Annotated in this window: 47 protein-coding genes, 2 tRNA genes and 3 rRNA genes (2 of these 52 only partly in view); 9 read left to right on the top strand and 43 right to left on the bottom strand. The window is 36.9% G+C overall.

What is annotated here, in order from left to right; translation table 11 throughout:
* The 4 genes in view from srlD to srlA are tightly spaced (at most 27 nt apart) and all read right to left on the bottom strand, a layout consistent with a single transcriptional unit that may run on beyond the window.
* A protein-coding gene (gene srlD / locus GYM75_RS10735) for a sorbitol-6-phosphate dehydrogenase (protein ID WP_220215941.1) crosses the window boundary here: on the bottom strand, positions 1-436 show its 5' portion. The gene continues 344 nt to the left of window position 1, outside the view; 436 of the gene's 780 nt are visible here — the first part of the coding sequence; it begins with the start codon at positions 434-436; its stop codon lies beyond the left edge, outside the window.
* A gap of 10 nt (positions 437-446) precedes the next feature.
* The gene (locus GYM75_RS10740; protein WP_220215942.1) at positions 447-815 is read right to left on the bottom strand and encodes a PTS glucitol/sorbitol transporter subunit IIA; all 369 of its coding nucleotides are present in this window, start codon (positions 813-815) and stop codon (positions 447-449) included.
* A gap of 24 nt (positions 816-839) precedes the next feature.
* Positions 840-1,847, bottom strand: coding sequence for a PTS glucitol/sorbitol transporter subunit IIB (locus GYM75_RS10745; RefSeq protein ID WP_305054114.1), 1,008 nt, complete (start codon positions 1,845-1,847; stop codon positions 840-842).
* Between the two features lie 27 nt (positions 1,848-1,874).
* The gene (gene srlA / locus GYM75_RS10750; protein ID WP_220215943.1) at positions 1,875-2,423 is read right to left on the bottom strand and encodes a glucitol/sorbitol-specific PTS transporter subunit IIC; all 549 of its coding nucleotides are present in this window, start codon (positions 2,421-2,423) and stop codon (positions 1,875-1,877) included.
* 273 nt (positions 2,424-2,696) lie between these two features.
* Here srlA and GYM75_RS10755 point away from each other — a divergent pair, with 273 nt between their 5' ends.
* The 3 genes from GYM75_RS10755 to mutH all read left to right on the top strand — a co-directional run bounded on the left by GYM75_RS10755 (position 2,697) and on the right by mutH (position 4,626).
* Positions 2,697-3,281 (top strand): Dps family protein, encoded by a 585-nt coding sequence (locus GYM75_RS10755; RefSeq protein ID WP_220215944.1) that lies wholly within the window; start codon positions 2,697-2,699, stop codon positions 3,279-3,281.
* A 78-nt stretch (positions 3,282-3,359) separates the two neighbouring features.
* Positions 3,360-3,908 carry an NADPH-dependent FMN reductase gene (locus GYM75_RS10760; protein ID WP_220215945.1) on the top strand — a complete coding sequence of 183 codons (549 nt, stop codon included), beginning with the start codon at positions 3,360-3,362 and terminating at the stop codon, positions 3,906-3,908.
* A gap of 49 nt (positions 3,909-3,957) precedes the next feature.
* Positions 3,958-4,626, top strand: coding sequence for a DNA mismatch repair endonuclease MutH (gene mutH, locus GYM75_RS10765; protein WP_220215946.1), 669 nt, complete (start codon positions 3,958-3,960; stop codon positions 4,624-4,626).
* A gap of 29 nt (positions 4,627-4,655) precedes the next feature.
* On the opposite strand, the gene argA is transcribed toward mutH, so the two are convergent.
* The 7 genes from argA to GYM75_RS10800 all read right to left on the bottom strand — a co-directional run bounded on the left by argA (position 4,656) and on the right by GYM75_RS10800 (position 12,439).
* Positions 4,656-5,984, bottom strand: coding sequence for an amino-acid N-acetyltransferase (gene argA / locus GYM75_RS10770; protein WP_220215947.1), 1,329 nt, complete (start codon positions 5,982-5,984; stop codon positions 4,656-4,658).
* Positions 5,985-6,318: 334 nt separating this feature from the next.
* On the bottom strand, positions 6,319-7,599 hold the full coding sequence (locus GYM75_RS10775) for an MFS transporter (protein ID WP_220215948.1): 1,281 nt from the start codon (positions 7,597-7,599) through the stop codon (positions 6,319-6,321).
* Positions 7,600-7,673: 74 nt separating this feature from the next.
* A complete protein-coding gene (locus tag GYM75_RS10780) occupies positions 7,674-8,873 on the bottom strand; it encodes an MFS transporter (RefSeq protein WP_220215949.1) in 1,200 nt (399 codons plus the stop codon).
* A 290-nt stretch (positions 8,874-9,163) separates the two neighbouring features.
* Entirely contained in the window at positions 9,164-9,676 is a 513-nt protein-coding gene (aroL, locus tag GYM75_RS10785; protein ID WP_220215950.1) for a shikimate kinase AroL, read from the bottom strand.
* Between the two features lie 214 nt (positions 9,677-9,890).
* Positions 9,891-10,244: a DUF1870 family protein gene (locus tag GYM75_RS10790; RefSeq protein WP_220215951.1), complete on the bottom strand. Its 354-nt coding sequence runs from the start codon at positions 10,242-10,244 to the stop codon at positions 9,891-9,893.
* A 141-nt stretch (positions 10,245-10,385) separates the two neighbouring features.
* Positions 10,386-11,216 carry a shikimate dehydrogenase gene (gene aroE, locus GYM75_RS10795; protein ID WP_220215952.1) on the bottom strand — a complete coding sequence of 277 codons (831 nt, stop codon included), beginning with the start codon at positions 11,214-11,216 and terminating at the stop codon, positions 10,386-10,388.
* A 323-nt stretch (positions 11,217-11,539) separates the two neighbouring features.
* Positions 11,540-12,439, bottom strand: a complete 900-nt coding sequence (locus tag GYM75_RS10800) for a LysR family transcriptional regulator (RefSeq protein WP_220215953.1) — start codon at positions 12,437-12,439, stop codon at positions 11,540-11,542.
* Between the two features lie 300 nt (positions 12,440-12,739).
* Here GYM75_RS10800 and rpmB point away from each other — a divergent pair, with 300 nt between their 5' ends.
* The gene (rpmB, locus tag GYM75_RS10805; protein ID WP_220215954.1) at positions 12,740-12,976 is read left to right on the top strand and encodes a 50S ribosomal protein L28; all 237 of its coding nucleotides are present in this window, start codon (positions 12,740-12,742) and stop codon (positions 12,974-12,976) included.
* 15 nt (positions 12,977-12,991) lie between these two features.
* The gene (rpmG, locus tag GYM75_RS10810) at positions 12,992-13,159 is read left to right on the top strand and encodes a 50S ribosomal protein L33 (protein WP_110442828.1); all 168 of its coding nucleotides are present in this window, start codon (positions 12,992-12,994) and stop codon (positions 13,157-13,159) included.
* Positions 13,160-13,285: 126 nt separating this feature from the next.
* Here the strand turns inward: rpmG and gltP are convergent, their stop codons facing one another.
* The 16 genes from gltP to murI all read right to left on the bottom strand — a co-directional run bounded on the left by gltP (position 13,286) and on the right by murI (position 32,107).
* Entirely contained in the window at positions 13,286-14,596 is a 1,311-nt protein-coding gene (gene gltP / locus GYM75_RS10815) for a glutamate/aspartate:proton symporter GltP (protein ID WP_220217312.1), read from the bottom strand.
* Between the two features lie 90 nt (positions 14,597-14,686).
* Entirely contained in the window at positions 14,687-17,383 is a 2,697-nt protein-coding gene (gyrA, locus tag GYM75_RS10820) for a DNA topoisomerase (ATP-hydrolyzing) subunit A (RefSeq protein ID WP_220215955.1), read from the bottom strand.
* A gap of 100 nt (positions 17,384-17,483) precedes the next feature.
* Positions 17,484-18,059 carry an SIS domain-containing protein gene (locus GYM75_RS10825; protein ID WP_220215956.1) on the bottom strand — a complete coding sequence of 192 codons (576 nt, stop codon included), beginning with the start codon at positions 18,057-18,059 and terminating at the stop codon, positions 17,484-17,486.
* A gap of 15 nt (positions 18,060-18,074) precedes the next feature.
* Entirely contained in the window at positions 18,075-18,446 is a 372-nt protein-coding gene (locus GYM75_RS10830; protein ID WP_220215957.1) for a YraN family protein, read from the bottom strand.
* Complete coding sequence (locus GYM75_RS10835) at positions 18,412-20,277, bottom strand: penicillin-binding protein activator (RefSeq protein ID WP_220215958.1); 1,866 nt, start codon at positions 20,275-20,277, stop codon at positions 18,412-18,414. The genes GYM75_RS10830 and GYM75_RS10835 overlap by 35 nt, the downstream gene beginning before the upstream one ends.
* Before the next feature lie 518 nt (positions 20,278-20,795).
* Positions 20,796-21,878: a 23S rRNA (cytidine(2498)-2'-O)-methyltransferase RlmM gene (gene rlmM / locus GYM75_RS10840; RefSeq protein ID WP_220215959.1), complete on the bottom strand. Its 1,083-nt coding sequence runs from the start codon at positions 21,876-21,878 to the stop codon at positions 20,796-20,798.
* A 46-nt stretch (positions 21,879-21,924) separates the two neighbouring features.
* A complete protein-coding gene (locus tag GYM75_RS10845) occupies positions 21,925-22,875 on the bottom strand; it encodes a Kdo(2)-lipid IV(A) acyltransferase (protein WP_220215960.1) in 951 nt (316 codons plus the stop codon).
* A gap of 229 nt (positions 22,876-23,104) precedes the next feature.
* Positions 23,105-23,899, bottom strand: a complete 795-nt coding sequence (thyA, locus tag GYM75_RS10850) for a thymidylate synthase (RefSeq protein ID WP_220215961.1) — start codon at positions 23,897-23,899, stop codon at positions 23,105-23,107.
* Positions 23,896-24,765: a prolipoprotein diacylglyceryl transferase gene (gene lgt, locus GYM75_RS10855; protein ID WP_220215962.1), complete on the bottom strand. Its 870-nt coding sequence runs from the start codon at positions 24,763-24,765 to the stop codon at positions 23,896-23,898. The genes thyA and lgt overlap by 4 nt, the downstream gene beginning before the upstream one ends.
* A complete protein-coding gene (rppH, locus tag GYM75_RS10860; RefSeq protein WP_220215963.1) occupies positions 24,762-25,331 on the bottom strand; it encodes an RNA pyrophosphohydrolase in 570 nt (189 codons plus the stop codon). The genes lgt and rppH overlap by 4 nt, the downstream gene beginning before the upstream one ends.
* 423 nt (positions 25,332-25,754) lie before the next feature.
* A 5S ribosomal RNA gene (gene rrf / locus GYM75_RS10865) occupies positions 25,755-25,870 on the bottom strand.
* Between the two features lie 148 nt (positions 25,871-26,018).
* Positions 26,019-28,918 (bottom strand): 23S ribosomal RNA (locus GYM75_RS10870).
* 202 nt (positions 28,919-29,120) lie between these two features.
* Positions 29,121-29,196 (bottom strand) — tRNA-Ala (locus GYM75_RS10875).
* Positions 29,197-29,246: 50 nt separating this feature from the next.
* Positions 29,247-29,323: transfer RNA gene (locus GYM75_RS10880), tRNA-Ile, on the bottom strand.
* Between the two features lie 55 nt (positions 29,324-29,378).
* Positions 29,379-30,916, bottom strand: a 16S ribosomal RNA gene (locus GYM75_RS10885).
* Together the 16S, 23S and 5S rRNA genes with 2 tRNA genes alongside form the textbook arrangement of a ribosomal RNA operon.
* A gap of 366 nt (positions 30,917-31,282) precedes the next feature.
* Complete coding sequence (gene murI, locus GYM75_RS10890) at positions 31,283-32,107, bottom strand: glutamate racemase (RefSeq protein ID WP_220215964.1); 825 nt, start codon at positions 32,105-32,107, stop codon at positions 31,283-31,285.
* A gap of 209 nt (positions 32,108-32,316) precedes the next feature.
* On the opposite strand from murI, the gene metK reads away from it, so the two are divergent.
* The 4 genes from metK to GYM75_RS10910 are packed head-to-tail and all read left to right on the top strand — an operon-like array spanning position 32,317 to position 35,423.
* Positions 32,317-33,468: a methionine adenosyltransferase gene (gene metK / locus GYM75_RS10895; protein ID WP_220215965.1), complete on the top strand. Its 1,152-nt coding sequence runs from the start codon at positions 32,317-32,319 to the stop codon at positions 33,466-33,468.
* The gene (locus GYM75_RS10900) at positions 33,452-33,961 is read left to right on the top strand and encodes a SprT family zinc-dependent metalloprotease (RefSeq protein ID WP_220215966.1); all 510 of its coding nucleotides are present in this window, start codon (positions 33,452-33,454) and stop codon (positions 33,959-33,961) included. The genes metK and GYM75_RS10900 overlap by 17 nt, the downstream gene beginning before the upstream one ends.
* Before the next feature lie 8 nt (positions 33,962-33,969).
* Positions 33,970-34,587: a hypothetical protein gene (locus GYM75_RS10905; protein WP_220215967.1), complete on the top strand. Its 618-nt coding sequence runs from the start codon at positions 33,970-33,972 to the stop codon at positions 34,585-34,587.
* Positions 34,581-35,423: a 23S rRNA (adenine(2030)-N(6))-methyltransferase RlmJ gene (locus GYM75_RS10910; RefSeq protein ID WP_220215968.1), complete on the top strand. Its 843-nt coding sequence runs from the start codon at positions 34,581-34,583 to the stop codon at positions 35,421-35,423. The genes GYM75_RS10905 and GYM75_RS10910 overlap by 7 nt, the downstream gene beginning before the upstream one ends.
* 70 nt (positions 35,424-35,493) lie before the next feature.
* Here GYM75_RS10910 and GYM75_RS10915 read toward each other — a convergent pair whose 3' ends face one another.
* The 16 genes from GYM75_RS10915 to rpoB form a co-directional block, all read right to left on the bottom strand.
* Positions 35,494-35,862: a diacylglycerol kinase gene (locus GYM75_RS10915; RefSeq protein ID WP_220215969.1), complete on the bottom strand. Its 369-nt coding sequence runs from the start codon at positions 35,860-35,862 to the stop codon at positions 35,494-35,496.
* 21 nt (positions 35,863-35,883) lie between these two features.
* Positions 35,884-36,843 carry an acetyl-CoA carboxylase carboxyl transferase subunit alpha gene (gene accA / locus GYM75_RS10920; RefSeq protein ID WP_220215970.1) on the bottom strand — a complete coding sequence of 320 codons (960 nt, stop codon included), beginning with the start codon at positions 36,841-36,843 and terminating at the stop codon, positions 35,884-35,886.
* Positions 36,844-37,083: 240 nt separating this feature from the next.
* Positions 37,084-40,560: a DNA polymerase III subunit alpha gene (dnaE, locus tag GYM75_RS10925; RefSeq protein WP_220215971.1), complete on the bottom strand. Its 3,477-nt coding sequence runs from the start codon at positions 40,558-40,560 to the stop codon at positions 37,084-37,086.
* 165 nt (positions 40,561-40,725) lie between these two features.
* Positions 40,726-41,970, bottom strand: a complete 1,245-nt coding sequence (gene fabF, locus GYM75_RS10930) for a beta-ketoacyl-ACP synthase II (protein ID WP_255556769.1) — start codon at positions 41,968-41,970, stop codon at positions 40,726-40,728.
* Positions 41,971-42,131: 161 nt separating this feature from the next.
* Positions 42,132-42,365 carry an acyl carrier protein gene (gene acpP / locus GYM75_RS10935; RefSeq protein WP_220215972.1) on the bottom strand — a complete coding sequence of 78 codons (234 nt, stop codon included), beginning with the start codon at positions 42,363-42,365 and terminating at the stop codon, positions 42,132-42,134.
* A 150-nt stretch (positions 42,366-42,515) separates the two neighbouring features.
* Positions 42,516-43,250 carry a 3-oxoacyl-ACP reductase FabG gene (fabG, locus tag GYM75_RS10940; protein ID WP_220215973.1) on the bottom strand — a complete coding sequence of 245 codons (735 nt, stop codon included), beginning with the start codon at positions 43,248-43,250 and terminating at the stop codon, positions 42,516-42,518.
* Between the two features lie 19 nt (positions 43,251-43,269).
* Complete coding sequence (gene fabD / locus GYM75_RS10945) at positions 43,270-44,205, bottom strand: ACP S-malonyltransferase (RefSeq protein ID WP_220215974.1); 936 nt, start codon at positions 44,203-44,205, stop codon at positions 43,270-43,272.
* 35 nt (positions 44,206-44,240) lie between these two features.
* Complete coding sequence (locus GYM75_RS10950) at positions 44,241-45,194, bottom strand: beta-ketoacyl-ACP synthase III (protein ID WP_220215975.1); 954 nt, start codon at positions 45,192-45,194, stop codon at positions 44,241-44,243.
* Between the two features lie 4 nt (positions 45,195-45,198).
* Positions 45,199-46,245 carry a phosphate acyltransferase PlsX gene (plsX, locus tag GYM75_RS10955; RefSeq protein ID WP_255556770.1) on the bottom strand — a complete coding sequence of 349 codons (1,047 nt, stop codon included), beginning with the start codon at positions 46,243-46,245 and terminating at the stop codon, positions 45,199-45,201.
* Positions 46,246-46,278: 33 nt separating this feature from the next.
* Positions 46,279-46,446 carry a 50S ribosomal protein L32 gene (gene rpmF / locus GYM75_RS10960; protein WP_025316508.1) on the bottom strand — a complete coding sequence of 56 codons (168 nt, stop codon included), beginning with the start codon at positions 46,444-46,446 and terminating at the stop codon, positions 46,279-46,281.
* A 4-nt stretch (positions 46,447-46,450) separates the two neighbouring features.
* The gene (gene yceD, locus GYM75_RS10965) at positions 46,451-46,960 is read right to left on the bottom strand and encodes a 23S rRNA accumulation protein YceD (protein WP_220215977.1); all 510 of its coding nucleotides are present in this window, start codon (positions 46,958-46,960) and stop codon (positions 46,451-46,453) included.
* Positions 46,961-47,217: 257 nt separating this feature from the next.
* A complete protein-coding gene (locus tag GYM75_RS10970) occupies positions 47,218-48,135 on the bottom strand; it encodes a YgcG family protein (protein ID WP_220215978.1) in 918 nt (305 codons plus the stop codon).
* 8 nt (positions 48,136-48,143) lie between these two features.
* Entirely contained in the window at positions 48,144-48,740 is a 597-nt protein-coding gene (locus GYM75_RS10975) for a LemA family protein (protein WP_220215979.1), read from the bottom strand.
* Between the two features lie 449 nt (positions 48,741-49,189).
* Entirely contained in the window at positions 49,190-49,504 is a 315-nt protein-coding gene (locus GYM75_RS10980; RefSeq protein ID WP_220215980.1) for an antibiotic biosynthesis monooxygenase, read from the bottom strand.
* 79 nt (positions 49,505-49,583) lie between these two features.
* Positions 49,584-53,801 carry a DNA-directed RNA polymerase subunit beta' gene (gene rpoC, locus GYM75_RS10985; protein WP_220215981.1) on the bottom strand — a complete coding sequence of 1,406 codons (4,218 nt, stop codon included), beginning with the start codon at positions 53,799-53,801 and terminating at the stop codon, positions 49,584-49,586.
* A gap of 91 nt (positions 53,802-53,892) precedes the next feature.
* Positions 53,893-57,671: the 3' portion of a DNA-directed RNA polymerase subunit beta gene (gene rpoB, locus GYM75_RS10990; RefSeq protein ID WP_065559746.1), read on the bottom strand. Its footprint extends 250 nt past the window's final position; only the last 3,779 of its 4,029 coding nucleotides appear in the window; its start codon lies off the right edge, out of view — the gene reads right to left on this strand; the stop codon is at positions 53,893-53,895.

A 57,671-nucleotide genomic window follows, 5' to 3' on the forward strand; every position in this document is an offset into this window, starting at 1 on the left:
CTTTGCCGGATTTAGAGTTAATTTGTATAATTCGACCGGCAGTTTTATATTTAATCATCAAATTAGCGAATTCACGTGCACATAAAAAATAACCGGTAAGATTAACATTGACGGATAATTGAAAGTCTTTCAATACAAAATGAGTAATTGGAGCAGCTTTAGCGACGCCAGCACTATAGACCATTAAATCCATTCGTTTAAATGTATTATCAATTTCGTCAGCCAACTGCCGCACACTTTCTTCATCGGTTGCATCCACCCTAAAACCTTTTGCAGTTCCCACTCCATGCTTGTTGTTTATTGTTTCAGCTACTTTATTTGCATTATCAATATTTAAATCTGCAACGGCAACTTTATATCCAGCATCGGCAATACCTTCAGATAAAAAAGCCCCTAAGGTTTGTCCTCCACCTATAATGACTGCTACTTGTTTCATCTTCAGCTCCTTAAATAGTTAAAATTATAATTTCGTCATCGATATTAAGTTGATTGGGTATTTCACCTACAACATGGACAGTCCCGGGTAATTCTGCATCACAACTCCCATCAAATTTTAATGTGATATGACCTAATTCTTTAAAATTAGTCGTTGCGACATCACCGACTGAAGTAATTTGAAAAGCGTGCTTGCCCAATTGAATGCATTGTCCTATTTTAAGATTTTGCCTTAACTCACCATGGCTATGTATAAAGCAATAATCCGCTAAATCAGATGGCGCCCCTTCGTTAAACAGGATTAACATACCATCTGCCAATGCTTCTTTGGCAAAATCACCAATTTGTCTAATTTTTGAATAATAGATAATTTTTGACATCATTAACCTTCTCTATTCGTTTGCTTATTGATAAATAAATAACGATACTGCCCACGCAATTAAAACAGTTGGCGCGCCAGTTAAGAAACGACTAACTAAAACAGCAGGAACACCGACACGCACGGTATCTTGTTTTGCCTCGGCAAGTGACAAACCGACAGGAATGAAATCACAGGCAGCCTGTGCATTAATGGCAAACAAAGCAGGCAAAGCTAAGTGCGGTGGAATATTACCAAGTCCAATTTGAACTCCAACTAATGTACCGATGACTTGTGCAATAACCGCACCAGGCCCTAAAAATGGTGAAAGTAATGGGAAAGAACAAATAAGCGCTAAAATAACCAGACCAAGTGGATTATCGGCTAATGGAACTAAGCCATGAGCAATTAAATCACCTAATCCTGACGCAATGATAATACCAATTAAGGCCGATACAAATGCCATAAACGGTAAAATAGTTTTAAGCACAGTATCAATCGTGTCACGACCTGCCTGAAAGAACACGGCAACACCTGAGCCCATACCGATACCGATTTTTGCTAATAAACCATCACTTTGTTCGGTAATTTTTTTGCTGCTGTCATACTCTTTAAAATTATTTGCTGGCGCTTTTTGGTATGAATTGTTTGTAATAGATGCTTCCTGAATGTCAGTATCCATCTCTTTTTCAATCACTCTAATATTATTGGGTTTTACCGCTGACACATAAATGTCTTCTAAAATATATTGAGCAAGTGGCCCAGATTTACCTGTCGCATGAATATTAATCGTAGGCACTCTATTTTTAGGATAGATACCACATCGTAAAGTGCCACCACAATCAATGACAGCAACACCAATTTCATCTTTAGGCGGTTCCCCTTCTTTAAAACCATCAATAGCTTTCCAACCCGTTAATTTTTCTAAAGTATCAACAATTGCTGGTCGAGTGCCTGCTGCAATGTAGACGATTTTTTTACCTGCTATAATTGGCAGTTCTAAAGGCCCACCCCAACCGGCTTCACCTTTTTCAATTCGAATAAATTTCATCATATTCATTTCCTTGTTTATTTATTTTTGTTATAGATGTACCTTTCGATCTAATTTAATGCCCATTTTTCTTTCAAAAATGGCAGTACAAAAATCAGTAATCCAACCTCTAAAAAAGTTGGTGAATAAGCCAACTAAAAAATAACTTACGGCCAATGGCCCTAAAGGAAGATTTAAGGTTGTTAATCCAGCTGCGATACCTAAATAAACAAAAAGTTCACCGGGATTAACATGAGGAAATAGCCCATTCATTGAATGGCAACTGTAAGAAGATGCCGCATAATAACTAGGTTTATAAAACTCGGGCATAAAACGCCCTAAACTTAGTGTCATCGGATTACAAAAAACAAATGTACCAATTAAAGGCAACAATAAATAACGTGAGATAGGATTGCCAGCGCAGGCTTGTGCTAAGCGCTCAATACGGTCTTGCCCAATAAATTTGATTACGGCATTCATGACCACTAACAGTGAAATTAACAGGGGCAGTATTCCCGTGACCATACCGATAAACACTTTCCCACCCTCTTGAAATAAACCGATAAACCATTCGGCACCATATGAAATTGTATCAATCATAATTTCTCCTCATTAATTAAACTTCAAACAAAGATTATCAATTTCAAAAGCGCAAAACTTTTAACTGTGTCACAATTTGAAATAATTTCTTTTATTGTGAAAGAAATTATTTCAAAAGAAACGATATTTATAATAAAAAAATGAACCATAGACTGCTGAAATAGCAGTAATAGCCAAAAACAGCTCATTTTGATTGGACTTTAGTTAAGACTTGGCGTAATTTGGTATAGGAAAGTTAAGCAATTTTACAATTCACCTATAGGAGAATATTAGATGGCTAAAAGTACTACTTCCAAAAAAACGACTACAAAAAAACCGTTATCTGCTAAAAATACGGCTGCAGCAAAAAAACTACAACAATCTGCTATTTTATTTCCAACTGATTTAGGTCAAAAAGCATCTAAAGATATCTCTGGAGCAATGAATTCTGTATTAGCCGATGTCTTTGCTTTGTATTTAAAAACTAAAAACTTCCATTGGCATGTCAGTGGTCCACATTTTCGTGATTACCATTTAATGTTAGACGATCATGGTGATCAACTATTTGCAATGACTGATCCTATTGCTGAACGTGTACGTAAATTGGGCGGAACAACTTTGCGTTCAATTAGTCACATCTCTAAATTACAAAGTATTTCTGACAATAATGCAGATTTTGTTGAGCCGTCTGATATGCTTGCTGAACTTTGTCAAGATAATATTAGATTAACAGAACGAATGCGTGTTGCTCATGATATTTGTGATAAATACAATGATTCAGCAACAGCAAGCTTAATTGAAGAATGGATTGACCAATCAGAAAGACGAGCTTGGTTCCTATTTGAGACAGGACGTAAATTGGATTCATCAGGACATTAAAGAACTGTAATAATTTTTTGGTATTATAATTAAGAGACACTTAATGTGTCTCTTAATTTCAATTTAAGGGGACCCAAAATGAGTAAAAAAATTGCAGTGCTCGTTGGTAGTTTACGTAAAGGTTCATATAATTTAAAAGTAGCTAAAATCCTTAAAGAAATTGCCCCTTCTTCACTTTCCTTATATTTAATCGAAATTGGCGATCTTCCCTTTTATAATGAAGATATTGATACCGATACCCCACCAGCATCTTACACTTTATTTCGCAACGAAATAGCGGATTGCCAAGGCGTAATTTTTGTCACACCTGAATATAACCGAGGTTTACCGGCTGTGATTAAAAATGCAATTGATGTCGGCTCACGTCCTTATGGTAAAAATGTCTGGGCAAAAAAACCAGCGGCAGTAATTTCGGTATCACAAGGTGCAATTGGCGGTTTTGGCGCTAATCATCAACTACGTCAGTCACTAGTTTTTCTTGATATGCCAACTTTACAACAGCCTGAAGCTTATATTGGTGGTATCAGTGCCACTTTCGATGCGAATGGTAATATTGCAGAAAAAACCCGAGAATTTCTTTCATCAATTATTCAAGCTTACGCAGTATGGGTTGAAAAATTAAGCTAATCCTTTATCATTTTAGGTAGGCATAATTATTAGATGATAGCGTTTATAAATGGCAATATTTTTTCCAAGCAACGAACAAGAGTTATTAGATCGAGCAAAACTTGTTGCTGGATATACATTTGGTGAAATTGCTCAATATTTAGGCATGCCAATTCCTGACAATTTGACTAAACAAAAAGGATGGGTTGGCAATCTTATTGAAACGTTTTTGGGAGCCAATGCCGGTAGTAAAGCTGAACGAGATTTTAGTAATTTGGGCATCGAACTAAAAACAATTCCAATTGATATGCATGGTAAACCATTAGAAACGACCTTTGTCAGTGTAGCACCATTAATGGCAAATCATGGGGTAATTTGGGAAACAAGTCATGTGAGATATAAATTATCTAAAGTACTTTGGATCCCAATCGAAGGGGAAAGATCTATCCCACTTGCCAATCGTAAAGTTGGCAGTCCTATTTTATGGATACCCACAAAAGAACAAGAACAGCAACTCAAACAAGATTGGCAAGAACTGATGGATATGATTGCATTAGGTCATGTTGAAAAAATTACAGCACATTATGGCACATATTTACAAATAAGACCTAAAGCAGCAAACGGTAAAGCTTTAACCGAAGCGGTAGGAGAAAATGGTCAAACTATTTTAACACGTCCACGTGGCTTCTATCTTAAAAAGTCTTTCACCAAGCAAATTTTACACAACGCTACTTACTAATACTATCATCCTGATTCTAAGAAAAGAATTTAAATAATATCAAGCATTAAAATTTTGGAGTTACGTTGATAATTATAAAGTTGCTTTTTTTTAATCGGTAAATCATCAACTTCTGCTGGGTTAAAGCCCTTTTCTCTAAACCAATGAATACTACGCGTTGTTAGCACAAAGATTTTATTAAGTCCTAAATTTTGTGCTCTACTTGCAACCGTGCTAATCAACAAATCACCTCTGGATGAATTGCGATAATCAGGATGAATAGCAACACATGCCATTTCACCCATTTTTTCTTCTTGATAGGGATAAAGCGCTGCACAACCGATAGTCATATTGTCACGCTCAATAATCGTGAATTTATCAATTTCCATTTCCAACTGCTCTCGTGAACGCTTAACTAAAATACCTTGTTCTTCTAACGGACGAATCAATTCTAAAATACCACCAATATCGTTAATGGTCGCTAAGCGAATTTGTTCAGAATGCTCTTTAGCAACTTGGGTACCAATACCATCACGTGAAAATAGTTCTTGTAAAATAGCACCATCAATTAGATAGCTAACTAAATGACTACGCCTAACGCCATTTCGACAGGCTTTTGAAGCAGCTTTCAAAAAGCGAGCTTCACTAGATAGATATTTACCTAATTGCTGTTTACAATTGACATAGTTGTCAGCATCGATTGGAAAAAGATCCGTAATGACTTTACCTTGCTCATCAAGCACACCTTGCTCAGCACAAAAGCTGATTAACTTATCAGCTTTGATTCGAATCGCCACTTCGGCAGCAACATCTTCTGAAGCTAAATTGAAGCTTTCTCCTGTCACCGATACACCAACCGGCCCTAATAGCACAATCGAACCACGATTGAGTTGCTCATCAATTGCCTCACTATTAATACGACGAATTTTACCCGTATGGCAATAATCAATTCCCTCGTCTATTCCTAAGGGTTGAGCAATAACAAAATTACCGCTGACAACATTAATATGAGCACCTTGTAATGGGGTATTATTCAAACTCATTGATAAACTGGCAGTAATATTCAGTTGTAACATGCCTGTTACTTGCTTAATAATATCCAAAGTAACGGCATCTGTAATTCGGGTGTTTTTGTGGTATTTCGGCTCAATATTGTGATTTTTAAGTGATTCATCAATTTGATTGCGTGCTCCATTGACAATAACCAATTTGATTCCAAGACTGTACAGCAATCCAATATCACTAATAATACTTGAATAATTATTACTTTTTAGCACAGCTCCTGTTAATAGGATAACAAAAGTTTTTCCATGATGAGCATTGATATAAGGTACAGAATGCCTTAATCCTTCAACTAACTCGGTTGTTCGCTCTTTCATTTTCGCAATCACCTAAATTGAATATTTATTCATATTTTTTGTATTTTTATTTATTTACGAACAATAAGCAAGCAATATTTGATAAAATTTTGACAAGATAAAATCACAAGTTAAGTACCAAAAGAAAAACCTGTATTCAACAGTGTGTTGTTTATCAAAATTTTATTAAAAGTGGTAACAACAAACAAAATCAACGTATAAAAAAAGCATACCATTATTGTATGCTTTTTAAACTGAGAATAAATTTAAGTAATGCACTAAAAAACGAGTATTATTTATTCATCGTTTTTTGTCATAATTAATATCAACATCCCTTAAATTTTTATTAAATCGTTTATTTATTAATATTAAAGATCATACGATAGCGCATTAATACGACAACCGCTAGTAATGTACCTAAACCTGCAATGATTGCATCACTTAACATGATATATCTTAAACCAAAATTTGTAGATATCCAGCCAATTAAAAAGGGAATGACTGTCGTTGCAACGCTCGATGAAGTGAAGAAAATGCCCAATACTTTACCCTTTCCTGATGGAAAAAATTCAGCCATGGTCGTTAATGCAAGTTGTAATACACCGCCTGCAGCTGTGAAACCAAGCACAAATCCTCCGACAATACACATTGTTGGTGTTGGATTGAGATACAATCCGATAAGCATTAACATAGATAACAGCGGATAGACAACCACAATATATACAGGTTTAATTAAACTTTTGACCAATATTGAAGTTAAAAAGACACTAGCAAGGGTACCTAGACCATACGAAGAGAATGCCTTAACCGCTCCTGCTGCATCCATACCAGCGACAGTTTGAGAGAAATCCTTTAAACATGAAGAAACCAAATAAAATGTTGCGGTAGAGGTAAAACCAATCACAATAAAACAGATACCTTCAATCCAAAAATTTGATTTATGTTTTAAAGTTGGCGCTTCTTCAGTAATCGTTTGTAAATCTTTTTCTTCTTGTTCTGGTGTGATTTTATGATTTGGGAATGGCATTTTCAGTACAACTAATGCATTTAATGCGAGAATAATACAACATAAGATAAATGACCAACCGTAATATCCTTCACTCGCCATAATAATACCCATAATGATAGGTAGTACCGATTGACCTGCGGCAATCGCTGCTTTAGTTAATATCGATGCAGAGCCAGGCGATTTTGGAAAAGCTTCCATTAATGCAGGATAAGTACCAGCATCAAGTGTTGAATTAGCAATACCGCCTAACACCGCAAACATAAAGGCAATTTCAAAACTTGGGCTAACCAAAATACCAACTAAAAAACCAATATAAAATAATCCGCCTAACGCAATGAAAGGTTTTCGCCCATACTTATCGGATAACGTTCCCATAACAAATAGGACTAACAAGCGCCCCACGCCTAACCCCATCATGACATCATAAACACTCTTTTTTGCCTTGCCTATTAAGTCAGTTTGTTCAGGAGTAAGTGCATCTTGCGCAATATTAAATAAGTAAGCAATGTCAGGATTAAACTGAGCAGCTAAATAATCAATATTCAAACCAAGTATTATTGCCCCCATTCCATGCACAAAGTAGTTTATATATAAACAGATCGAAGTGCCTAAATATCTATTTTTCATTTATTATTTCCTGTATAAATTAATTTTCAAAACACTAAAATAAATTTTACTCATCATGTAAATAACATTGAGTTTTAAATTTTTTTCATATCTATCACTTTGTTAAAACGGAAATAGACAATCAGCGCTAATACCACACTAGTCAGCGCAATAACAAAATCGGTTAAAATGGCATAACGTACATCAATTTTCGCTAATTTAGGCACTATCAATGGAATAACAGTAAAAGAGAATCCGCTAAAAGTATACATACAACCAACGGCAATACCTTTACGTGTTGGAAATAATTGTTGCATGACAACTAACGTTAATTGAAGTACACCACCTGCAGCAGTAAACCCCATTCCAATAGCAACAAAAAAACACATCTCCGAAGATATATTGAAATAGAAAAGAATAAGCACAAGAGCGGATAGAGCAGGAAGAATAATGATGCAATCTATTGGCTTTAAAAAATATTTGACTATAAATGCAGTAACAAACACAGAAATAATTGATGCTCCGCTATAATAGCTAATCAACTGGTTAGCTTCAAATTCATCCATATTCACACCTTGAACCGCTATGGTTGGCAACCATTGTGAAATGACCAAAAATGTTGCTGTGGTGGTAAACCCCATGATGATTAATAGCACACCTTCAATAGCAAATTTTGGGGTATCTTTAAAATAATTATCAGTTCCTTCACACCCCGTAATAGCAATCTTTTTAGAAGGAAATTGGGTTGGTGCAAGCAATATTCCATTGATTATTAAAAATGCAGCAAAAGAAAGAAATGCCCAACCATACCAGATATGATATTCACCAAAAAAGGTAACGATGAAAGGTAATATTAATGTTCCAATTGAAATGAACGCTTTAATCAATACACTAGCAGAACCTGCTGATCGAGGAAAACACTCAGTTAATGTAGGCATAGAGCCAGTATCTAAACATGAGTTTCCAGCACCAATAGCAATAGCGAGACAAAAGGCGATATGAATGTCAGTGCAAAAAGTCATGCCTACAAAAAAGATTACATAACATGCCATACCTAAATAGATAAAAAGTTTACGACCAAATATATCTGACAAGATTCCACCAGCTAGCATCAAAGATATTTTTCCTATCCCAATACCAGAAGCAACATAGCCAAGTTTAACAATATCGGTATTGAGTTGTTTTGAAAGATCATTTGAAAATTGCATAATTACGATTAATGCAATACTTTGTATAATGTAATTTGCGTAAATAGAGCCGACAATCCCATAAGAATTGACCTTTCGATTATCCATTGGTAGTACTCCATAGCTAAAAATTAAAAATATAAACTGTAACTGCTTTCAATATACAATCATCAATCTGAATCTAAAAGAGATAAGTATAATTTTATTGCTAAACTTTAACGCTGGTCACATTTATTTATAGATTCTAATAAATTCATAAATATAAAAATATAGTATTGATTAATATGCGAACCAAAAAATAAATTTATTCTATAGTATTTTAAGAATTTATTCTTTTTTTTTATAAAAAAATACCACATTAAATGTGGCACTTTGGAAGAAAGGAAGAGAATATTATATTAGTTATGCAGAATTTGAAGAATTTCACTAAGAATTTGACTTTCGTCTTGATCAACATTGACTACATGGTGTGCAGCATCATGATATAAAGGTAATCTATCAGCTAATACTTTTTCCATTTCATCAACGATGGATAAACCTGTTAAAGATGGTCTTTGAGCGACATTAGGATCTTTCATTAAGCGTGCGGCTAACGTTACCGCAGGAGCAGATAAAAAGATTACTATCCCATTTTGCTTCATAAAATCGCGATTATGCTCAGCCAGTACCATCCCACCTCCAGTTGCGATGACATGTGACGGTTTGGCGGTATCAATCAGGACTTGACTTTCTCTTGCTCTAAATCCATCCCACCCCTCTTTTTCGACGATTTCTGCAACAGTTTTTTGGGTGGTTTCAAGTAAATGGCAATCTGTATCAACGAAAGAAAATGACAGCTTATTTGCAAGCATTTTTCCTATAGTTGTTTTACCTGCTGCTCTTGCACCAACTAAAAAAATTGTCTTATTCATATTAGATCCTTTCATATTTACAGATTGAAGAATATATTGACTATGCTAGTGATTCACTACAGTTTTTGCAACATTTTTTTTACATATTGTTTATCAAAAAAAACATCATTGATTTTTATCAATTTAACTTAATGCTTTGTCATTTTTTCGTAAATAAAAATTTACACCATTTATTTGATTCCTTTAATGAAGTAATAGATTGATCGATAATCCACTAACACAGTTTTTCTAAACCACGAAAATAAAGTTCCGTTGCAATTGATTGATGTAAGCGCCATTGTATGACATCCAGATCTGGATTTACCTTATTAAATTCTTCAAATGTCATGAAATAACGAATAGTATTACTTCCAACCCTATCATTGATACTATTGATGATAATATTTACTTTATCAGTACGTAGCTTTTTTAGCGCTTTCATTGCATTAGCCACAAATTCCGGTACAGGTTCTATGCCTTTTTCCCAATCGTGCCAAGTTTTTGCATCTGTTTTACCAATATATTCGCTTGCTTCTGGCACTTTTAGCATAAGAAAACGGCGATAAGCTTGCAATTCTAGGTTAGTCATAATTACTCCTTCTAATAACATACTAAATTTATACAATAGATTAGAATTCATAGGAATTTTTATCGTGCATTGCATAAATAGTTTTCACTAACACATTTAATAATGTTTTGTTATTAAATGTGTATCATGTCAGACAAATACTTATTTCTCGGCTAAAGCATCTATAACAGCTTGTTTTGCCCGGTCAGATAAATCTTTTCCTGTCCAAATTTTGAATTGGGCATTAGCTTGACCAATAAACATTTCCCTTCCTGATATTGATTCCCATCCTGCTTTTTCGGCCTCTTGTCTGAAACGGGTATGATACGGTGTATAAACAATGTCGTATGCAACACCTTTTCCTTTGAACCAAGAATATTCATAAGGTGTCTGGTCTTCAAATTTACCTTTCATACCTAATGGCGTAGAGTTGATAATAATTTGCGCTTCAACTTTATCTCGATCTTCCCAAGCAACCGTTTTTAAATTAAATTCTTTAGCAAGTTCTGACGGCAAATCCGTTACAATATCCGTAACAGTAATATCGGTATAACCTAGATCATGTAAGCCAACTACCGCAGCTCGAGCTGCACCACCTGCGCCAAGTAATAGCACTTTTTTGTATTGTGGAGGTAACTGCTTTTCCTGAAGAGGTTGCATAAAACCAACAATATCTGTGTTATCACCACAAAGCTTATCACCATCCCAATAAACTAGATTTGCGGCGCCTGCTTTTTTGACATGTTCAGTCACTTCATCTAAATAAGGAATAATAGCTTGCTTATGTGGAATTGTGACACATAACCCGCGAATATTTAATAATTTTACAGATTTAAAAAGCGTAGTAATATCTTCGGGAGGTGTTGAGAATGGAACCAAAACCGCAGGAATGCCATAATCTTGAAATGATGTAGTATGAATTAGAGGACTCAGACTATGTCCTAAAGGGTAACCGATAATGCCGTAAATGCTATAGGGCGTAAACTGGCTCATATAATCTCCTTGAAAGTTAGAAAATTAAACCGAATAAATTAATTCTGTCATTCACTGTATTAAAGCATATTTATTATAAAATTAAATCATTTTTTCTAAAATTATAGACACCCTTAATGATTTGTTTTATAACAATTTGTTTAATATATAGAATTTAAATTTGATGAGTAAAAGCAATGTTAAATTGATTAGAAAATTCATCGATAATAAACTTTTTATATTTTTTGATGAAAATAATTGATAAGGCTAATCACACGACAAACCTTATCATTATTCTGATGATATCAAATCCCTTACAATAAATTTATGCTAATAGATTAAATTTATCGACCAAAAATCGCATCGTCACTGTGTTCAATTAAGAAATGATAAAACTTCTGGGCTGCCGGTAATAATGGTCTATTTTCCATTGTCGCAATAAATATATCTCTTTTTTGATAATTTTTGCTCATTGGTACTAATGTTACATTGAATTCTTCAGGTATATGTACTCTCGGCATAATACCGATACCATAATTAATCGAGACTAATCCCATCATGGCGCTTTCTGTTTCTACATGACAAGCTATGTTCGGCTTAATGCCCGTTTTATTTAACATGTCATCGATCACACTTTTCATCCCACTTCGTTCTGTAAATAAAATAAGGGGTTCATGAATTAAGTCTTTTAAATCAAGTTTTTTACGCTTAGATAAAGGATGATCATTAGAGATAATAAAAACTAACTCTTGTTTAGTTAATTTTTGAAAATGAACATCAGGTTCATCTTGTAAGCGTGAACAGATGGCTATCTCGTATTTTTTGTCTCTTAAACCTTCAATGATATTTTGTGACATCCCTTCATAAAAAGAGAAAGTAATATCTTTATTTTCAGGTTGAGCTAAAAATGCCTTAATAATTTTTGGAATATAATTGGAGCTAATCGAATAGATAAAAGCAAGTCCAATATGACCATGTGAAACACTGGTTAACTCTTTAACAAACTGTTCACCTTCTGATAATGCCGTTAGAGCTTGTTCTACATAAGTAAGATATTGTTTACCTTCTTTTGTTAGCTCAACATTTCGGCCTCTTTTTTGAAATAATTTAATCCCAACCTCTTTTTCCAGTTCTGATATAGAATGACTAAGGCTTGGCTGACTGATTGAAAAATATTCTGATGTTAATGTGTAATGTTGAGTTTTTGCAAGTACTTGGAAATATTTTAGTTGTTTAAGATTCATGTCATCAAACTCTCTTTACTTATTTATACAAAAGACAGTATAGGAGAATTTTCTATTAACACAATATTTGTATTTTATTTAACTCAGTTAAATTTAAACTTATTTTTTTCTTAAACAAGATAATACTTGAGAATTTGCCGATAAAAGCGTATACTTCGCTACCTCATTATTGTGGGTGTAGTGTGAGAGGTGAGACTGCTTCTCAAATAGAGCTGCAGCAAACTAAAAGCCTGACGAGGTTAATTCCATTAACATATTACGCCCAAGGCTTAAGCATAGAAATTTCGGAGAATTATTGACATGTCACGAGTATGCCAAGTAACAGGAAAAAAACCTTTAGTAGGGAATAATCGTTCTCATGCGATGAATGCTACTAAACGTCGTTTTCTACCAAATCTTCAAACTCACCGTTTTTGGGTTGAGAGTGAAAAACGTTTTGTAAAATTACGTGTATCAGCTAAAGGTATGCGTACTATCGATAAAAAGGGTATTGATGCAGTTTTAGCTGAACTTCGTGCCCGTGGTGAAAAGTACTAATAAGGAAACCCTATCATGGCAAAAGGTGTACGCGAAAAAATTAGATTAGTTTCTTCTGCTGGTACAGGTCATTTTTATACCACTAGCAAAAATAAAAGAACCATGCCTGAAAAAATGGAGATCAAAAAATACGATCCTGTTATTCGTCAGCATGTTGTCTATAAAGAAGCTAAAATCAAATAGTTTTAGATAAATACCAAAAACCCAGCTTAGCTGGGTTTTTTTATATCTATAATTGTGAAAATTAAATTAGATAAATTAATAAAAAAGCTCCAGTTTCAACTAAAGCTTTATAAATTAAATGATGTCTTATTTTAAATATTCTTGCTCATATGCTCTTGCTTTTTTATCATCAAATACATGTTCCCAGCGTGCAATAACAATAGCCGCTAAGGCATTACCAACCACATTAACCACGGTGCGTCCCATGTCTAATATACGCTCAACGCCCATGATATAGCCAATATAATCAAGCGGTATATCAATACTGCCCAAAGTCGCCGAAAGTACCAAAATTGAGGCACCTGGTACACCAGCAATCCCTTTTGACGCTATCATCAATGTTATAACGATGATAATTTGATCTAGAATGCTTAAATCCATACCAGATAATTGCGCGAGAAAAATAACAGTTATACTTTGATATAATGTTGAACCATCAAGATTAAATGAATATCCAGTAGGAATAACAAAACTCGTAATTGCTTTCGGTGCACCATAAGCTTCCATTTTTTCAATGATCTTAGGCAAAGCTGTCTCAGAGCTTGCAGTTGAAAATGCAATAACGAGTTCTTCTTTTAATATTTTTAATAAGGTAAAAATATTAAATCGGCACATTTTACAAACTAAACCTAATATGACCAAGGTAAATATAATCATTGCTGAATAGACAGTTAAAATTAATTTCAGTAATGGCAATAATGAAGCGAATCCATATTTGGCAACAGTTACCGTAATTAATGCAAATACCCCAATAGGTGCGTAACGCATAATCATATTTGTTACTTTAAACATTGTATCTGATACCACTTTTAAAAAGAATAAAAATGGCTCACGCTGTTTATCAGGTAAAGACATTAAGCCTAAACCAAAAAAGACACAGAAGAAGATAACAGGTAAAACTGCACCATCAGACATTGCTTTAAAGATATTAGCCGGAATCATGTCTAAAATCATAACAATTAAACCATGTGGTTTACCGCTAAGTTCTTCAGCTGCTTTAGTATATTTACTCATATCTGCTGAGGCTAACGTTGAAGAATCAATTCCCGCGCCAGGTGCAAAGAAATTTCCCCAAAAAAGGCCTAACAAAATAGCAATAGTAGTAATAATTTCAAAATAAAGAATAGTTTTAAAACCAAGCATTCCTAAACGTTTTGAACCACCAATGCCTGCTATACCTAACGTTAAAGTACTAAGAATAATTGGCAATACAATCATTTTTATTAAGCGAATAAAAATATCCCCAGCTGGTTGAAAGATATTGATGATTAAAAATTGGTAATCCGAATGCAAAGGATGATTTGAATCAGAAAGTTCAAACAGATAAGCACCTACAGCCACGCCTAGAATTAATGCTATAAAGATTTGCCATGCAAGATTTGATAATATTTTTTTCATTAAAAATGACATTTAATACTATTCCTTTTTGAGGTTTTCTAAAATAAAAAAGGACTAGCTGTATAACTAATCCTTCTTAATAATTAAAAATTATTCTTCGGACTCCTGAGCAGAATTATTCAGCTCTTCGTTCTGCTGCGATGATGCTGATTCCACATCATCATCTTCAGTTTCAGCTATTCGTTGCAGACCCACAACTTTTTCGTTATCGGCTGTGCGAATCAGCCTTACACCTTGTGTATTTCGACCGACAATACTTACTTCTGAAACGCGTGTGCGTACTAACGTTCCGGCATCGGTAATTAGCATGATTTGGTCAGTTTCATCCACTTGTACGGCACCAACCACAGCGCCATTTCGTTCACTAACTTTGATCGAAATCACCCCTTTTGTTGCCCGCGATTTAGTCGGATATAGCTCTTGTTGAGTACGCTTACCATAACCATTTTGCGTTGCGGTTAAAATCGCACCATTGCCTCGAGGAACGATAAGTGATACTACTTTATCATCACTTTCAAGTTTAATGCCACGCACACCTGCAGCGGTACGCCCCATTGCTCGAACTTTATTAGCTGGGAAGCGAACAACTTTACCATTAGCAGAGAACAACATGATGTCTTCCGTATCAGAAACTTGAGTGATTTCGTCATCATCTGACTCAATGTCTTCATTCACTACATCATCATTCAGTTCTTCATCATCAATGACTGATGATTCATTGCTCGTTAAATCGACACCGATTAACTCATCATCATCACGTAAGTTGATTGCAATAATTCCACCACTACGTGGGCGACTAAATTCAATAAGAGAAGTTTTCTTCACCGTTCCTTGAGCAGTCGCCATAAATACGCAATGTTCATCGTCAAATTCCCGAACGGGTAAAATTGCGGTGATACGTTCATTTTCTTCAAGTGGTAATAAATTAATAATTGGACGACCACGAGATCCACGACTTGCCTCAGGTAATTGATAAACTTTCATCCAATATAAGCGACCACGGCTTGAGAAGCATAAAATAGTGTCATGGGTATTAGCAACTAATAATTTTTCAACAAAATCTTCTTCTTTGATTTTGGTTGCTGATTTACCTTTACCACCACGCCGTTGGGCTTCATAGTCTGAAAGCGGTTGATATTTCACATACCCTTGATGAGAAAGGGTAACAACAACATCTTCTTGTGCAATCAGATCTTCAATATTGATATCCGCACTACTTGCCGTAATTTCCGTTCGTCTTGCATCTTGGAACTGATCGCGTATCGCTTCAAGCTCTTCACGTATCACCTCCATTAATCTTTCAGGACTTGCCAGAATATATAATAGTTCACCAATTTGAACTAATAATTCTTTATATTCATCAAGAATTTTTTCATGTTCAAGTCCGGTTAAACGATGCAAACGAAGATCTAAAATTGCTTGAGCTTGCGCCTCAGAAAGATAATAGTGACCGTCACGGATACCGAATTCTGGTGCCAAATCTTCTGGACGAGCAGCATCATCGCCTGCTTTTTCAAGCATTGCCGCGACATTTCCAAGTTGCCAAGCTTGAGATAAAAGTTTACCTTTCGCTTCAGCTGGTGTTGCAGCTGCCCGAATTAATTCAATCACAGGGTCAATATTGGCAAGTGCAATCGCTAGACCTTCTAATACATGAGCACGTTCACGCGCTTTACGCAATTCGTAAATAGTACGACGTGTTACAACCTCACGACGATGAAGCACAAAAGCTTCGATCATTTCACGTAAATTTAACAGCTTTGGTTGACCTTTATGTAAAGCCACCATATTGATACCAAACGAGACTTGTAATTGGGTTAATGAGAAAAGATTATTCAGTACAACTTCACCCACCGCATCTCGTTTAATTTCGATGACTATGCGCATGCCATCTTTATCCGATTCATCACGCAAAGCAGAAATGCCTTCAACTTTCTTATCTTTGACTAATTCAGCAATTTTTTCGATGAGTTTTTTCTTGTTAACTTGATAGGGTATTTCATTAACAATAATTGTTTCACGACCACTGTGGTCATCAACTTCAATGGTTGCTTTAGAACGAATATAGATAATTCCACGGCCAGTACGATAAGCATTTTCTATGCCTTTTCGACCGTTTATTAATGCTGCGGTTGGAAAATCAGGCCCCTGAATATGTTCCATTAACCCTTCAATTGAGATATTTTCATCTTCAATATAAGCAAGGCATCCATTAATAACTTCTGTAAGGTTATGCGGTGGGATATTGGTCGCCATACCTACAGCAATTCCTGATGATCCATTAATTAATAAGTTAGGAATACGTGTTGGTAACACATCAGGAATCATTTCTGATCCGTCATAGTTCGGTGAAAAATCGACGGTTTCTTTATCAAGATCTGTCAGTAATGCACCTGCAAACTTTTGCATACGAATTTCGGTATAACGCATTGCTGCTGCCGAATCACCATCAACCGATCCGAAGTTACCTTGACCATCAACCAGCATATAACGCAGTGAAAATGGCTGTGCCATACGTACAATTGTGTCATAAACAGCTGAGTCACCATGCGGATGGTATTTACCGATTACATCCCCAACTACACGAGCTGATTTTCGATAAGGTTTATTCCAATCATACCCCGCTTCATGCATGGCAAATAAAACACGTCGGTGAACAGGCTTTAAACCGTCACGAACATCAGGCAGTGCACGCCCGACGATTACAGACATAGCATAATCAAGGTAAGAGGATTTTAGTTCATCTTCAATGTTAACGGGAGTTATTTCTTTGGCTAGTTCGGTCATAACACCAAGTTCTCTTATTAATATAAATCATTAAAACAGCTTATAATTATAGCATATTATTCGCTATTATTGCAGAACTAAACTGTTTTTATTTTCATTATTAAGTATGATTAAACAAAGTATTTTCAATTAATTGGCATAAACAGTTTAAAATCATAGCATGCATCTCATAAGCCATCACTTTTTTGTAGGTCGGAATTCTAATTTCAATATCATTTTGACCTAATAAACCTATTACCTCACCACCATCAAAAGCTGTTAGAGCAACAATTTTCATATCTTTAATGACCGCTTCTTGTACAGCTCGGATGATTGCTTTACTGTTTCCTTGGCAAGTTGCCACGATTAATATATCGCCTTGTTGTCCTAATGCTTGTATTTGACGTGCATAAATCTCTTCATGATTTTTAATTGCACTTAATAAAACATTATCAGACACTAAAGCGATAGCTGGGATACTAGGTCTTTCAATATCAATACTGGTAATTAATCGAGAAGTAAAACTTTGGACATTCGCAGCCGAAGAGCCATTACCACAACTCATAATTTTATTACCATTGAGTAATCCTTCAACAATGATGTTAGCCGCTTTCTCAATTGAGGAACCTAAGGATTCAGCCATCACAATTTGGGTTTGAATACTTTCTGTAAAATAATTTTTAATTAAATCTTGCACGTCTTCACCTAAATATTAAAACGCATTAATAATCCATTGCTGGCTTTTTCCTGTGATAGCAAATACATCAAATCGAAATTCTGTTTCTTCAATATTTAAATTTTGCGCGATCATCCAAAGTTGTGCTGCCTGTTTAATTTTATTTTGTTTATCAGGCGTTATCGTCATTTCTGCATGACCAAAATGGGCATTTTTTCGATAGCGCACTTCTATAAAAACAAGACATTGTTTGTCACGCATAACCAAATCAAGTTCCCCAAAGCGAAATTGACTATTTTTAGCTATAAGCGTTAAACCTTGCTCAAGCAGATACTGGCAAGCAATATTTTCATAATGCTCACCAATTTTCTTATTATTGATTTTCGGAGTTAGACGTACTTGCACCATAGGTGTATTGTTGCCAAGACAATGAACGAATCACTTCACACCCATCTGTCGTTGATAATCGACCAGTCATACCATCTAATAAATCAGATTGATGTGAATTTAATTGATTAAAACGATTTGCAAGTCGCCAAGCATCAACTCCCATCGCATAAAAACGCATCAACGAATAATCTTTTTGAATATTGCTTGGTAAATCAATTGTCGCGTTTGATTGATTTATAATTAAAGGAATTTCTGCATATTGTGTCTGATTTAAGTCATAATAAAAATCATTGGATGCATTAGTCACATGGCTTTTTGAGCTAGAATAAATATTTATACCGTTCTTTGAAGAATTTCCTATTGGCTTATTTGCCCCCATATCTAGCATTGGTTTTAGCAGGGTGAGTTCATCATAAGAAGAATAAATATAAATTGCATCAAAATCAGAAGCATTACTGACAGAAGATGTTGAATTAGCATAATCATCATTCAATATTATTGGAGATCCGACTAAGTTAATACCTATATTATTATTCATGCTATCGCTTAACGATTTAGTATTACCAAAATATTGAACATAAGCTTGGGAACTATTGACAGATAATTGAGACCATTGCTTTGCAAAACTCTGAGCAACTCGTTTACCTAGTTCATTTTGTGGTACTAATAATAGTGGTTTTACTTTATTCTCTGAAAAGATATGGTTTGCAGCATCAATAGCTTCATCTTCAGGTGATAAAGCAAAAAAACACATTTTTGCAGATGAGGCATTTTTGTTATCAATTTTATTTAACGCCAAAACGGGGATGTTAGGTGCTAACTGTTTTATAGTATTTACATCAGATTTTAGTAAAGGTCCGACAATTAACTCAACTTTCTGTTCTTTTGCTTGTTGTATCAATGTATCTAAAGCCCCACTAGTTGTGTCTACTACAACAATATTTTGTTGAGGTTCCTGCGGATAATATTTTATGGCATCGATATAGCCTTGACGAATAGTTTCACCAAATACTCGAGAAGAGCCGTTCAATGGTAATAATAAAGCAACCTTTTTAGCATTTGCATCCGCAACAGTCAGCATTTGCTCTCCTGTTAACATTGATACTAAAGCTATAGCAGGGTGATTAGGGTATCGAGTTGCCCAATCTTGGATTGCTTGTGTAAATAGTTCTTTTTGATTCTGTTCATTAGTACCAATAATTTCAGAATTTTCGCCTTGCGGTTTTGCTGCACCTTTATTATTTTTTTGGTAGACAGAATTTAGCTCAAGCCACCCTTGAAGTATAATATCATCAGCTGAAACAGTTATTTTACGAATCTGATCAACTCTTAATTTGTTAAAAAAACTCCATGTACTACTTAATATCTGTTTTTGTTGACCTTTTGAAGCATATTTACCTAACTCAATGTAATCTTGCACTTGAGCATTTATATTTTTATTTTTTTTGTCTATTGCTAGTTTGATAGTGTAGTAGCGAAATAGTTGGGAATTATTTAACTCATTGATGGACAAATCAGCAAGTTTAAAACCTTTTCCAGTTTTTACAGCAATTTCACCTTGTGATAAAGTTTTTTCAATTTGTTGCTCAGAATTTAACTCAGAAGGTAAGCTAGATAAGAGTTTGTTAGCTTGTGAAATTTTATTTTCTTGTATTAATGCACGAACAGCTAATAATTGCCAATTCGTTTTTGCATTACCGGAACTAGATTCTACTTTAGATAAATAATAATTTGAATCTTTGCTATCATCAAAGTCAGAAGTGCGTTTCGATAGATTACTCGGACATCCAGCCAGAAATGTCAATAATGCTAAAATTAATATCGTATAAAGAGATCGTTTTATATTCATACCTATTCTCGTGTAAACTGTTATTTTAAAATTCCTTGTACATGAACGGTAACGTTTCCCTATCATGATAAAGTTATTTAGCCAAAACTAAAGCCCAATAATGTTACTATGGGCAAATAAAGATAAAAAAATATAAATTTTTACTAACTAATCATTGCGATATAGTAAACAATTACATTGTTCAAACCCTATCAAATAATATTCGCTAATATTAAGCTTTTTAGGTTAAAAATTAAAGTCATCTATGCAAGAATGTTTGAATGGCATTTGCAACTAGCATTGATTGATCATTATCAAATGCGCCACTATAAAAATTTTAAACTTATGACTTGATATATGGATAATACGTACCTTCCAAAAATATCGTCATATTTTAAATAATCAATTTTTTAATTATTAAATTTAGACAGTTTAACAGCAAAACAAAACAGTTATCATTATTTATGAAACATTATATATTTCATAAATAATACTAATAAAGATCGTGTTATATATTAGTTCTTACGTTCAAGGATTTTTTATCCCCAAATTCGTTGTACATGAACCGTAATTTCTTCTCGATCATGATAAAGCTGTTTAGCTTGAATTTGAACATTAATCTGATTGTTATTTAGAATGTTATTGAGTAATTGTAAATTTTGTTTTACTTCTTCATAACGTTTCTTCATGGGTAATTTAAGATTAAAAATTGTCTCTCGACACCACCCATTGATAAGCCATTTAGCAATTAATTCTGTTACTTTTGACGGTTTTTCAACCATGTCACAAACTAACCAATAGATGTTATGCTTTTTAGGCATAAATTTAAAGCCATCTTCGCGAAAATGTTTAACTTGTCCGGTTTCCATAAGCTTTGCATCCATTGGACCATTATCTACGGCATAAACCATCATACTTCGTTTAACAAGCTGATATGTCCATCCACCAGGACAAGCGCCTAAATCAACAGCATTTACTCCACCTTTTAGCCTTTCATCCCACTCTTCATAGGGAATAAAAATATGAAAAGCTTCTTCAAGTTTTAATGTAGAACGACTTGGGGCATCAGCAGGAAATTTTAACCGAGGTATCCCCATGTAAAACGGTGAATTATTTCCGCTTAGTGAATAACCGACATAACAACTATGATTATTAATAAATAATACATGAATGACTGGACGAGCTGGATTTTGAATCTTTAATAAAATCCGTTTATTTCTCAAGGTTTGACGAAGTGGAACAGTAAATTTTCGGCAAAAACCAGCCAACTCTTTACCCTCATTGGTATCAGCCACTTCTACCCTTAAATCGCCAGCTTTGTCAATACACCCTGTTAACGCTTCAACAATTGGGGTAATGCGATCATCTGTTGGCAAATCAACTAATAGATCCCCTGAAACAAACATTTGACGTGCAAATATAAGTGTTCTAAAAGGTAATTCTTTGATTAACTCTTGGGCATCACCGGTTTGATAGCATTCAAAGACAACATAACCACTGTTGTCTTGGGCTTTAGCAAACCCAAAGATCCCTTTTTGAGCTGCTCTATCTGTGATTTCAGCAGCACACTCTTTTTCAAAACCAATGCGACAATAGAGAATAATCTTATTTAATTTTTGCATATTATTTCTTTAACTCTTTTTTCTAATACCTTAAAAAATAGCTTTATTAGTCAGATTGTACACTATTGGTATATAACGGTGCTTCACCTTTTGGACGTGTTTTAAATCTTCGATGCAACCACATATACTGTTCTGGTGCTTTTAAAATTTCTTGTTCTATGGCTTTATTCATAAAGGTTGCAGCTTGCACATCATCATCCATAGGAAAATCACTAAGCTGAGGCGTAACATAAACAGTATAATGCCCATTTTTTTCACGTTTTGGGGTAAAAGGGATGATTGCAGGTTGACCAAGTTTAACCAAAATGCGCGTACCTATCGTCGTTGCAGCTTTTTCCACGGAAAAGAAAGGTGCAAATACGCTATTTTTAGGACCATAATCATGATCAGGTGCATACCAAAGTAACTCTCCTTTTTTTAATGCACGAATCATACCTTTCGTATTATATCTATCTAACATGTATTTATTTGATTTTAAACGTCCTTTTAGCTGAACATAATCCATAACGGGATTGTCATTCGGACGATATACACCTACCCCTGGATGACTCATACCCAAAATACGTGCACCTAATTCTAAGGTTAGAAAATGGATACCGATCAGTAATACACCTTTGCCAGCCTGTTGAATTTCTGTAATATGTGAATCCCCAACAATTGAAGACTGCTTAGCCAGTCGCTTATTTGACCAAAACCAAGCCATGCCAGTTTCAAAAATTGCTAAACCAGTTGATATAAAATTTTCACGTAACAACCGATCACGTTCTTGCTGTGATTTATCTGGAAAACAGAGCTTTAGATTCTGTCTTGCTGTTTCTTTACGTTTGCCAATTAATTTCATTGATATCAACCCCAATCCTTTACCTAATTGATAAATAATTGGGTATGGCAATAATACGATAAGATACAAAAGACCAATTCCAAACCACGTCAACCAATAACGTGGATGTAAAAGGTGCTTAGTAAAGACTGGGCGAATTTCCTGATTTTGACTCATATAAAAAGTAAGTTATTATTAATAACAAAGTAAACTATTATATACCATATCTTGGTTTTGGTGGCAGAAAAATCAAGCTTAGCCTTAACCCAGATATTTATGACTAGTTGCCATTATTTATTAATAAGATGGTTAGAAATAGAAATTGGGGATTAATTGAGCTATCCCCACATATTTGTAAGACAATTTAGTTTTTATAAACTAAATCAGTTAAAATTTTTAATACCAATCAAACCGCAACAGGTGCTTTAATAGCTGGATAAGGGTCATAATCAACAATTTCAAAATCTTCAAATTCGTAATCAAAAATTGTTGGTGGCTTACGTCTAATTTTAAGCTTTGGTAAAGCTCGTGGTTCTCGACTCAACTGTAAATGCGTTTGTTCCATATGATTTGAATATAAATGGGTATCGCCACCCGTCCAAACAAAATCCCCCACTTCAAGATCACATTGTTGAGCAATCATATGTACTAACAATGAATAGCTTGCAATATTAAATGGTAAGCCTAAAAATACATCACATGAACGCTGATAAAGTTGGCATGATAATTTTCCATTTGCAACATAAAATTGGAAAAAAGCATGACATGGCGCTAATGCCATTTGATCTAACTCTCCTACATTCCATGCAGAAACAATCATACGTCTAGAATCGGGATCTGTTTTGATTTGTTGAATTAATTGCGATATTTGATCGACTTGCCTACCGTCAGCGGTTCCCCATGCTCGCCACTGTTTACCATAAACAGGCCCTAAGTCGCCATTCTTATCCGCCCATTCATCCCATATGGTCACTTTATTATCTTGTAAATATTTGATATTGGTATCACCCTTTAAAAACCAAAGTAATTCATGAATAATTGAACGTAAATGACATTTTTTTGTTGTTACCAATGGAAATCCTTTTTGCAAATCAAACCTCATTTGATAACCAAAAATTGATAACGTACCCGTTCCTGTTCGATCTGATTTAGGCGTACCCTCATTTAAGATTGTTTTCATCAGGTCTAAATATTGTTTCATGAATTTCTCGCTTTTTGATTAAATCGATATGCATATAACATAATTAAAGCACCACCTAGTATCATAGGTAGACATAAAATTTGTCCCATACTAATGATGTTGAAAAATAAGCCTAATTGTTCATCAGGTTGTCTATAGAATTCAATAACAAATCTAAATAGACCATAGCACAATAAAAATAATCCAGATACTGCTGCTGTTGGTCTCGGTTTTCGAATAAACAGATTTAAAATGATAAATAAAACAATTCCCTCAAAAAACATTTCATATAATTGTGAAGGATGTCTTGGAAGCATACCATTCAATTCAGTATAGAGTTTTTGCCACTCAGGATGTGATTGGACAAACATAAAATCTGCATGTGAAGATGTAGGAAACAGCATTCCAATTGATGAATTAGTTACACGTCCCCAGAGTTCGCCATTGATAAAATTTCCAAAACGCCCAAACATCAAACCGATTGGCACTAATGGTGCTACAAAATCGGCGACTTGCATAAATGTTTTATTATTTCTTTTAGCAAAAATAGCAATTACACAAATTGCACCAATCAAACCACCATGAAATGACATTCCTCCTTCCCAAACTCTAAATAAAGTTATAGGATCTTTTGTGAATGCATCGAAGTTATAAAATAAAACGTAACCTAATCGTCCCCCAATAAATAGCCCTAAAAATCCCCAAAAAAGAAGATTTTCAACTTGTTCTGCAGTCCATTGACTGTTAGGTTTTTTAGCTCTACGCTTAGCTAAATAAAGCGCTCCAAGTACACCAAATAAATACATTGCACCATACCAATGCAAAGAGATAGGGCCAATTGAAAAAGCAACTGGATCGAAATTAGGAAATTGTAAATATTGATTCATTTTTTATTACGCTGTTTATTTTTTCGTTTATGAACAAAGGAATTTGATCGTTTTTTAATATTATTAGTTGTTGGACACTCAACATCCGATTGTATAGCAAATACTGGTAGCGAAAATTCTTTCATCGCTTTTCTATATACATCCCGTTTGAACGCTATAACTTGTCTAATAGGATACCAATAGCTAACCCATTTCCAGTCATCGAATTCAGGTGTAGCAGAAACATTTAAATTAATAACAGAAATATCTGATAATAATTCTAACAAAAACCATTTTTGCTTCTGTCCTATACAAACTGGTTGATTTTCCCATCGAATCATCCGTTTGGGTAATTTGTACCTGAGCCAACCGTTAGTTGAAGATATAATTTTTACATCTCTTGGAAGTAACCCTACTTCTTCATTTAATTCACGAAACATTGCCTGTTCAGGCGTCTCATTTGGTTTTATTCCGCCCTGAGGAAATTGCCAAGAATTCTGCCCGTAACGACGAGCCCATAATACTTGTCCTTGACGATTACAAATAACTATTCCTACATTCGGACGGTAGCCATCATTGTCAATCACTGACTACCTCAAAAAATCTATTTCATATAACTAAATTGTTTCATACATACAACAATAAATAAATAGAAAAATGATATTATCCGAGAAATATGTTATTAAAAAGATTAGTTTTAACCATTTATAGCAGTTTTATATTTTACAAAAACTATTTTTAAATCCATAAAATTATAAATTAATTTAGAATTCTGATAAGTTAAATGATTGTTAAATTATATTAAAACAACTAATTGAATATTAGGCATATGATGGAAAAACAATGATATTATTTTTTATGAAAATTAAGACTAATTTGCATGTTTTGTTAGAGTTGATTATTTACTAAAGTATAGACAGTAAATGAAGTATCGTTTTAGTTGAAAACTGTTAAACCATAGATAGCAAAAAAGCCCAGCATCTCTGCTGGGCTCTCGCACTTATTTAAAAGTCTGGCGGCACCCTACTCTCACATGGGTAATACCCACACTACCATCGGCACTACGGCGTTTCACTTCTGAGTTCGGCATGGGGTCAGGTGGGACCACCGCGCTATTACCGCCAGACATATCCTGTCTTCTCTTTCTCTATTGATGTACATTATCTCATCTTTACATCAATTCCTCAATCCGGAACAAACTGTTTCTACATTCTTTAACCATCTTTCGACGATTTTCTCTTCTCTCTCGCGTATCCAAAACAACTCCGAGTTGTAAGGTTAAGACTCTCGGTTCATTAGTATCAGTTAGCTCAATGTATCACTACACTTACACACCTGACCTATCTACGTCTTAGTCTCAAACGGACCTTACTGATTCTCATCAGGGAAAACTCATCTCGAGGCTAGTTTCGTACTTAGATGCTTTCAGCACTTATCTATTCCGCACGTAGCTACCGGGCAATGCAATTGGCATCACAACCCGTACACCAGCGGTGCGTTCACTTCGGTCCTCTCGTACTAGAAGCAAACCCTCTCAATTTTCCTACGCCCATGGCAGATAGGGACCGAACTGTCTCACGACGTTCTAAACCCAGCTCGCGTACCACTTTAAACGGCGAACAGCCGTACCCTTGGGACCTACTTCAGCCCCAGGATGTGATGAGCCGACATCGAGGTGCCAAACACCGCCGTCGATATGAACTCTTGGGCGGTATCAGCCTGTTATCCCCGGAGTACCTTTTATCCGTTGAGCGATGGCCCTTCCATTCAGAACCACCGGATCACTATGACCTACTTTCGTACCTGCTCGAGCCGTCACTCTCGCAGTCAAGCTAGCTTTTGCCATTGCACTAACCTCCTGATGTCCGACCAGGATTAGCTAACCTTCGTGCTCCTCCGTTACTCTTTGGGAGGAGACCGCCCCAGTCAAACTACCCACCAGACAGTGTCCCTTACCTCGATTCAGAAGTATAGGTTAGAACATCAAACATTAAAGGGTGGTATTTCAAGGTCGACTCCACACACACTGGCGTGCATGCTTCAAAGTCTCCCACCTATCCTACACATTAAGGCTCAATGTTCACTGTCAAGCTATAGTAAAGGTTCACGGGGTCTTTCCGTCTTGCCACGGGTACACCGCATCTTCACGGCGATTTCAATTTCACTGAGTCTCGGGTGGAGACAGCCTGGCCATCATTACGCCATTCGTGCAGGTCGGAACTTACCCGACAAGGAATTTCGCTACCTTAGGACCGTTATAGTTACGGCCGCCGTTTACTGGGGCTTCGATCAAGAGCTTCTGCTTACGCATAACCCCATCAATTAACCTTCCAGCACCGGGCAGGCGTCACACCGTATACGTCCACTTTCGTGTTTGCACAGTGCTGTGTTTTTATTAAACAGTTGCAGCCAGCTGGTATCTTCGACTGATTTCACCTCCATCCGCACGGGACTTCAATTACCATCAGCGTGCCTTCTCCCGAAGTTACGGCACCATTTTGCCTAGTTCCTTCACCCGAGTTCTCTCAAGCGCCTGAGTATTCTCTACCTGACCACCTGTGTCGGTTTCGGGTACGATTAACTATAACCTGAAGCTTAGAGGATTTTCCTGGAAGCAGGGCATCAATTACTTCACTACCTTAGTAGCTCGTCATCACGCCTCAGGGTCTCAGTGACCGGATTTGCCTAATCACACCCCTACACGCTTAACCCACCATCCAATAGGTGGTAAACCTAGCCTTCTTCGTCCCCCCATCGCAGTTATAGCCAGTACGGGAATATTAACCCGTTTCCCATCAGATACGCCCTTCGGCCTCTCCTTAGGGGTCGACTCACCCTGCCCCGATTAACGTTGGACAGGAACCCTTGGTCTTCCGGCGAGCGGGCTTTTCACCCGCTTTATCGTTACTTATGTCAGCATTCGCACTTCTGATACCTCCAGCATGCCTCACAACACACCTTCTACGGCTTACAGAACGCTCCCCTACCCAATACACTTGCGTGCACTGCCGCAGCTTCGGTGCATAGTTTTAGCCCCGTTACATCTTCCGCGCAGGCCGACTCGACTAGTGAGCTATTACGCTTTCTTTAAATGATGGCTGCTTCTAAGCCAACATCCTAGCTGTCTAAGCCTTCCCACTTCGTTTCCCACTTAACTATGACTTGGGGACCTTAGCTGGCGGTCTGGGTTGTTTCCCTCTTCACGACGAACGTTAGCACCCGCCGTGTGTCTCCCATGATTAAACTTGTCAGTATTCGGAGTTTGCATCGGGTTGGTAAGCCGGGATGGCCCCCTAGCCGAAACAGTGCTCTACCCCCAACAGTTATACATGAGGCGCTACCTAAATAGCTTTCGGGGAGAACCAGCTATCTCCCGGTTTGATTGGCCTTTCACCCCCAGCCACAGGTCATCCGCTAATTTTTCAACATTAGTCGGTTCGGTCCTCCAGTTAGTGTTAACCAACCTTCAACCTGCCCATGGCTAGATCACCGGGTTTCGGGTCTATACCCTGCAACTTAACGCACAGTTAATACTCGGTTTCCCTTCGGCTCCCCTATTCGGTTAACCTTGCTACAGAATATAAGTCGCTGACCCATTATACAAAAGGTACGCAGTCACACATACCCAACGGTACATGCTCCCACTGATTGTACGTACACGGTTTCAGGGTCTATTTCACTCCCCTCCCGGGGTTCTTTTCGCCTTTCCCTCACGGTACTGGTTCACTATCGGTCAATCAGGAGTATTTAGCCTTGGAGGATGGTCCCCCCATCTTCAGACAGGATATCACGTGTCCCGCCCTACTCTTCAAGCTTCCACATAATCCACCTTCGTGTACGGGACTTTCACCCTCTATCGTGCGACTTTCCAGACGCTTCCACTGATACATTATGCTACCCGCTTTGGGCTCCTCCCCTTTCGCTCGCCGCTACTAGGGGAATCTCGGTTGATTTCTTTTCCTCGGGGTACTTAGATGTTTCAGTTCTCCCGGTTCGCCTCATCTGACTATGTATTCATCAGATGATAGTGCAGTCACCTGCACTGGGTTTCCCCATTCGGACATCGACGGCTATAACGCCTTTTATCAGCTCACCGTCGCTTTTCGCAGATTAACACGTCCTTCTTCGCCTCTGATTGCCTAGGCATCCACCGTGTACGCTTAATTTCTTAACCTTACAACTCACAGTTGTCTTGGTTTCTATTACGCTTTTTTCTCTTTTCTACTTCATAACATCCATACTTTCGTATCAATGCCTTCCGTAAAAACGAGAACTCGTTTCTTTCAGCTTGTTCCTAATTGTTAAAGAGCTTTATCTTTCTATTTACTCATATAAGTAAATACAAACATAATTTAATTCAAAAGAGACGGCTTTAATGGTGGAGCTAAGCGGGATCGAACCGCTGGCCTCCTGCGTGCAAGGCAGGCGCTCTCCCAGCTGAGCTATAGCCCCATTGTTTTCACTTCTTCAACGCCTCAAACTTCCGCTCAATGCCGTTGAATTGGTGGGTCTGAGTGGACTTGAACCACCGACCTCACCCTTATCAGGGGTGCGCTCTAACCACCTGAGCTACAGACCCAATAAAGTGACTCTTTCTAAACAAACAATCTGTGTGAACACTTACGAGCGCTTCGTAAGGAGGTGATCCAACCGCAGGTTCCCCTACGGTTACCTTGTTACGACTTCACCCCAGTCATGAATCACACCGTGGTAAACGCCCTCCCGAAGGTTAAGCTATCTACTTCTGGTGCAACCCACTCCCATGGTGTGACGGGCGGTGTGTACAAGGCCCGGGAACGTATTCACCGTGACATTCTGATTCACGATTACTAGCGATTCCGACTTCATGGAGTCGAGTTGCAGACTCCAATCCGGACTTAGACGTACTTTCTGAGGTCCGCTTGCTCTCGCGAGGTCGCCTCCCTTTGTATACGCCATTGTAGCACGTGTGTAGCCCTGGTCGTAAGGGCCATGATGACTTGACGTCGTCCCCACCTTCCTCCGCTTTATCAACGGCAGTCTCCTTTGAGTTCCCGACCTAATCGATGGCAACAAAGGATAAGGGTTGCGCTCGTTGCGGGACTTAACCCAACATTTCACAACACGAGCTGACGACAGCCATGCAGCACCTGTCTCACAGTTCCCGAAGGCACTCCAGCATCTCTGCCAGATTCTGTGGATGTCAAGACCAGGTAAGGTTCTTCGCGTTGCATCGAATTAAACCACATGCTCCACCGCTTGTGCGGGCCCCCGTCAATTCATTTGAGTTTTAACCTTGCGGCCGTACTCCCCAGGCGGTCGATTTATCGCGTTAGCTTCGGAGCCCATCACTCAGGGCAACAAACTCCAAATCGACATCGTTTACAGCGTGGACTACCAGGGTATCTAATCCTGTTTGCTCCCCACGCTTTCGCATCTCAGCGTCAGTATCTGTCCAGAAGGCCGCCTTCGCCACCGGTATTCCTCCACATCTCTACGCATTTCACCGCTACACGTGGAATTCTACCTTCCTCTACAATACTCCAGATAACCAGTTTTAAGTGCAATTCCCAGGTTGAGCCCGGGGCTTTCACACCTAACTTAATTATCCGCCTACATGCCCTTTACGCCCAGTCATTCCGATTAACGCTCGCACCCTCCGTATTACCGCGGCTGCTGGCACGGAGTTAGCCGGTGCTTCTTCTGTAGCTAACGTCAACTGCATGCACTTTTCATACACACAACTTCCTCACTACCGAAAGTACTTTACAACCCGAAGGCCTTCTTCATACACGCGGCATGGCTGCATCAGGGTTCCCCCCATTGTGCAATATTCCCCACTGCTGCCTCCCGTAGGAGTCTGGACCGTGTCTCAGTTCCAGTGTGGCTGGTCATCCTCTCAGACCAGCTAGAGATCGTCGCCTTGGTGAGCCTTTACCCCACCAACTAGCTAATCCCATATGGGTTCATCAAATGGCGCACGTCCTTTCGGAACCGTACTTTGGTCTCTCAACTTTATGCGGTATTAGCAGTCGTTTCCAACTGTTGTCCCCCTCCATTTGGCAGATCCCCATACTTTACTCACCCGTCCGCCACTCGTCATCAAGTGCAAGCACTCATGTTACCGTTCGACTTGCATGTGTTAAGCCTGCCGCCAGCGTTCAATCTGAGCCATGATCAAACTCTTCAATTTAAAGTTTGATGCTCAATAACTGTTTCTGACATATTCAAATGAATCTTCAGTGTCACTTATCAAGACTTAATTTTTTGAGTCCGTAGACTTTATCTTTCGTCTCGCAAGTGCCCACACAGATTGTCTGTTTCTTCTTTTTAAAGAGCTGACAGTATTTTTTGCTTTCGCTTTTACTGTCTCAAGGGCTGCGTATACTACGCTACACCTTTTTATTCGTCAAGATCTTTTTTCAAAATTTTTGATCCTGCTCACTAACCTCTTTTACCGCCTGCTTTCGCTGACGCCGTGTCAGTGGATGCGCATTATAGGCACTTCATTTTTTTTTACAAGCGAAAAAAAACGATCTTTACACCGTTCGAGCAAGCTTTAAGCACATAAAATATTAATGGATTGATATTTATTAAGATTATATTTGACTAAATTATCAGCTAGTTTTTCAACATGTTTATTATAGTTAGTACTTATTACAATATTCTCATTAGATTGAGTGTTTATCGTATCTAAATCAAATTGTTCGTTTAGTAAATTATAAACTCGCGCAGCAATAGCATTTCCTGAATCAATAAAAGTGGTATTAGGAAAAAGTATTTCTAACTCTTCTTTAATAAATGGATAATGCGTACAACCTAATACAATGGTGTCGGGTATAATAGGGCCAGAAAGCCACGGAGCGAGTAATGTCTGTAATTGATTTATATCTACGCCGATACCTTGTAATTTATTTTCTGCAATTATTGCAAGTTCAGATAACCCAAGTAGTTTAACTGTACAGTCAGTTGCAAATTCTTGAATTAGATTTGTAGTGTAGGCGCGTTCAATGGTTGCCTTTGTTGCCAAAAGGCCAATACATTTATTTTGGGTAATTTGGCAAGCTGGTTTAATCGCAGGAACAACGCCAACAATAGGAAAAGAAAATTTTGATCTTAAGCTTGGTAAACAAATAGTACTTGCAGTATTGCATGCAATCACAGCTATATCTATTAAATAATTGTTTGAAATATGTTCTATAATAGAGTTGACTCTATCAATAAGAAATTCGGACGACTTATCGCCGTAGGGAAACATTTCATTATCAAATGCATAAATATAATGTAGATTCGGCATCTGCTTATAAATTTCGTTATATACCGATAATCCACCAATACCGGAATCAAACACTAGCACTGTAGGTGTTGTATTTTTTATTTTCATATTTTTTATGATGTTTAGCTAACAGATAAATAAAAACGAGGACTATCGTAAATTGATTAAAAATTAATGCAAGTAAATTTACTAGCTAATAATGTCATTGTTATATTGGAAAGATTTTTTAACTAGACGTCTAGATGGTAAAACTGCTAAAATAAATTTTATTTTGAGTCTATATGTTATTCGTACGAATGAATTTAAGAAGGTATTGAATGTCAGAATTTCTATTCACTTCTGAATCAGTTTCAGAAGGTCATCCAGATAAAATTGCCGATCAAATCTCGGATGCGGTACTTGATGCTATTTTAAAGCAAGATCCGAAAGCTCGTGTTGCATGTGAAACCTATGTAAAAACAGGTATGGCATTAGTTGGTGGCGAGATTACAACTTCAGCATGGGTAGATATAGAAGAATTAACCCGAAAAACAATTAGTGATATTGGATATACCAGTTCAGAAATGGGATTTGATGCTAATTCTTGTGCTGTTTTAAATGCAATTGGAAAACAATCGCCCGATATTAACCAAGGTGTTGATCGTGAGGATCCTTTAGAGCAAGGTGCAGGTGATCAGGGAATAATGTTTGGTTATGCAACTAATGAAATGCCAAACTTTATGCCAGCTGCAATCAGTTATGCTCATGATCTTATGCATCGCCAAGCTGAAGTTAGAAAAAAAGGAATACTTCCATGGTTAAGACCTGATGCCAAAAGCCAAGTAACATTAATTTATGAAAATGGCATAATTAAAGGTGTTGATACAATTGTTTTATCCACCCAACACGCAGAAGATATTGAACAAAATGCATTACATGAAGCGGTAATGGAAGAGATCATCAAACCAACCTTACCAGCTGAGTGGTTAACTTCCAGAACTAAATATTTCATCAATCCAACTGGGCGCTTTGTTATTGGCGGACCTATGGGGGATTGTGGGTTAACTGGACGTAAAATAATTGTGGATACTTATGGTGGAGCCGCTCGTCATGGTGGTGGTGCTTTTTCTGGTAAAGATCCTTCAAAAGTGGACCGTTCAGCTGCTTATGCCGCACGTTATGTTGCAAAAAATATTGTTGCTGCAGGATTAGCTGATAGATGTGAATTACAACTATCTTATGCAATTGGTATTGCAAATCCAACTTCAATTTATGTTAATACATTTGGCACGGAAAAAATTGCGCATGATAAAATTGTTGCATTAATTAAGGAATTTTTTGATTTAAGACCTTATGGACTGATTAAAATGTTGAATTTAATTCAACCAATTTACCAAAAAACAGCAAGTTATGGTCACTTTGGACGAGATATTTTCCCTTGGGAACAAACAGATAAAGCGGCTCTATTACGAGATGCAGCCGGACTTTAAACGTATCCCCATAAATTTGCATAACCAAGTAATAGCTTGCCTAAGAAAACACTTAGCGCAAGCTAATCAATTGCTAAATACTCAATTTTCAGAACCTAAAATAATCTACAAACCTAAAGGAAGTGTAGCTGGAAGTGCATTTCTCATGCGTTGGGAAATCCAATTGAATTCAACAATGCTTGCCGACAATGGACAAGTATTTATAGAAGAAGTTGTGCCCCATGAGTTAGCACATCTGATTGTTTTTAAGAAATTTGGCAAAGTAAAACCCCATGGGAAAGAATGGCAACATGTTATGTCAAATGTATTGGGTAAAAGACCAAAAACCACTCACAATTTTGAGGTAAAACGTGAATATTATTTATATTTTTGTGAGTGCCAAGAACATCATCTATCAAAAATAAGGCACAATAAAATTCAATATAATAAAATTAGTTATTTGTGTCGCAAATGCGGTACTATACTCAAACTTAAAATGTTATTTTCAGAATAAGACACTATATGTGCAAACTCGATTTTCATTTTTATAAAAGCTCAATATTTATTATTATTCTTGGCATTTTTTTCTACATTGTTGGTAATTATTACATACCTTTATACAACGGATTAGCAGTCACCTTGATAGAACACATTCAATCACTATTTTTATTATCAATGTGTTTATATACTTGGCATTATGCTAAACGAGTCACTAGCACCCCCGATATTCATATGTTTTGGATTTGGACTATATTTTGGTGGTTTATGCTTTTTGGGCGTGGCATTAGTTGGGGACGTGATTTTTTTCCAGGAGTTCCTCGATTTTATTACAAAATTATTGCAACTATTATTATTGCGATGCCTTTACTTACTCTATTTTTGCCAACAATTCGTCGTGAAATCGCTCGTCGTTATAAATTTGAAAAAATCCCTTTTTGGCATATATTTTTAGCTTTTCTTTTCTTAGGAATAGCAGATATAGCCGAACATTACCGAATAGGTCATCAATTTTTAGTCATTTATAAAGAGCGAAAAGATCTTATTGAAGAATTGATGGAGGTACCATGCTTATTGTGTTTAGCATTAACAACATTTTATATGCAGAATAATGAACAAAAGAGGTTAAATTTGTCATGTTAAGTTATCGTCATAGCTATCATGCCGGCAATCACGCCGATGTTTTAAAACATATTGTATTAACACTATGCATTGAATCATTGAAAGAAAAGGAAAAGCCCTTTATATATTTAGATACTCACAGTGGTGCAGGACGATATCTATTAAAAAGTGAACATGCTGAAAAAACGGGAGAATATTTATCTGGGATTAATTTATTATGGCAACAACCAGATCTTCCAGAACAAATTAATACTTATCTATCAATTCTTAAGCGCTACAATCCATTTGATACTTTAAAGTATTACCCTGGTTCACCTCTCATTGCTAAACAACTACTTCGGGAACAAGACAAACTTAATCTTACAGAATTACATCCAACCGATTATCCTTTGTTAAGGCAGGAATTTAATAAGGATAAACGCGCAAGAGTATTACGTGAAGATGGCTTTGCACAATTAAAATCAAAGTTACCTCCCGATTCACGTCGAGGACTAATATTAATTGATCCTTCATATGAGATCAAAGATGATTATCAAAAAATACCAACGGCAATATATGAAGCTTACAAACGATTTGCAACTGGTATTTATCTCATCTGGTATCCTGTTGTATCTCGAACACAAACACAAAAAATGATTGATGGAATTGTGAATTTAGGTATTAAACGCATTTCACAATTTGAGCTTGCATTAAAACCTGATAACAATCAAAAAGGAATGACGGCATCTGGCATGATTGTAATTAATCCACCCTGGAAGCTACACGAGCAAATGCAATCAATTATGCCATGGTTAAAAGAGACGTTGGATATAGAAAAAACAGGGAACTTCACCATTAAAGAGCTAGTATCGGAATAAAAAACTGAACTAAATGCGAGTATTTAACTCGCATTTTTATCATTCAAATTATTAATGATTTAGAAATAGTTTAGGGAAAAAAGTGGCAGGAAAATAAGTAAATCCATAAAATTACCGTTAATAATAACGATAAAAATACGGCCGCAGATCCATAATCCTTAGCTCGACCAGATAACTCATGTCTTTCACTACCGATTCTATCTACCACACATTCAATAGCACTGTTAATAAGCTCAACAATCATCACAACACCAATTGAACCCAATAATAAAATACGTTCATATATAGTAAAATCAATTAACATGACCACGATATAAGCCACAATCAGCGCCAATAATTCTTGACGAAATGCGGTTTCATATTTTATCGCTGATTTAAACCCTTTAAATGAGTATTTTGTTGCATTAATTAAACGTTTTAAACCTGTCTTTTTTTCCATAATAATAATATTCCAATATGATTATCTAGCATAACCATAGTTCATTAGGCGTTGAAATCTTCTTTCAAGTAAAACGGATAAATCCATTGCTTCAAGTTCATCAAGATCATTTATCAACTGTTTTTTTAGAGAAGCTGATACAGCTACATAATCACGATGAGCACTACCAAGAGGCTCAGGTACGACTGAATCGATTAAATTTAATTTTAACAATTTATCTGCGGTCATATTCATTGCTTCAGCTGCAACAGGAGCTTTGTCTGCACTCTTCCATAATATGGAAGCACACCCTTCAGGAGAAATAACCGAATAAGTACTGTACTGCAACATATTCACTTTATCAGCAACACCAATCGCAAGCGCTCCACCAGAACCGCCTTCACCAATAACAGTACAAATAGTAGGTACTTTAAGACGAGACATTTCGCGTAAATTTCTAGCTATCGCTTCAGCTTGTCCCCGTTCTTCAGCACCAATACCCGGGTATGCTCCTGGTGTATCAATAAAAGTAATAATGGGTAACTTAAAACGCTCAGCTAATTGCATCAAACGTAATGCTTTTCGATAACCTTCAGGCGCAGGCATACCAAAGTTACGATATATTTTTTGTTTTGTTTCACGACCTTTTTGATGACCAATAACCATTACTGGTCGATCATCAATACGAGCAATACCACCAACAATTGCTTTATCGTCAGCATAAGCACGATCACCAGCTAGCTCATCAAAATCGGTAAAAATTTCTTTGATATAATCTAACGTGTAAGGTCTATTTGGATGTCTGGCTAATTGAGCAATTTCCCAAGGGGATAAATTTGCAAATATTTTTTTTGTCAGTTCACGACTTTTTTTATTTAATTGTTTGATCTCTTTATCTAAATTGATATCTAATTCAACTTGTTGTGAATCAATATTCTTTAAGGAATTAATTTTTGCTTCTAATTCCGCTATCGGCTTTTCAAATTCCAAAAAATTGTTCATAACGCTTATGATTGCCTCTTAATTTATTTTGTATTTCTTATAAATACATTACGTAATATAGTATAAAGACTAATTCTTAAAATAAAATTAAGTCAATTTTACTATGTAATACTAATTAAAGTCATCTACATTTATAAGCTATCGACAGCATCATTAATAATAAACAACTTATTTTTATCTTTAAATGTAGATTTATATCTTTGCTTTATTTCTTAAAAAAATAATTTTTTTATAATTTTCTTAAAATTCAAATTCAATACGATCATTACCTAGCAAGGTTTTAAGCTCTACAATTAGGGCATCCTCTGGAATAACTCGCCAAGTCGTACCAAATTGTATTCTTACTATAGAATCATCCCTATGATAGTAAAGATTTACAGGTACACTTCCATGCCGATAGGGTTCAAATAGTTGTTGTAAACGCTGCAACATAGCTCTATCAGCTTCACTGTCCGTTAATGTTACCGCCAAACCTTTAACATACTTCGCCCGAGCATCCTTTAAGTCGACCATATCACGTACCGTCATTTTGAATCCACCATTAAAATCATCATGGCTGACTTGACCGGTAACAATTAAAATTTTATCTTTAACCAATAAATGCTCAAATTTTTCCAGTGCATCAGTAAAAAGCATACCGTCAATACGACCTGAGCGGTCATCCAAGGTAAATAAACCGATTTTATTCCCTTTCTTGGTAATGCGAACCCTTGCATCAACAACAATACCGGCAAAAGTAACCATTTTTCCCCAACCCGTTGGAGAAGCTTCACTGATCCGTAAACCGCCAGCATAACGATTTAACTCTTTCAAGTATTGTGTAACTGGATGCCCAGTTAAATAAAGTCCTAAAGTATCGCGTTCACCATCAAGTAAAACTTGCTCTGGCAATTCTGGAACGGCAGCATAAGCATGTTCAACTTGTTCTGGCTCTTCAGCTAAAACCCCAAACATATCTTCTTGACCAATATCTTGTGCTTTAGCATATTGATCCGCTGCTTGCATAGCATCGTTAATACTATTTAAAATCGCTGCTCGATGTGGTCCTAATTTGTCAAAAGCGCCTGCCATGGTGAGTTTTTCCAAAACACGACGGTTAATTTTTTTCATATCGGTTCGGGCACATAATTCAAAAATATTTTTAAAATATCCACCACTATTACGCGCTTCAACTATTGCCTCAATCGGACCTTCACCCACACCTTTTATTGCACCAATACCGTAAACAATTTCACCTTTATCATTCACATGAAAATGATACAAGCCACTGTTAATATCGGGCGGATTAATTTTGAGTCCCATGCGTAGACATTCATCGACCAGACCAACGATTTTATCTGTATTGTCCATATCAGCCGTCATAACTGCTGCCATAAACTCTGCCGGATAGTGTGTTTTTAGCCAGAGAGTTTGATAAGAAACAAGTGCATAAGCTGCCGAATGCGATTTGTTAAAACCATAACCTGCGAATTTTTCAACTAAATCAAAAATTCGCATAGCCAGTTCCCCATCAACGCCTTGCTTTTCAGCGCCTTCTTTAAATACAGAACGTTGCTTAGCCATTTCTTCTGGCTTTTTCTTACCCATAGCTCGACGTAATAAATCCGCACCACCTAAGGTATAACCAGATAACGTTTGTGCTATTTGCATGACCTGTTCTTGATAGAGAATAATACCATAGGTAGGTTCTAATATAGATTTTAAAGATTCGTGCTGATGATTAATATCGGGGTAAGACACCTCTTCACGGCCATGTTTACGATCGATAAAATTATCCACCATGCCCGATTGTAAAGGTCCAGGTCGGAATAATGCGACTAATGCAATCATGTCTTCAAAGCAGTCAGGCTTTAAACGCCTGATGAGATCTTTCATACCACGCGATTCAAGCTGGAAAACTGCGGTTGTTTCAGCATTTAACAGTAAATCAAACGATTTCTGATCATCAAGCGGAATGCGTGTAATATCAACCGTTTCTAAACCTTCTCTAGCTTGACGCTCATTAATCATTTTGATTGCCCAATCGATAATGGTTAATGTGCGTAAACCTAAAAAGTCGAATTTGACTAGTCCAGCATATTCGACATCATTTTTATCAAATTGTGTAACAGGATGATGACCTTCAGAATCACAATAGATCGGCGAGAAATCAGTAATTTTAGTTGGTGAAATCACGACCCCACCAGCATGTTTACCTGCGTTTCGTGTCACCCCCTCTAATTGTCTGGCAATATCAATTAACGATTTGACATCTTCATTATTATCATAAATTTCTTGCAATTGAGGTTCGAGTTCAAACGCTTTTGCTAGGGTCATTCCGGGGTCAAGAGGTATGAGCTTTGCGATACGGTCAACAAATCCGTAAGGGTGCCCAAGCACTCGCCCCACATCGCGAATAACGGCTTTAGCAGCCATTGTACCAAATGTAATAATTTGTGAAACCGCATCTCGACCATACATGTCAGCAACATGATCTATCACTAAATCACGTTTTTCCATACAGAAATCAACGTCAAAATCTGGCATTGATACCCGTTCAGGATTTAAAAAACGTTCAAAAAGTAAGTCAAAGGCTAACGGATCCAAATCCGTTATTTTCAGTGCATAAGCAACAAGAGAACCAGCCCCTGAACCACGACCGGGACCAACAGGAATATCATTATCTTTAGACCATTGAATAAATTCCATGACGATCAGGAAATAGCCAGGAAAACCCATCTGATTGATTACGTTTAATTCGGTTTCTAAACGTTCATCATATTCTGGTCTTTTTTGTTGTCTAACATTAGGATCTGGAAATAAAAATTCTAATCTTTCTTCTAAACCTTCACGTGATTTGTGAACTAAAAAATCTTCAGTAGACATATTCCCTGTTGGGAACTTAGGTAAAAAATATTCTCCTAATCGAATAGACACATTACAACGTTTAGCAATTTCAACACTATTCTCTAATGCTTCTGGAATGTCAGAAAACAGTTCGCACATTTCTTGTTCTGAACGTAAATATTGTTCAGCTGAGTAGTGTTTTGGTCTATTAGGATCTTCAAGGGTGTTACCATCGTGAATGGCAACACGAATTTCGTGAGCTTCAAAATCAGAAGGAACTAAAAATCTTACATCATTAGTTGCCACAACAGGTAATGTATATTGTTCAGCAAGTTTAACTGCACTATGAATAAAAAGCTCTTCATTAGCACGCTTTGTGCGTACTAATTCAAAATAAAAATGGTCTTTAAAGTTTTCACAATAAAATTGGACAGCACTGTCAATTATTGCTTGATTATTACGGATAACACCAATACCTACATCACTTTCACGACCAGCTAGAACAATCAATCCTGATCGGTACTCTGTTAACCATTCTTGATCAACAACCGGAATATCACCGATGTAACCTCTTTCATAAGCTTTGGAAATCAATAAGGTAAGATTTTTATATCCATCATTATTGGCTGCTAATAAAGTTAAGCGAAAAATATCATCTGGCATTTGTTGATTTTTTATAGCAAGATCAGCGCCAATTATAGGTTTAATACCTTTTGACATTGCTGTACCATAAAATTTTACTAGCCCACAAAGATTAGTGAAATCCGTAATTGCAAAGGCTGGCATCTGTAACTTGCTCACTTCATTTACTAATGTACCAACTTTAGCAATTCCATCGATCATTGAGAAATCGCTATGTAAATGGAGATGAATAAATTGAGGTTCTGCCATAATTTCCAGTAATGATATTGCTTTAAAATTTACTTCAGATTATAGCACATGCTATATAAATATTCTTATTCTCTTTATCGATAAGATTTAACACATCTAAAATAATTTTCAGGAAGGCTTTCGTCGATAATAAAAATTACCGACGAATAATTTCAGAATAAGAAATTAGATTTTTTTGAATAACACTGAACCATTAGTTCCACCGAAACCAAACGAGTTACACAGTGCATACTCTAAATTCTTAACTTGACGAGCTGTATGAGGTACATAATCGAGATCACATCCGTCATCAGGATTATCTAAATTAATAGTTGGCGGTACAGCTTGATCACGCAATGCTAGTACAGTAAAGATTGATTCAACAGCACCAGCTGCACCCAGTAAATGACCAATCATTGATTTTGTTGAACTGACCATTACTTTGCTTGAATTTTCTTTAAAAACGCTTTTCACTGCTTGAGTTTCAGCTTTATCACCAGCAGGAGTTGATGTACCATGCGCATTGATATAACCAACTTGTTCAGGTGTAATACCAGCATCACGGATTGCACATTTCATCGCTAAGGCCGCACCACTGCCATCTTCTGGAGGTGAAGTCATATGATAAGCATCGCCACTCATTCCAAAACCGACAACTTCTGCGTAAATTTTTGCACCACGTTTTTTAGCATGTTCATACTCTTCTAAGAACATGATTCCTGCGCCATCACCAAGTACAAAACCATCACGATCTTTATCCCAAGGTCGACTTGCAGCTTTAGGATTTTCATTATTAGTTGATAATGCACGTGCCGCACCAAATCCGCCAATACCAAGTGGTGTACTTGCTTTTTCGCCGCCACCGGCAAGCATACCATCTGCATCACCATAAGCAATCATTCTTGCTGCATGCCCGATATTATGGACACCAGAAGAACAAGCGGTAGCTATAGTAATACTTGGGCCTTTTAATCCATAAATGATAGATAAATGACCAGCAATCATATTTACAATAGTAGATGGAACAAAAAATGGGCTAATTTTACGTGGCCCGCCATTAATTAGCGCGCTATGGTTTTCCTCAATTAATCCAAGACCACCAATACCTGAACCAATAGCACAACCAATACGTTCTGAATTTTCTTCCGTAATTTCGATGCCAGCATCTTGCATTGCTTGAATACCAGCGGCTATGCCATATTGGATAAAATAATCCATTTTACGTGCATCTTTACGTGAAATATTATAATCTTCGCCATTAAAGTTTTTAACCATCGCGGCGAAGCGCGTTGCAAAAGGGGCTGTATCAAAGTGTTCGATGAGTTCAACACCACTTTGACCTGCTAATAAAGCTTGCCAAGTGGATTCAACTGTATTACCAACTGGAGATATCATGCCCATTCCAGTAACAACAACTCTGCGTTTAGACACATTGTCCTCCAGAAAAGGATTGAGATGAAATTTGAATCAATGATAATTTTACATTGAGTTTTCTAAAAATGAATACTAAGCCGATTATGTTTCAACAAGTTAAAAACATAAATACGAACTAGGCGATCAGTTGACCGCCTATCACGAAAACTCAGCTAAAATTATTGATTTGCAGTAATATAATCAATTGCTGATTGAACAGTTGTGATTTTTTCAGCTTCTTCGTCAGGAATCGCTGTATCGAATTCTTCTTCTAAAGCCATAACAAGTTCAACTGTATCAAGAGAGTCAGCGCCAAGATCTTCTACAAAAGAAGATTCGTTTCTTACTTCGTCTTCTTTTACACCAAGTTGCTCAACAATAATACTTTTAACTCGCTCTTCAATAGTGCTCATACTCTTTTTTTTCCTATAAAAATCGCCGAAAGTGGCGGTGAATGTAAGTTTATAAAATGTTGAAAAAGATGCAAACCATTTTTCAACCCAATTGTTTAATTTTTGTTCGAATCGTCAAAATATTAACTTATTTTACACTATTCAAATCAATTACACCATATACATGCCACCATTGACATGCAAAGTTTCGCCTGTAATGTAAGATGCTTCATCAGATGCCAAAAATGCAACAGCATTAGCAATTTCAACAGGTTCACCTAAACGCCCCGCAGGGACTTGTGCTAATGTTAAAGCTTTCTGTTCCTCGGTAAGTGCTTCTGTCATATCAGTTGCAATAAATCCTGGTGCTACAACATTTACTGTAATTCCTCGAGACGCAACTTCACGAGCTAACGATTTACTAAAACCAATCAAACCTGCTTTTGCTGCAGCATAATTCGCTTGACCGGCGTTACCCATCGTTCCCACAACAGAACCAATAGTAATAATTCTACCATAACGTTTTTTCATCATTGTTCGCATCAAAGCTTTTGATAGACGAAAAACCGAAGTTAAGTTGGTATTTAAAATATCTTGCCACTCATCTTCTTTCATTCTCATTAATAGATTATCACGAGTAATACCTGCATTATTAACTAAAATATCGATATCACCAAATTCTGTTTTAATTGCGCCAATAACCGATTCAATTGATGATTCATCTGTCACATTCAAAGCATAACCTTTACCGTGTGAGCCTAAATATTGGCTTATTGCTTCAGCACCTTTTTCTGTTGTTGCTGTACCAATAACTGTTGCACCACATGCAACTAATTTTTCTGCAATTGCTTTACCTATTCCGCGACTTGCACCTGTAACTAAAGCAATTTTTCCTGATAGGTTCATAACTACCTCTTTTAAATTTTTATTTAGTATTTTCTAACGCAACATCCAAAGAAGCTTTATCATTGACTGCACAAGCAGATAATGAATCAACAATACGTTTAGTCAATCCTGTTAATACTTTACCTGGTCCCATTTCAACTAAAAGTGTTATACCTTGTTTTGCCATTTCTTCAACTGTTTCAGTCCATCGAACAGGACTATAAAGCTGAGCAATAAGTGCTGCTTTAATTTGATCTGCAGATGATTCAACTTTAACATCAACATTATTAATTACCGCAAATTTTGGCGTATTAAAATTAATGTTATCTAATGCTATTGCTAATTTATCTGCTGCTGGTTTCATTAATGCACAATGAGAAGGAACACTGACAGCAAGAGGTAATGCGCGTTTCGCACCCGCTTCTTTACACAAAGCACCAGCACGTTCAACCGCTTCTTTATTACCAGCAATAACAACTTGACCCGGTGAATTGAAATTAACGGGTGCAACAACTTGGCCTTGAGCGGCTTGTTCACATGCTTTACGAATTGACTCATTATCGAGCCCGATGATTGCATACATGGCACCTGTACCTGTTGGTACAGCTTCTTGCATAAGTTGTCCACGTAATTCAACTAATTTGATAGCGTCTTTAAAATCAATAACACCTGCACAAACTAATGCCGAATATTCACCTAAACTATGACCGGCCATAAATTCTGGTTGTGCACCATTTACACTCTGCCATACCCGATAAATTGCTACAGATGCAGCAAGTAACGCAGGTTGTGTTTGCCAAGTTTTATTTAATTCTTCTACTGGACCGTCTTGTACTAGTGTCCATAAGTCATAGCCTAATACCTGTGAAGCTTCATCAAAAGTTGATTTCACAATTGGATAATTATCAGCAAGATCTTTTAGCATACCTACCGCTTGTGAACCTTGTCCTGGAAATACCATTGCAAATTTGGTCATTTTAAAATCCTTGATCACTTAAAATAATTGATTAGTTAAAATCTAACGAGCGCAGAGCCCCATACAAAACCACCACCAAATGCCTCTAATAGAATTAATTGGCCACGTTTAATGCGTCCATCTCGGACACCAGCATCTAATGCACAAGGTACCGATGCAGCTGAAGTATTTCCTTGTTTATCCAACGTTACAATGACTTTACTCATATCCATATCTAAACGTTTAGCTGTCGCTGAAATAATTCTTAAATTTGCTTGATGAGGCACCAACCAATCTAAATCGGTTTTATTAAAAGCATTTTCAGTTAAAAGCTCATCAACTAAATTTGAGAGTTCTTTAACTGCTATTTTAAACACTTCATTACCATGCATCGTCATATAGACAGGATCATTCATATTACGGCGATCGACATAGGGATATTTTAATAGATCGCCATAACGTCCGTCAGCATGTAGATGTGAAGCAATAATGCCGGGCTCTTCTGATGCTCCGACAACAACAGCACCTGCTCCATCACCAAAAATAATTACAGTCCCACGGTCAGCCGGATCAACACCACGTGTTAACATGTCGGATCCAACCACTAAAGCATATTTGATTGCACCACTTTTTACATATTTATCCGCAATATCTAATGCATAAACAAATCCTGAGCATGCTGCTGATACATCAAAGGCAATCACATCGCCTATCTCAAGTTTAGCTTGTAGTTCAGTTGCAGAACTTGGAAAAGCATTAATTGAAGTAGCTGTTGCAACAATAATTAAACCAATATCATTTTTATCGATACCAGCCATGTCAATAGCATTAATTGCCGCTTCATAAGCCATTGTTGTTACTGTTTCATCAGGAGCGGCAATACGTCTTTCTTTGATACCAGTGCGAGTTGTAATCCATTCGTCACTAGTATCAACCATTTTTTCAAGATCTGCGTTGGTTCGAATCTGTTTTGGAAGATAACTTCCTGTTCCTAATATCTTTGTATACATCTAATTATTCGCTCTTAGGTAGTGCGGAAGAAAGACTAGTTGCAATCTTCTCTGGTATATTTGTTTGGATAGCCAAAATAGCTTGTTCTATTGCTGCAAAAAAAGATTTTTGATTGGCACTACCGTGACTTTTGATCACAATACTTTGAAGTCCAAGTAAACAGGCTCCATTATATCGCCCAGGATCCAAATAACAAAAATTTTTTGCAATCTTTCTTTGTACCCATTTGCTCAGTAATTTCATTAAAAAAGAATTATGATTCAAAGATAACTTAAACGAAGACATAAAGATTTTGATTAAGCCTTCGACCGTTTTTAGTGTTACATTACCTACGAACCCATCACAAACTAACACATCGGTTTTACCAGTTAAAAGATCATTGCCTTCTAAATAACCGATATAATTAATTTGATCATTCGATTTTAATACAGCCGCAGCTGCACGAATTTTATCTAATCCTTTAATATCCTCTTCACCAATGTTAAGTAATGCAACTCGTGGAGTTTCGATCTTAAGTACAGTCTTAGCAAGAATCTCACCCATTATCGCAAATTGTACTAACATATCGCTATCACATTCAGCATTAGCCCCGAGATCCAAAACAACTGTATCTTGATTATTTAAGGCTGGTATAGTCGCAACCAAAGCGGGACGGTCAATACCGGTTAGAGAATGTAATAAAAGTTTAGATAACCCCATCAAAGCCCCTGTATTACCTGCACTAACACATGCTTGAGCAGAGTTTTCTTTGACAAGTTCCAATGCAATTCTCATTGAAGAGCCTTGACTATGGCGAATTGCGTAAGATGGCTTCATGTCATTCGTAATCACAGTGGTTGATTCTATCAATACCAATCGACTATCGTTTTGATACTGTGCAATAAGTTTGGTATTTTCTTTAGACAAAAAGGAGCTTATTTCTGTTAGATTACCTACCAGAAAGATAGAAAGATTTGGATAACGATTTAGTGCTTGTATTGCAGCAGGAACAACAATACGAGGACCGAAGTCCCCGCTCATAGCATCTAACGCGATGGTTAGATTATCCAAAATGTCACCTGAGGATTTCTAAATTCGCAGTAATTATTTCGAAATCACTTTACGACCACGATAATAACCATCAGCGGTTACGTGATGACGTAAATGTGTTTTACCTGATTCATCAACTGAGATATTAGCAACAGTTAATGCATCATGTGAACGACGCATACCACGTTTTGCACGAGTTTTACGATTCTGTTGAACAGCCATGGATTTACCCCTTATTCTTTAAACTAACTAAAATTGCAAATGGATTTGGCTTTTCATTCTCTTTTGGAATATCACCAAATACCATATCTGCCTCTGACACTTCGCAGTGTTTACTATCATGTACCGGCGCAATTGGTAACGAGAGAATAATTTCGTCCTCAAGTAACGCTAATATATCCACTTCACCGAACTCGTTCATCAGAACAGGTTCATAATGTTCCGGTAGTGTCTCTGCTTGAGCATCGCTCTTTACAGGACTAAATTTATTCATCACATGAATTTCAGTGATAAAAGGTTTAAAACAACGTTGGCAAATCAGTTCCAACGTTATCTTCGCATCAATGTTGATAACACAGAGTTTTTGCTCATCATAATCAAAGGATAAGCGGCACTCGATATCACTTTTTGGACTTTCAACCCTTGTTACACTTTTTGCTGGATAATATCCAACATAATCAAGTCGTTTCTGTGCAGCTTTAATAGGGTCGATCGTTAATGGCAATTTATTTTGCATAAAATATGCACATCTACCTTAAAAAATTATTTAGTATAGTTAAAAACTACACGATGCCGTAAGGCGCGCATATTACCTTTAAATCAAGGTTTCGTCAATGGGATCGTATAAGATAATTTGTTTTAGTCGTTGATTATTGGCTTGATATTTTTATTACTCCATTATTTCAATAATATAAAAAACATCAAATTTGAGATTTTTATTTGATAATTATAAGCCAATTTTAGACAAACAAATTAAAACGATTTCTAATCAATTTACCAGCTACCAGAAGCGCCTCCACCACCACTACGACCACCTCCGCCACCGCTAAATCCTCCTGAGCCGCCTCCAAACCCTCCACCGCCAAAACCTCCTCCACGGAATCCGCCGCCACCTGAACCACTGCTACCATTTATTCGTAAAAATCCACTCGCAATCGTACTCATGACAAACGCCAAGAATAATAAGATAAAAGCAATGGATATAGAATGACCATTCCATAAGGTAAACCCACCTACTGATAATCCATTAAGTAGCCCAGTACCCAAATTTCGACTGGCAGAGCGTTTAGACGATCCTAGCGGAATAATACTATTAATAACAAAGCAAATGAAAAAAGAGACCAAACCATAATTAAATAATTTAGCACCAAATTCACCAGCAAGTAGCGTACCAATATCGGATTCATTGCTATTTTCATTACCTAGGGGTTCTGAGTTATCTATTTTTTGTTTCAAGACGGATATAGCATTTTTGATACCTTGATAATAGTTATTTTGTTTGAATTCCGGTGTTAATTGTTCACGAATAATATGGCTAGCAATTAAATCGGTTATGGTTCCCTCTAACCCATAACCGACTTCAATATGCATACGTCTATCGTCTTTAGCAATTAATAATAAAATACCATTATCTTGTCCTTTTTTTCCTATTCCCCATTGAGCAAAAACTCGAGTCGCGCATTGTTCAATGGTTTCATCTTCAAGTTTTGCAATCATTAATATGATAATTTGAGCACCGTCAGTTCTTGGTTTTTCAAATTCAATTAGGCTCGATTCTAAATCATCAATTTGTGATGGCGTCAGTGTATTTGTCGTATCAATCACCCGCCGGGTAAATTGTGGAATTTCAGTCAGCCCAAAACAAAACCAACTGAATATTAACAATAAGCTAACTGGAAAGTATCTCTTCATTATATTCACTACCCAAAATTAACTGCAGGTGCATTAGAAATCTGTTTTTCATTTTCAACACTAAACTGTTGTTTTGGTTTCACGCCTAAAACATCTGCTACCCATTTTGTGGGTAATTGACGGATATAAATATTGAAATTTTGCACTGCTTCAATGTAGCGTCCTCGAGCAACAGCAATACGGTTCTCAGTACCTTCAAGTTGGCTCATTAAATCTTGATATAATGTATTAGCTTTAAGCTCTGGATAATTTTCACTAACTGCTATCAAACGACTTAATGCAGAACTCAATTCAGATTGTGCTTGCTGAAATTTAGAAAATAAAGCAGGATCGGTAAGTTGATCTGCATTTAATTGTATTGAACCAACTTTGGCTCGGGCGTCAGTGACTTGTGTAAACACCTCTTTCTCGTGTGTCGCGTATCCTTTAACAGTATTAACCAAATTAGGGACTAAATCTGCTCGACGTTTATACTGGTTAATAACTTCTGACCATGAAGCCGCCACTTTTTCATCTTGAGTTTGGATACTATTGTAGTTTTTAAAAAAAATGAATCCGGCAACAATAAGTAACGCAATAATGAGTAACACAAGTTTTGATTTCATCGTAAACCCCTTATAAAATTGTCTAATTAATAGGTAATGTAGAAAAACACAACTAATCGAAACTAATAACAATTAAACTAAGGACATCAAAATATAGATCAATATATGAAATGAGTACTGAATATCATTAATACATAAACATGATTTGAATCGGAACTAAAAAGAACACTATAAGTAATAAAGAAAAGATAGTCAGGAAAAAAGTAATTCAATGTGGATTAGCTCAATTTTTCATTAGTTTTGTATTTTTTTAGAATAAATATACGCTAATCACACCAACATTTTTATAATAGTTAGATTGTATTATAGCTATTTTTATAAACTTTGCGAAGTATAATCATAACTTATTATTAAATTCCATTATGTCACTATTGGATTATTGCTCACATAACCTTAATGAATTAATGATGAATCGGAATATTAGATTTTTGCTTGTTTCATCAAATTTATTATTTTAGTAAAACATCAAAACATTCTAATTGTGCCGGTTCAAAATAGATATCACTATTATTCGGTCGATTATTCGTATTACGATGAGTATGTTTGAAGTGATCTGAATTTACCCAGACTTCAAAATCAGCTTTTGATTCCCACTCGGCAAATGAAGAAAATAAAGTATAATCCTGTTCAGTTTTTCCTTGTAGAAAGTAAAAACGATTAAATCCTTTCATCTCTTTCAAATGGCTATCACGATTACGCCATATGTCAATAAAAGTCTCTTCACTACCTCGTTTTATTTTAAAACGGTTCATAACAATATACATATAAAACTCCTTTCATTTCATTTGAGATAAAAAAATAGCACGTGCGATCACGTGCTATTTTAATAACTCGTCCTACTGACTATTGGTTTTCTTCTGCAGAATTAAGTAACTCAGCTAAGTTAGCTGTTGCTTCTTCAGCAGAAATTGTTGTTTGAATATCATCATTTGATGGTACTGCACGTTTACGTAAACGCTCTTTATGGTAAGCATAACCAGTACCAGCCGGAATCAATCGACCAACAATGACGTTTTCTTTTAAGCCACGTAATTCGTCGTTTTTACCAGCAACTGCTGCTTCGGTTAATACGCGAGTCGTTTCTTGGAACGATGCCGCAGAAATAAACGATTCAGTTGTTAATGATGCTTTAGTAATACCAAGTAGATCGTGTAAATAAACAATTGGTTCTTTACCTTGTGCTTCAAGTTCACGATTAATAATCTTCAAGCGTGAAACTTCAAGTTGTTCACCGTCAAGTAGACGAGAACCACCCGGATGAATAACCGTTGCTTTACGCAGCATCTGACGAACGATAACTTCAATGTGCTTATCATTGATTTTTACACCTTGCAGGCGATAAACTTCTTGAACTTCGTTAACAATGTAACGTGTTACCGCATTTACGCCACGTAGACGTAAGATATCATGTGCTGATTCAGGACCATCCGAAATCACATCACCACGTCCAACTTGTTCGCCTTCAAATACGTTAAGTTGACGCCATTTAGGAATCATCTCTTCATATGGTTCACTGCCATCTAATGGCGTGATGATCAAGCGACGTTTACCTTTGGTCTCTTTACCAAACGAAATAATACCATCAATTTCAGCAAGAATAGCTGATTCTTTCGGTTTACGAGCTTCAAATAAGTCAGCTACGCGTGGTAAACCACCGGTAATATCTTTAGTCCCTACAGAGGCTTGTGGAATACGTGCAAGTGTATCACCCACATTGATTTCTGAACCATCTTCTAATTGAACTAATGCTTTACCTGGTAAGAAGTATTGTGCAAGCATTTCAGTACCTGCAACATAGATATCTTTACCTTTAGCATCAACAATCTTGATTGCTGGACGTAAATCTTTACCTACACCTGTTCGCTCAGCGACATCTAAAATAACAATCGATGATAAACCTGTTAATTCGTCGGTTTGACGGGTAATCGTTTGACCATCAACCATATCAACAAATTTAACAAAGCCTTTCGCTTCAGAGATAACTGGCATTGTATGCGGATCCCAGTTAGCAACTGTTTCACCAGCATCGACTGCTGCGCCATTACCTTTTGTTAAAATCGAACCATAAGGAACTTTGTAAGTCTCTTTCATTCGACCTAAATCATCGATAATCGTTAACTCAGCATTACGTGATGTAATAACCAATTTCTTGTCTGGGTTAGTCACAAATTTAGCATTAGTTAATTTAATACTACCTTTGTTTTTAACTTGAACACTTGATTCTGCTGCCGCTCTTGATGCCGCACCACCGATATGGAACGTACGCATGGTTAACTGTGTACCCGGCTCACCGATTGATTGAGCTGCGATAACACCGATTGCTTCACCTTTATTCACTAAGTGACCACGTGCTAAGTCACGACCATAACATTTCGCACAAACACCAAAATCAGTATCACACGAAACAACAGAACGAACTTTAACACTATCAACCGATTCAGCTTCTAGTAAATCACAATAGCTTTCATCAAGTAATGTGTTACGTGGAATCAAGATATCGGCACTGCCTGGTTTTAACACATCTTCAGCCGTTACACGACCTAATACACGTTCACGAAGTGGCTCTTTAACATCTCCACCTTCGATAACCGGTGTCATCACTACGCCTTCTAATGTGCCACAATCGTCTTCAATAACAACTAAATCTTGTGCAACATCAACTAAACGACGAGTCAAATAACCAGAGTTCGCCGTTTTTAACGCTGTATCAGCAAGACCTTTACGAGCACCATGGGTAGAAATAAAGTACTGAAGTACGTTTAATCCTTCACGGAAGTTTGCTGTAATTGGTGTTTCGATAATAGAGCCGTCCGGTTTTGCCATCAAACCACGCATCCCTGCTAACTGACGAATCTGTGCTGCAGAACCCCGCGCACCTGAGTCGGCCATCATATAAATGCTGTTGAAAGAAGATTGTACTTCTTCTTTACCTTCACGATTAATCACTTTTTCAGTTGATAAGTTATCCATCATGGCTTTTGCAACACGTTCATTGGCTGCTGCCCAGATATCGATAACTTTATTATAACGTTCACCTGCTGTGACTAAACCTGATTGGAATTGCTCTTGAATTTCAGCAACTTCAATTTCAGCTTCGTTGATGATTTGTAATTTCTTAGCCGGAATTTCCATATCATCAATACCAACTGAAACACCAGAACGTGCAGCATAAGCAAAACCGGTATACATCACTTGGTCAGCCAAAATTACGGTTTCTTTCATACCGAGTTGACGATAGCAAATATTCAAAATACGTGAAATTGCTTTTTTGCCAAGTGGTTGGTTAATCACTGAGTAACTCATCCCTTTTGGCATAATCAACCATAAAATAGCACGCCCAACAGTAGTATCAATAACTGAAGTTGTTTCTTCCCACTCACCAACACTATTACGTTGGCTTTCAGTGATACGCACTTTAACTTTAGCATGTAGCTCAACAAGACCTAAACGATACAGTTTTTCTGCTTCTTTAGGACCGGTTAAAATCATGCCTTCACCTTTCGCATTGACTTTATCACGAGTCATATAGTAAAGACCTAATACCACGTCCTGTGAAGGAACAATAATAGGCTCACCACTCGCAGGCGAAAGAATGTTGTTGGTTGACATCATTAACGCACGCGCTTCTAATTGCGCTTCTAAGGTTAATGGTACGTGAACCGCCATTTGGTCACCATCGAAGTCAGCATTGAATGCCGCACAAACTAATGGATGTAACTGAATCGCTTTACCTTCAATTAAGATAGGTTCAAATGCTTGAATACCCAATCTGTGAAGTGTTGGTGCACGGTTTAGTAATACTGGATGTTCACGGATAACTTCATCTAAGATATCCCAAACAATCGCATCTTCACGTTCAACCATTTTCTTCGCAGCTTTGATGGTTGTTGCATAACCACGACGCTCTAATTTACCGTAGATAAATGGTTTGAAAAGCTCAAGTGCCATTTTTTTCGGTAAACCACATTGGTGTAAACGCAAGTATGGTCCCACTGTAATTACAGAACGACCTGAGTAGTCAACACGTTTACCTAATAGGTTTTGACGGAAACGACCTTGCTTACCTTTAATCATATCGGCAAGTGATTTTAATGGACGTTTGTTTGAACCGGTAATAGCACGACCACGGCGACCATTATCTAATAATGCGTCGACAGATTCTTGTAACATACGTTTTTCATTACGTACAATAATATCTGGCGCAGCTAAGTCTAATAAACGTTTTAAACGGTTATTACGGTTGATCACTCGACGATAAAGATCATTCAAATCTGATGTTGCAAAACGTCCACCATCAAGTGGTACTAATGGACGTAAATCTGGTGGCAACACAGGCAATACGTTTAAGATCATCCATTCAGGTTTATTTTCTGATTGAATGAATGCTTCAATAATCTTAATGCGTTTAGTGATTTTCTTCCGTTTTGTTTCAGAGTTTGTTGTTGAAAGTTCGTCACGTAGAGCTTCACATTCCGCTTGTACATCAATATTACGCAACAACTCTTGGATAGCTTCGGCACCCATGCGAGCATCGAATTCATCACCAAACTCTTCTAACGCATCTAAATATTGCTCTTCTGTTAAGATTTGACCACGCTCTAAGTTGGTCATACCACCATCAAGAACCATAAATGATTCAAAATAAAGAACACGTTCGATATCACGAAGTGGCATATCTAACAATAAACCAATACGAGATGGTAATGATTTTAAAAACCAGATGTGTGCAGTTGGCGATGCAAGTTCAATATGCCCCATACGCTCACGACGTACTTTCGCTTGTGTTACTTCAACGCCACATTTTTCACAGATCACACCACGGTGTTTTAAACGTTTATATTTTCCACATAAACATTCATAGTCTTTAACTGGTCCAAAAATACGCGCACAAAACAATCCATCACGCTCAGGTTTGAACGTTCGATAGTTGATTGTTTCAGGTTTTTTAACTTCACCAAAAGACCATGAGCGAATCATATCAGGAGAGGCAAGACCTATCTTGATAGCATCAAAATCTTCTGTTTTTGTCTGTGCTTTTAGAAACTTTAGTAAGTCTTTCACAATTGGCTCCTATGGAGTTAAACCAATTAGATAACTTATTATTGCTAATAAGTTATCCCTATAAATAGAAATCATTTTTAATTAGTGAAGATTACTCTTCATCTAACTCGATATTAATACCTAGCGAACGAATCTCTTTTAACAATACATTAAATGATTCTGGAATCGCAGGTTCCATACGATGATCACCATCTACAATATTTTTATACATCTTAGTACGGCCGTTTACGTCATCTGATTTAACCGTTAGCATTTCTTGTAGTGTGTAAGCAGCACCATAAGCTTCAAGTGCCCATACTTCCATCTCACCGAAACGCTGACCACCAAATTGAGCTTTACCACCCAATGGCTGTTGAGTAACCAGACTATATGAACCTGTAGAACGTGCATGCATCTTATCATCAACTAAGTGATTTAATTTCAGCATGTACATATAACCTACTGTTACCGGACGTTCAAACTGCTCACCTGTACGACCATCATACAATGTAATTTGGCCTGAAGTCGGCAAATCACCCAATTCTAGTAATGACTTGATTTCTTGCTCTTTTGCACCATCAAACACTGGTGTAGCAAGTGGCATACCATTACGTAAATTTTGTGCCAATGTCATGACTTCTTGATCGGTAAATTCTGCAACATTTACTTTTTGTGCAGCACCTAAACCAAGATCGTATGCTTTTTGGATAAACTCACGTAATTTAGCAAGTTCTTGCTGCTCTTTAAGCATTGTATCAATTTTTTGACCAATACCTTTAGCCGCCATACCTAAGTGGGTTTCTAGGATCTGTCCAATGTTCATACGAGACGGAACCCCTAGTGGGTTTAACACGATATCGACTGGACGACCTTTGTCATCATATGGCATATCTTCAATTGGATTAATCTTAGAGATAACCCCTTTGTTACCATGACGACCCGCCATTTTATCACCAGGCTGAATTTGACGTTTAACCGCTAAGTAAACTTTAACAATTTTGAGCACACCAGGTTGTAAATCATCACCTTGTGTAATCTTCATGCGTTTAGCTTCAAGCTTTTTGTTAAACTCAAGTTTAATTTCTTCGTGCTGTTCAGCAAGTTGCTCTAACTGTGCTTGTTTGCTTTCGTTTGAAATACCGATTGTTAACCATTTTTCTCGTGGTAAGGCATCTAATTTATCAGCTTTAATACCACCTGAAATTAACACATCACGAATACGCGCAAATAAAGCTGCTTCTAAGATTTTAAGCTCTTCAGTTAAATCTTTTCTTGCTTGTTTAAGTTGCATCTCTTCAATTTCAAGTGCACGTTTATCTTTTTGTACACCATCACGAGTGAAGACTTGGACATCAATAACCGTACCAGAAACACCATTTGGTACACGTAAAGACGTATCTTTAACGTCAGATGCTTTTTCACCAAAAATTGCACGTAGTAATTTTTCTTCTGGTGTTAATTGTGTTTCACCTTTAGGCGTCACTTTACCAACAAGAATATCACCACCTTTAACTTCAGCACCGATATAAACAATACCTGATTCATCTAATTTAGAAAGCGCAGCTTCACCCACATTTGGAATATCAGCAGTGATTTCTTCAGCACCTAATTTAGTATCACGAGATACACAAGATAACTCTTGAATATGGATCGAGGTGAAACGATCATCTTGTACCACTTTTTCAGAAACTAAAATAGAATCCTCAAAGTTATAACCATTCCATGGCATAAATGCCACGCGCATGTTTTGACCTAATGCAAGTTCACCTAAATCAGTTGATGGACCATCTGCAAGTACATCACCTCGTTCAACTTTTTCGCCTAATTCCACACATGGAATTTGATTGATACAGGTATTTTGGTTAGAACGGGTATATTTAGTTAAGTTATAAATATCAATCCCTGTTTCACCCGCATACATTTCATCGGCATTTACATTGACTACGATACGTGACGCATCAACATATTGAACAGTACCACCACGACGAGCAACGGCTGTTACACCTGAGTCAACAGCTACCGCACGTTCCATACCGGTACCAACAAATGGTTTTTCCGCTTTTAATGTCGGAACTGCTTGACGTTGCATGTTTGCACCCATCAAAGCACGGTTCGCATCGTCATGTTCCAAGAATGGAATTAATGACGCACCAACTGACACGATTTGTTGTGTTGAAACGTCCATATAATGAACTTGTTCAGGACTATATAAGCCCGACTCACCATTTAAACGACAAGTCACTAAATCTTCTTTAAAGCGACCTTCCTCATCAAGGTTTGAGTTCGCCTGTGCAATAACAAATTCACTTTCGTCAATTGCTGATAAATAATTAATTTCATCAGTCACAACACCGTCAATCACTCGACGATATGGTGTTTCTAAGAAACCATACTCATTAGTACGAGAATAGACCGCTAACGAGTTAATCAAACCGATGTTTGGACCTTCAGGCGTTTCAATCGGACATACACGACCATAATGAGTTGGATGTACGTCACGGACTTCAAAGCCTGCTCGCTCACGAGTTAAACCACCCGGACCTAATGCAGAAATACGACGTTTATGCGTAATTTCAGATAATGGATTATTTTGATCCATAAACTGAGATAACTGGCTAGAACCAAAGAACTCACGGATTGCCGCTGAAATTGGTTTAGCATTAATCATATCTTGTGGCATTAATGAATCAAGATCACCTAAAGATAAACGCTCTTTTACGGCTCTTTCAACACGCACTAAACCAATACGGAATTGGTTTTCTGCCATTTCACCAACGCTACGAATACGACGATTACCTAAGTGGTCGATATCATCAACATCACCATGACCATTACGAATACTGATTAATTTCTTCATAACGTCAACGATATCATCTTTAGTTAAGACGCTTTGACCTTCAATATCATCACGACCTAAAGAACGATTAAATTTCATTCGACCAACCGCTGATAAATCATAACGTTCATCAGAGAAGAATAAGTTGTCAAATAACGCTTCTGCAGCTTCTTTTGTTGGTGGCTCACCTGGTCGCATCATGCGATAAATTTCAACTAATGCACCTAAACGATCGCGTGTTGAATCAACATTTAATGTTTCAGAGATAAACGCCCCATGGTCAAGATCATTGGTGAATAATGTTTCAATTTTTTTGTAGCCTGCATTCGTTAATTCTAATAACAATTCTAATGAAATTGGTGTATTAGCAAATGCAATGACTTCACCTGTCGCGTCATTGACATAGTTTTTAGCAAGCACTTTATTAACGATGTATTCAACAGGTACATCAATTTTGCTTACTTTATCTTTTTCTAATTCACGGATATGACGTGCAGTAATACGGCGACCTTTTTCAGCGTACACTTTACCTTTTGATTCAATATCAAATAAGGCTGTTTCACCACGTAAACGCTCTGGGACTAAATCCATTTTTAATTTGGATTTGCCAACTTCAAAAATGGTTTTCTCAAAGAAGATATTTAAAATTTCTTCTGTTTCATAACCTAATGCGCGCAAAATAATTGTTGCTGGAAGTTTACGACGACGGTCAATACGAGCAAAAAGATTGTCTTTTGGATCAAATTCGAAATCAAGCCAAGAGCCACGATAAGGAATAATCCGAGCATTATATAAAACTTTACCAGAAGAGTGTGTTTTACCTTTATCACTATCAAAGAACACACCTGGACTACGATGTAATTGTGAAACGATTACCCGTTCGGTACCATTGATTACAAATGTTCCATTGTCCGTCATTAAAGGAATTTCGCCCATGTAGACGTCTTGCTCTTTAATATCTTTTACAGTTCCTTCTGGTGCATCTTTATCATAAATAACTAAACGTAATTTTACGCGCAACGGTGCTGAGTAAGTGATCCCTCTAATTTGACATT

Source organism: Gilliamella sp. ESL0441 (assembly GCF_019469185.1).
Classification (GTDB): domain Bacteria; phylum Pseudomonadota; class Gammaproteobacteria; order Enterobacterales; family Orbaceae; genus Gilliamella.

Bases quoted from the DNA above. Each gene is read 5' to 3' on its own strand.
- GYM75_RS10740 (WP_220215942.1), bottom strand. From the start codon at position 815: ATGTCAAAAATTATCTATTATTCAAAAATTAGACAAATTGGTGATTTT.
- GYM75_RS10745 (WP_305054114.1), bottom strand. From the start codon at position 1,847: ATGATGAAATTTATTCGAATTGAAAAAGGTGAAGCCGGTTGGGGTGGG.
- srlA (WP_220215943.1), bottom strand. From the start codon at position 2,423: ATGATTGATACAATTTCATATGGTGCCGAATGGTTTATCGGTTTATTT.
- GYM75_RS10755 (WP_220215944.1), top strand. From the start codon at position 2,697: ATGGCTAAAAGTACTACTTCCAAAAAAACGACTACAAAAAAACCGTTA.
- GYM75_RS10760 (WP_220215945.1), top strand. From the start codon at position 3,360: ATGAGTAAAAAAATTGCAGTGCTCGTTGGTAGTTTACGTAAAGGTTCA.
- mutH (WP_220215946.1), top strand. From the start codon at position 3,958: ATGGCAATATTTTTTCCAAGCAACGAACAAGAGTTATTAGATCGAGCA.
- argA (WP_220215947.1), bottom strand. From the start codon at position 5,984: ATGAAAGAGCGAACAACCGAGTTAGTTGAAGGATTAAGGCATTCTGTA.
- GYM75_RS10775 (WP_220215948.1), bottom strand. From the start codon at position 7,599: ATGAAAAATAGATATTTAGGCACTTCGATCTGTTTATATATAAACTAC.
- GYM75_RS10780 (WP_220215949.1), bottom strand. From the start codon at position 8,873: ATGGATAATCGAAAGGTCAATTCTTATGGGATTGTCGGCTCTATTTAC.
- aroL (WP_220215950.1), bottom strand. From the start codon at position 9,676: ATGAATAAGACAATTTTTTTAGTTGGTGCAAGAGCAGCAGGTAAAACA.
- GYM75_RS10790 (WP_220215951.1), bottom strand. From the start codon at position 10,244: ATGACTAACCTAGAATTGCAAGCTTATCGCCGTTTTCTTATGCTAAAA.
- aroE (WP_220215952.1), bottom strand. From the start codon at position 11,216: ATGAGCCAGTTTACGCCCTATAGCATTTACGGCATTATCGGTTACCCT.
- GYM75_RS10800 (WP_220215953.1), bottom strand. From the start codon at position 12,439: ATGAATCTTAAACAACTAAAATATTTCCAAGTACTTGCAAAAACTCAA.
- rpmB (WP_220215954.1), top strand. From the start codon at position 12,740: ATGTCACGAGTATGCCAAGTAACAGGAAAAAAACCTTTAGTAGGGAAT.
- rpmG (WP_110442828.1), top strand. From the start codon at position 12,992: ATGGCAAAAGGTGTACGCGAAAAAATTAGATTAGTTTCTTCTGCTGGT.
- gltP (WP_220217312.1), bottom strand. From the start codon at position 14,596: ATGAAAAAAATATTATCAAATCTTGCATGGCAAATCTTTATAGCATTA.
- gyrA (WP_220215955.1), bottom strand. From the start codon at position 17,383: ATGACCGAACTAGCCAAAGAAATAACTCCCGTTAACATTGAAGATGAA.
- GYM75_RS10830 (WP_220215957.1), bottom strand. From the start codon at position 18,446: ATGGTGCAAGTACGTCTAACTCCGAAAATCAATAATAAGAAAATTGGT.
- GYM75_RS10835 (WP_220215958.1), bottom strand. From the start codon at position 20,277: ATGAATATAAAACGATCTCTTTATACGATATTAATTTTAGCATTATTG.
- rlmM (WP_220215959.1), bottom strand. From the start codon at position 21,878: ATGCAAAAATTAAATAAGATTATTCTCTATTGTCGCATTGGTTTTGAA.
- GYM75_RS10845 (WP_220215960.1), bottom strand. From the start codon at position 22,875: ATGAGTCAAAATCAGGAAATTCGCCCAGTCTTTACTAAGCACCTTTTA.
- thyA (WP_220215961.1), bottom strand. From the start codon at position 23,899: ATGAAACAATATTTAGACCTGATGAAAACAATCTTAAATGAGGGTACG.
- lgt (WP_220215962.1), bottom strand. From the start codon at position 24,765: ATGAATCAATATTTACAATTTCCTAATTTCGATCCAGTTGCTTTTTCA.
- murI (WP_220215964.1), bottom strand. From the start codon at position 32,107: ATGAAAATAAAAAATACAACACCTACAGTGCTAGTGTTTGATTCCGGT.
- metK (WP_220215965.1), top strand. From the start codon at position 32,317: ATGTCAGAATTTCTATTCACTTCTGAATCAGTTTCAGAAGGTCATCCA.
- GYM75_RS10900 (WP_220215966.1), top strand. From the start codon at position 33,452: ATGCAGCCGGACTTTAAACGTATCCCCATAAATTTGCATAACCAAGTA.
- GYM75_RS10905 (WP_220215967.1), top strand. From the start codon at position 33,970: ATGTGCAAACTCGATTTTCATTTTTATAAAAGCTCAATATTTATTATT.
- GYM75_RS10910 (WP_220215968.1), top strand. From the start codon at position 34,581: ATGTTAAGTTATCGTCATAGCTATCATGCCGGCAATCACGCCGATGTT.
- GYM75_RS10915 (WP_220215969.1), bottom strand. From the start codon at position 35,862: ATGGAAAAAAAGACAGGTTTAAAACGTTTAATTAATGCAACAAAATAC.
- accA (WP_220215970.1), bottom strand. From the start codon at position 36,843: ATGAACAATTTTTTGGAATTTGAAAAGCCGATAGCGGAATTAGAAGCA.
- dnaE (WP_220215971.1), bottom strand. From the start codon at position 40,560: ATGGCAGAACCTCAATTTATTCATCTCCATTTACATAGCGATTTCTCA.
- acpP (WP_220215972.1), bottom strand. From the start codon at position 42,365: ATGAGCACTATTGAAGAGCGAGTTAAAAGTATTATTGTTGAGCAACTT.
- fabG (WP_220215973.1), bottom strand. From the start codon at position 43,250: ATGAACCTATCAGGAAAAATTGCTTTAGTTACAGGTGCAAGTCGCGGA.
- fabD (WP_220215974.1), bottom strand. From the start codon at position 44,205: ATGACCAAATTTGCAATGGTATTTCCAGGACAAGGTTCACAAGCGGTA.
- GYM75_RS10950 (WP_220215975.1), bottom strand. From the start codon at position 45,194: ATGTATACAAAGATATTAGGAACAGGAAGTTATCTTCCAAAACAGATT.
- rpmF (WP_025316508.1), bottom strand. From the start codon at position 46,446: ATGGCTGTTCAACAGAATCGTAAAACTCGTGCAAAACGTGGTATGCGT.
- yceD (WP_220215977.1), bottom strand. From the start codon at position 46,960: ATGCAAAATAAATTGCCATTAACGATCGACCCTATTAAAGCTGCACAG.
- GYM75_RS10970 (WP_220215978.1), bottom strand. From the start codon at position 48,135: ATGAAGAGATACTTTCCAGTTAGCTTATTGTTAATATTCAGTTGGTTT.
- GYM75_RS10975 (WP_220215979.1), bottom strand. From the start codon at position 48,740: ATGAAATCAAAACTTGTGTTACTCATTATTGCGTTACTTATTGTTGCC.
- GYM75_RS10980 (WP_220215980.1), bottom strand. From the start codon at position 49,504: ATGTATATTGTTATGAACCGTTTTAAAATAAAACGAGGTAGTGAAGAG.